We start from the raw sequence: 51,244 nt of genomic DNA on the forward strand, positions 1-51,244 counted from the left end.
TACTCTTACTATTTTTGATAATAATGAATAAACAAGACAAAGGATACTCTATGAATCAAGACAATAATGACCGCACTAACCATCATTTTGAAGAGAATGATGCAAGCTTAGCTGCACTCGATATCAGCGCAAGTGATATTATTGATGATGAAATACTGGATACTTTTTATCATCGTAAGCACTTACAATCTGTGATGATGGCGACTTTAGATTATATTGATGAACATATAAAAAACGGTCTAACATTACCCTACTTTGAAGATATCGATGCTGAACAATGGCAAGAAAAATCTAAAGGGCTAGACATCTATATTACGGATGAGAACGAAGCTCGCGAGCTTAATTTGGAAGCACGAGAAAAAGATTATCCAACCAATATTTTGTCCTACCCAAGCGACTTGCCAGCAGCGATCATTGGACTGATGCCAACGTTGCCGCTTGGCGAGTTGGTTATCTGTCATGCAGTGGTGGTACGTGAAGCTGCAGAGCAAAATAAAACCGTGACACAGCACATTAGCCATTTATTAATACATGGTGTGCTGCATCTATTAGGTTTCGATCATGAGCTTGGACAAGCTGAACAAGATGAGATGGAAAGTTTTGAGATTGAGATTTTGGCAGGGTTAGACCTACCAAATCCTTATATTTAATTTTTCGTCATTGTCAATTTTTGTGCTTGATCTATCTGATTAATCATCTGATCAAGCCCTTTAACATGAACACTGCGCTGCGGGAATGGAATGTCAATTTTATTATCATCCAGCGCGTATTTAAACTGCTCAAGCAAATCACACTGCATTGACCACCAGTCGCCATTAGTCGTCCAGACGTTTAAGGTTAAATCGACCGAGTTGTCGCCTAAATTAGTGACACGAACGATAGGCGCAGGGTCAGTGAAAGCCATTGCATTATCGTTGGCTAGTTTTAGCATGATATCTTTTGCAGTTTTGATATCCGCATCATAGCCGATACCGATAGTAATATCGACGCGGCGATTGGGTAGCGCTGTATAGTTAATCACCGCTGAGGTGGTAATGTCGCCATTAGGAATGATGATGTCGTGATTATTTATGGTCGTCAAATGGGTGTTGACCAAAGTGATTTCTGTGACCGTGCCGGTATGACTACTAATTTGTACATAATCACCGCGCACAAATGGACGAAAAGTCACGATCATGATGCCAGCGGCGAAGTTTGACAGTTGATCCTTGAGTGACAGACCAATTGCAACCGCAGCGCCGCCCAAGATGGCAATGACTGAAGTAGTCTGAACACCCACTTTACTCAGTGCTGCCAAAGCAACGATTACCAACAACAAGCCATACATTAGCCGACCTAAAAAGTTAGCCACGGTATCATCTAAGCGACTACGCAGCATCAGCCTATGCGCAACTGCTACCGCTTTTTTTGCGAGCCAACGTCCTACGATAAATATGAGTAGCGCTAAAGCCACTTTAAATAATATGGCTAATGCACTATTGGTCAATGTGGCAATATCAAGGGTAAATCCTAAAAATTCCATGCTTACTCTTTATTCTATAACTGGGTTTTATGAATGTATTTTTTGACTTCCTCACCGCCCTAAAGGACGGTGATTCCTACTGCTAGACGCTCAAGCCCGAGCGCAAGAATGTTTTTTGCCGCATTAACGTCGCGGTCATGAGTGACACCGCACTCACAAAGCCATTCTCTTATTCCTAAACCTATCCTACCTTTCGGACTGTTTTGGCGCGAGCCGCAACACGAACAAGTTTGGGTGGTGTAACTTTCATTTACCTCGCCATAGTGGCAACCTGCATGCTTGCATTTATAGGTCAGTTGCCGCTTAACTTCAAACCAACCAGCGTCATAGACGGACTTGGCCAGTTTGCTTGAGGTGAATGATTTTGATTGAAGTTTACCGATGATGATTGTTTTATTGGTACTGACAAGCTTACTGGTGAATTTGTGTATCAAGTCTTGGCGGGTATTTTTAATCTTGGCATGAATTGCGCGAGCCCGCTTTTTATTGTTAGCTCGTTGAGCAGTGCTTAGTTTAGCGGCATACTTGTGAGTCAGTTTAGTGGCTAAGATATCACCATCACTTGTGGTACCCGCTTCTTTACACCCTAAATCAATACCAATTTGATCAGTACCGCAAACCACTTTTGGATATTCTTTAACGGTGATACACGCATACCAAAGACCACGACTATCTTGCACAAGCTCACAAGTATTGATGGTATAGATAGCTAGATTGTAGCTATCCCACATATCAATAATCAGTTTTTTACCTTTAGCCAAACTGAATTGAATGGTAGATTTAAGGATTTTCTTACCTGATTTTTTGACACCCATATATTTTATGGCGGTCTTTTTAAAGGGAATCCAACCAAGTGACTTACGTTTGGCTTTAGGATTGTTGGTACGCCAGTTTAGCTTAGCTTTCTTGAATTGTTTACGGCTCTTAGCGTGTGTCTCGGTGATTGCTTGTAAAGTCTGACTGTGCAAATTAAGTAACTCACCACTGCCTTTTGTATAGGCTGCAATATCATAAGCTGAAAAGAAATAACCGGTACGTTGCAAGTTCTTAAAACTTAAGTCATTCACATAGTTCCATACAAAATTAACCGCACCCGCCAATTCATTTAGCTGGTTAGCATGTTTATCTTTTATGCGTAACTTGAGTGTTTTCATAGTTTGGGCTACAATAATTTATCATTATAATACATTTGGTCTGATACTATGTCAAACGCACTTAGGCGTGGTAGACACGTTGTTTACAATATTAACATACACTTGGTCTTTGTTACAAAATATAGGGGTGAAGTTTTTACCGCAGAAGTGATTGATGAACTTGGTTTAATACTAAAGCAAGTTTGCAAAGACTTTGATGCAAAGCTAGTAGAGTTTAATGGCGAAGAAGATCACGTACACCTTTTAGTTAATTATCCGCCAAAAGTAAGTGTGTCGGTCTTAGTTAATAGCCTAAAAGGTGTGTCCAGCAGGATGATTCGCAAAAAACAATACCCATCAGTAAGTCAAAAACTGTGGGGTGGCGCACTCTGGTCGCCAAGTTATTTCGCTTCAAGTTGTGGCGGCACATCAATAGAGGTTATTCGTCAATATATTGAGCAACAAAATAAGCCTTAGTGACTATGCCTTACATCCACGCCCTAGAACGACGTGGTTTTACGGCATTCTTTGATAAATGCGCTTTATGAGCTTACTTTATGAGTTTGGCTATCTATCAGCGGTAAAGCCAGTATATGACGCATCATCTCACTTCTTTAACGTATTAATTTATCACTGATCATCTTAATAAGTCACTTCTACTGTGTCACTATAACGATAGGTACGTATCAGACGCAACTCGACAATATCTTTCATGTCTTCAGTAAATTTACCGAATGGCGCGGCTTGTCTGACTGATTGTTTAGCGGCTTCATCTAATATCGTTGAGTTTGAGCTCTCAAGCAAACGAATGGCTTTGATATTACCATCATTGGCTATAATAACCATTAAACGCACTTCGCCGGTGATGCCTTGCGCACGCGCTTGGGTAGGATATTGCAGATTACCAACGCGCTCAACGTGCTCCCGAAAAGTATTGATATAATCGGCTGCGGCACCTTGCGTCGTTGAGTTGCTATCCACGGTTACAACTTTTGATTTGGTCGCATAGACTTGCTGACGCTGAGACAGCTGAGCCTCCAACGTTGCGATTTGCTTGCGCAGACGTTCTTCTTGCGCCATCATATCATCTTGTGCTTGCTTGCTATCGTTATCAGACTCCACACTCGCTTGACGCCAGCTTAGCGTGGTACGCAGGTAGCTTTCTTGATAGCGCTGCTGCCGGACCTGACGCTGCAAGCTAATCACGTCTTGCGTTTCACTCATTTGGTCAGCAGATAAAGGACTGCTTTGGTCGGTTTCTTGTCGTAACTGCTCTTGTACCGTGCCGCCACCTTCTTGCGATGCATTAGCAATAAATTGCGCATCTTCATTCGGCTGCATATTATCGGTCAGCGCTTTGGCAACGTCTTGCATCAATCCAGCAGGGTCTTGCCCCATTGAAAAGCTGACACCAAAAATGAGTAACGCATGTGCCGTTACGGCAATGACGATAGCCATAGGCAAGCTGATATCTCGTTTCGGCGCTTGCGCTGAAAAATGGTAGCTTTGTGAGTCTTTGATATAGGCCACAGTCGGTCTCAGCTTGTGAATATAAGGGCAGTCGGCAATAAGCGTGATAATATTAGCGTATGTCGACCAATGCCGGCGCTATCATAACATGTCATAGATTTGTATCGCCAGCACAACCGTATACTGCAAGCATTAACCTGCCCGCTTACTATTTATCATTGTTTGGCTTTATACGCATTATCTGACCATAGCTATCGTTATGAGGTAAAAGCATGCGCCATTATGGTTAAATGAATGATAACGAAACGTAGCTGTTCATTTTGCACGCCTCTATTTTGATATATACTGTTTTGTAGGTATCGTATAAGCCACTTTTTACGCCATTGACTAGATAACGACCGCGATAATTATAAGGATAATAAGTTTGAGTAATTCTGATAACTTTGATCATATTGATCATTCAGACAGCTTTGATGACTTTTTTAAGCATATCGGCTATCGCTTTGACGATTCATTTAGCTATGGATGGGATAGTCTTACCCAATCGATTAAAGATATCTATCACAGAACGACTAATAAGCTTGAGGATGAACTGGCGCTACCGGTGGCGCAAACCTACGTCAATGATGCGCTGCAAAAATTTGTCACTGACAACGTCAAGGCGATCTTAGAGCTGCGCGTTGAGCTACATGATGACTGGTTTCGCTTATACTGTACGGTCGATGCTGGTGGCATTTATGCGGAGGTGGCGAGTAACTTTAGCTTAGTTCACGTACAGCTTGATCGCAACGTTCAGCGCTTTGTCTTTGGTCAACAAACCTATACCGATATCCTTAATCTACGCTGCGAATCCTTTATCAAGCGCCAAGGTATCAAGCTATTCATCTGGTTCTATCATAGTATCCTCAAAAAAGACCCGTTGGGCTTCATTTTGTCTTATATCAATATTGCTCGCGCAAAAGATGAGATTATTTATCTTGATATCAATCGCTGGTTGAAAAAGAATAAAAAGATTATGAGCACCTTGCATAAGGTGCAAGTAAACTACGGTGAGCTTGAAGAAGAACAAATGGTTTTGAAGGCTCAAATCAATTATCGAGATTTATTAGCGTCAGCTAGTAACGAAGATATCATTAGCGACAAGGACGAGCCTGAATTAATGCAAGGTCCTATTAACCCAATAGATGACGCTACCGTACCAAGCCAAGTGTAAAAAAACCCAGCTGTCAGCTTTTATTAAAAAAAACGCTGACTCTTAGAGACAAACGTCTTTTAGAGCCAGCGTTTTTTATAAAGGAATTTTACAATAGACTCAAATTAGCTCTACAACTACCAGTAATTTTCTACCGCAATATTGCCTTCCCCGCGACGATTCATAATCAATCCTAGCGTTTTTAGAGTTTCTTTAGTGTCCTCTACCATTTCTGGATTGCCGCAGAGCATGACGTGCGTGCTATCGATATCTAAAGCAATCCCAGCGCGCGCTTGTAACGCCCCATCTAAAAGTAGTTTTGGCAGACGTTCTGTCAGTGCACCTTCTACAGCTTCACGGGTAACAATCGGTATAAAAATTAATTTTGCCGGATTATCGACCAAGTCACCAAAATCTTCTTGCAGGCTTTTAATTTTCTCAACGTAGGCCAGCTCTTCTGTTGAGCGTGCACTATACGCTAGTACGATATGCTCATAATCTTCCCATGTCTTCAAATCTTGTAGCATGGATAAGAAGGGTGCTAGACCTGTGCCCGTCGCTAATAGCCATAAATCCTTTGGCATCGGCTTCTGATAACGCGCTAAAGTTAAAAATCCAAAAGGCATGGTATTAAGCAACAGCTCATCGCCTACTTGCAGATGTTGCAACTGCGAGGTAAATGCGCCATCAGGGATAACGATAGAGAAAAACTCTAACACCTCATCAAAGGGTGAAGAGACAATCGAATAAGCACGAAAGATTTCTTCGTTCAATGCAGCATCAGTCGTTTCATCACCCATCTCATCAACCGCTTCACCTGATACGTCGCTTTGCTGCTTGTAATGCTGTAGCTGACTGGGATTAACGCCCAAACGCACGAATTGCCCAGCGGTGAATTTAAAGCTATCAGGACGGCTAACGGTAAAGCTAAATAAATTCGGCGTCCAAGTGGTTTTACTGAGTACGGTTACTCTTTGAATATTGTCACTCATAATAATGAATTACCCACATTTTATTGATATTTATTTTTTTAGAAATCCAACAACACAAATAAAAAAGATGCGCCAAGCTTATCATAAAGCGGGCGCATCTTGGTCTTCTAACCGTAACAATCAATAAGTGGCGGCACCAGCGTGCAGCCACTTATCTGCTCTTTTTTATGCTTACCAAATACGAGCCAAACTCGCCCATTCAATCATACTATTTGGTAATACGCCAAAGAACACAATCATTGCCGTTACCGCAATGACCATGATACCACCGGTACGTAGACCCCATTGTCCAGAAACGTCAAATTCAATAAACTGTTTCGGGCGTTTAAATAGCGTGAGCATAACGCGCAAGTAGTAGAACAAACCAATTGAGCTGCCTAAGATAATCATCGCTGCCAAGAACCAGTTGGTACCTTGTACGGCAGCAAGAATAGCGAACAGCTTGGTAATAAAGCCTGCAGTCAATGGAATACCCGCTAACGACAACATCATGATGGTCATAACTGCAGTCAACACCGGACGTCGCCAAAACAATCCCTGATAATGAGTCAATTGATCGGCTTCACCAGACAAGCGATAAGGACTCGACATCAAGGTCACGACACCAAATGCACCAATAGAGGTAAAGGCATAAACTGCCATATACATGCTAGAGATACTATCAGCAGCTGAGCCAATGCTGACAATCACGATAAGCACGTAACCCATATGAGCAATGGAAGAATAACCTAAGAGACGTTTGAGGCTGGTTTGGCGTACGGCTAATAAGTTGCCCACCAAAATCGATAAGGTTGCCATGACCATCAGCAACATTTGTACCGATGGCAGTGCCAATAAAGACGTATCGATTAAGAATCGAACCGCTAGCGCCATCATAGCCACTTTTGATACCGATGCTAGATAGGTGGCGATAGGTGCAGGTGCGCCTTCATAAACATCCGGCGTCCACATATGAAAAGGAGCAGCAGAGAGTTTAAAGGCGATACCGAACATCATCATCGCCGCGCCTAAAATCAAGAGTGGCGACTCAAAGACATCAACTAAGGCCATACTAATAGGTTTAAAAGCGAGCGTACCCACTTGCGCATAAATAAACGCCATACCCATGAGTAAGGTGGCTGATGCCGTCGCTGACAGCACCAAATACTTCAGTCCTGATTCAAGCGAGCGTTTACGCATATAGGTATATGCCAGCATGCCGTACAGCGGTATCGATAGCATCTCTAAGCTCATAAAGAATGATGCCAAATGCTGCGCGCTTACCATAAGCAGGGCGCCAACCGTTGATAGCAGCATGAGCAAATACAGCTCTTCTTTATGGTCTTTTAAATCGGCTAAATAAGCATAGGATAGCGTACAACATGCCAATGCACAGATAAATATAATCACCATATTGAACTGAGCAAAGTTATCAATAACGAATAACTGCTCAGCCGCTGGTACTAACGACCCACTATCAACTATGCCTGCCATTTGTCCAAGCAAAATAAACAGACCAATATTCAGACCGATGACAGAGATAGTACCGGTCACTATATGCGAGCGCTTAATGGTGATGGCAATCATGACCACCAATACCGTAATGACTACAGTAATGATTGGTGCATAAGGCAGTAGCCCCATCAAATCATTCATCGTAAAATCGTTCATGACTTAACGTGCCTCCATTGCATCAAGCAGTTGTGATGCATCTACTTGTGTTACTTGACTGTATATATAGGCGTTATTAATCCACTGCATCGCGTGACTTGAGGTATCAAGGAACGGTTGTGGATACAGTCCGAGCCAGACCAAGCCTGCGGCAAGCATTAATAGTAATGACAGCTCGCGCTTGCCCAAATCTTTTAATGGACGCTCCGGCAGACCGTGTAATTTGGTCTCGCGCAGTGCCAATTCTTTAATATTATTGGTACCGAATAACGCCTTATGAATCAAAATAAGCGAGTATAAACCTGCCAATACCAAGCTGAATGTCGCAAATACTACAAACACTGGATACTGAGCAAACGCCCCAAATAAAATCATGAACTCGCCGATGAAGTTACCTGTTCCCGGAATACCGAGCAAGGCGGCACAGAAAAACATCAGTATCGGTGCATAATAACGGAACTGACCCCACATGCCACCCATCAAGGTTAGATCACGCGTATGTAGACGCTCATATAACTGACCTGCCATGATAAACAGTGCTGCTGAGCTCAAACCGTGTGCCAGCATTTGAATCATCAAACCTTGCAAGCTTAATAAAGTACCGGCATAAATAGCCAATACCACAAAACCCATATGCGAGATACTGGTATAAGCGAGCAAACGCTTCATATCGGTCTGCATAAAGGCGAGCCACGCCCCATAAAAGATACCAATCGTACCCAAAGTCATCGCTATCGGGGCGAAATCTTGTGATGCGGCTGGAAATAATGGTAAGACAAAACGAATCAAACCATAAGCTGCCGTCTTAATCAGAACCCCTGCCAAATCCACCGAACCTGCCGTTGGTGCCTGCGCATGGGCATCAGGTAACCAGCCATGGAAAGGAATGATCGGCAACTTAACCGCAAAGCCAATAAAGAAGCACAGCATAATCGGATATTCCCAGCCGCCAAGTGGCGTACCGAGCAAGTCATTATAATTAAAGCTAACCACGCCTTTTTGCGCGTAGCTGATAATGACCAATACCAAAATACCGATGAGCATGATAAGCCCAGAAGCTTGGGTATAGATAAAGAACTTAGTTGCTGCGTATTCTTTGGTTTTGCCAACGACGTCATGACCCCAAATAGCAATCAAGAAGTAGATAGGAACCAGCATCATCTCCCAAAAGAAGAAGAATAAGAACATATCAATGGCTAAAAATACACCAATAACTCCGCCCAAACTCCATAGTAAGTTTAGATGGAAGAAACCAACACGGCGCTGAATCTCATTCCAAGAACAAGCAACTGCCGCAACACCAAGCAGCCCAGTTAAAGCAACCATCATCAGCGATAAACCATCTAAGGCTAAATGAAAGCTGATACCAAAGCTTGGTATCCAAGGCACACTGAACTCAGCAACCCAAGGCACGTTTGCGTCTGGCGCAATGACTTGCTTACTCATGCCTGAAAAATCACCGTAATGCCACAATACCAGTGACAATACAAAGGTCAACGTCATACCGATCAAAGCAATCCAGCGCGGTAGACGTTTATTGAAGCGTTCAACCAGCCAACATAGCAATCCTGCAATAAAAGGAATGGCTATTAATGCTGGTAGCATCCACGTTTGTTGTAACTCTATCATCTTATACCACCGTCATCATTACCAGCACCAACAGCACAGCCATACCCAAGCCAAAGCTTGCAGCATAACCTCGAAGTGACCCTGTTTGCGTCGCAGACAATACCTTATTTCCGGCTGATGCCAGCTTAGGTAGTAGCAGCCACGTTTTATCAACAGGATCGGCTTTAAATAAGCGGCCGATGAACAAAAAGGGTTTTACAAAAACTATATCGTATAGCGCATCAAAGCCCATACCGTGATAGCACCAATGATATAACGCGCCGCCGATAGACGTACGTTTGAAGCGCGTGAGCATGCGACCTTTATCGACCACATATAATAGTGCAGCTATGACCAAACCAGCTAGCATCGCACCCATAGCGATAAACTCAGCCGTATGCTTACCATGCGCTTGACCAGCAACTTCTAGTAAATGCCCAACGCTCTCTGGCAATACGCCTTGTAATGGCGGGGTAATAAACGCACCCACTGCCGTCGATAATACTAGCAATACACTAAGCGGCAGCCAATACGACACACCCGATAGTTTATGTGCTTGAGTTTTTTCTTCACCAAAGAAGATAATCCAAATCATACGGAAGGTATAAAGCGCGGTTAAGAAAGCACCGAATACACCCATATAGAATAAGACCATATGACCGGTTGCATAACTCTCCCAAAGAATCGCTTCTTTAGAATAAAAACCAACCGTTACCCAAGGTATCGCCGCCAATGCACCGCCACCGACGATATAGCACCAGAAGACCAAAGGTATTTTCTTACGTAAGCCGCCCATCTTAAAGATGTTTTGCTCATGATGTACCGCAAGAATCACTGCACCTGATGATAAGAATAACAATGCTTTAAAGAAAGCATGGGTCATCAAGTGGAAGATAGCGCCTTGCCATGCACCAACGCCCAACGCTAAGAACATATAGCCAATTTGGCTCATGGTCGAATAAGCAAGGATACGCTTAATGTCGGTTTGTGCCAGCGCGCAAAAGCCAGCAACAACGAGTGTCAATGCACCCACTGCCCCGACCCAGTACAACAATACACCAGGCGTCAATATAAATAATGGATGTAGACGTGCAATCAAATAAACACCAGCGGTAACCATCGTTGCAGCGTGAATCAATGCCGATACTGGGGTTGGACCTGCCATCGCATCAGCAAGCCAAGTATGTAGCGGTAGCTGTGCTGATTTACCCATCGCACCACCAACCAACATCATGGTAGTCAAAATCATCGTAGGGTTATTGATATCAAATACTTCCGGGGCACGGGTAATAATCTCTTGGATATTAAGCGTACCAAATTCACGGAATAATAAAAATAAACCAAAAGCTAAAAACACATCACCCACACGGGTAACGGTAAAGGCTTTCATCGCTGCACGACCATTAGCGCGGTCATGATAATAAAAACCAATCAGCAAGTAAGAACAGATACCAACGCCTTCCCAACCGAGATACAGTAGGAATAAATTATCCGCCAATACCAGTAATAACATACTAGCGACAAACAAGTTCATATAGCTAAAGAAGCGCGCAAAGCCTGTATCGCCTTTCATATACCATGCGGCAAATAGATGAATTAAAAAGCCAATGCCGGTAATAACCCCAGTCATCGTCAATGCTAAGCCATCAAAACTTAAGCCAAAATTCGGCGCAAAGTCACCGACTTGAAACCACGTCCACAGCGGAATTTCTACCACTGTTCCGGCTGGATTCGTCGTTAAAAAGGTATAGCTAACAACCAGCGTACAGAGCGCTGATAGCAACATGCTACCAACACCGACAATCGCTGCTACCTGCTCGCTTAACTTGTCGCGCATAAAGGCTAGAATCAAAAAGCCAACGAGCGGGAATATAAAGGTTAATGGTAATAAACTCATGACATCATCCTTTCATCTCATTGGCGCTGTCGACATCGAGATGCCCACGCTGATGATAAAAACGCAATAATATTGCCAAACCAATGGCCGCCTCGGCCGCTGCTAAGGTTAGAATAAAGATAAACATAATCTGTCCATCTGGATCGACCCAGCGGCTACCTGCCACCACAAATGCCAGTGCCGTCGCATTCATCATGATCTCAAGACTCATCAGCATAAATAAGAAATTACGCCGTACCATGACACCGCACAGACCAATCGCAAACAAGATACCTGCCAAAATCAATCCATGGCTCATGGGTATCATACCCAGTACATTCTGCGCCTCAGCAACCGGCTGCACTAAGCCTGCTACCTCGTGGGCAAACGGCACATTTGTAACCTCTTGTGCCACGCTCGCTGCTAGTACCATTAATCCGACTCCTTGCGCGTGACTTTCTTCGCACCCACCTGCATACCTACTTTCATACCTACATAGTCATGCGGGTCGACATCTTTATATTCGTATGGCTTTGCCATCTTTATGGCATCACTGTTTTTATAAGTGCTGTTGTTATGGATGCTGTCGTTTTCGTACAGCTCAATACTGCCGACATTTGGATTGGCTACTAAGCTATCGTTACCGATAATCTCATCATCGATAGACTCTTTGCCTAAATGATAAGCGGCAACTAAGGCAGCTAATAGTAGCAATGCTGCGACTTCTATCAGCATAATATACTTAGTAAATAAAACAGTGCCCACTACTTTGGCTGAAATAGTTGACCCGCCAATCACAGCTGCTTCGTTATGATTAAGACCAATCATCGCATACAGCACAACCGCGATAATAATCGTTAGCCCCGTCGGTATCGCCCAAGTGCCAGCATCAAGCCAGCGCTCTTCACGCTCATCATTACGCATGCCTAAATTTAGCATCATGATAACAAAGACGAACAACACCATAATAGCGCCAGCGTAGACGACAATTTCAAGTGCTCCAGCAAACGGCGCACCTATCACAAAAAATATACCAGCGATTGCTAGTAACGACACAATCATCGATAAAATAGCATGGACTGGATTGGCTTGGGTCACCACCCGCAAACTGGCAAATATGGCCACGGCTGCAAGCGAATAAAACCCTGCCAATTCAGGATTATTCAAAATATTCATCATGGTAGCAAGCTCCTTAGATCAATCGGTGCAGCTTCATTTTGCGCCGCCCCTTTTGGTTTATCTGCTACCGCCATACCCGTCACGCGATAATAGTTATAATCGGGATATTTACCCGGTCCTGAGATCAGCAAATGCTCTTTTTCATAGACCAAGTCTTGACGGACGTATTCGCCCATCTCAAAATCAGGGGTCATCTGAATGGCCGTCGTTGGACACGCTTCTTCACACAATCCACAAAAGATACAGCGTGAAAAGTTGATACGAAAGAACTCTGGATACCAGCGTCCGTCTTCACGTTCCGCTTTTTGCAACGAGATACAGCCCACTGGACATGCCACGGCGCATAAGTTACAAGCAACACAGCGCTCATCACCATCAGGGTCTCGAGACAATATAATACGTCCACGAAAACGTGGTGGTACAGGTACCGGCACCTCAGGATAAAGAATGGTGTCGCGTGGTCTGATCGCATGACTATTGACCATCCACATGCTGCGGACAATGGTAAACATACCAATGACGGTCTTTTTTATAGTAGTAAACATGGGATTATTATCCTTATCAGCTTTACCCTAGTTCATCAGTGATGGCTAGTAATGATTACAACGTTGGGGAAAAAATCAAAATGACTGCAGCAGTAACCAATAGGTTAATCAACGTTACCGGCAGGCAGACTTTCCAGCCAAAGTTCATCACCTGATCATAGCGCGGACGCATGAGTGAGCCTCGAGCCAAAATAAACATGGTCATAAAGAATAGCGTCTTAATCATGAACCAAAAAGCTGGTGGAATAAATGGAATATCTAAATTAAAAGGTGCCAACCAACCACCAAAAAACAGACACGTCATCAATGCAGAAATCAGTACGACGTTGACATATTCGCCAATAAAGAACATACCGAATTTCATGCCAGAGTATTCAACATGATAACCTTCAGCCAGTTCTTGTTCTGCTTCTGGTTGATCAAAAGGATGTCTGTGTGTTACCGCAACCCCAGCAATTACGAAGGTTAAAAAGCCAAAGAACTGCGGGATGATATACCAGCCATCAGCCTGCGCTTCGACTATCGCCCGTAAGTTAAATGAGCCTGTTAATGCAACAACGCCCATCAATGACAAGCCTAAGAATACTTCATAACTAATCGTTTGCGCGGCTGAACGTAAGCCGCCGAGTAGTGAGAATTTATTGGCTGACGCCCAGCCACCAAACAGCACTGCATAGACAGCAATACCTGCCATGGCAAAGAAGAATAAAATACCAATATCCCAATCAGCAACCCCAAGGGTTGGCGAGATAGGAATAATGGCAAATGAAGCCAATGCGGTAAACATCGCAACCGCTGGCGCCAAGGTAAACATAAACTTATCGGTAAAATTTGGTGTCCAATCTTCTTTAAAGAAGATTTTGAGCATATCAGCAACCAGCTGCAACGAACCAAACGGTCCGACACGGTTTGGACCATAACGGTCTTGCCATAAAGCTAACATCCGGCGCTCATAAACAATCATCATAGCGGCAACAATCACCACCGCCAAAAAGATGACCAGCGATTGTACGACCATAAAAAGTATAGACCAAGTATCAAAGGTCATCATACCCGCCAAAAAGCTTGGCACATCGGGGATAATACGGGTAACTTGCATATTACACCTCCTGTGTGGTGGTCGGCGCTGTAGTAGCTACAGTGGCTGGCGTTGCGCGGTTACTATTATTGTTAGCTTCAGCATGGCTCTTTAAAGCACTGTCATTAGCCATACTACCCATCATGGTAATTGGTGCATCTACTTTGCGTACCGATGCTGGCATTGATGGATGAATGATGCTTACTTGTCCGACTGGATAACCAATACAACCTTCTGCTAAATAGCCAACAAGCTGAATAGGTAAGGTAATTTGCTGTTTATCAATCTCAATAGCTAAATAATCGCCAGCAACCAGACCCCACTCTTTAGCATCATCAATACCGATATGCCATGTTGCAACCAGTAATTGTTCAGCAACGACTGGGCTACGTGACGTCATCATTGAGCTGGCATAGATATTATAAATAGGAACTAGCTTGGCTTGTCCTTGCTGCATATCCGTCGTGGTCGAAGACATCGCTTCTGGCGCAACATATTGACGCGTCGGTAGGCGCTCTAATTGGTCGAACAGGCGTACGCCCGGATCACCATTTCTAAGACTGCCACCGACTTTATCTTGATATTTATTCCACGCTTGCGGTGAGTTCCAACCTGCGGCATTGGCAAAAGGAATCATTGAGCTTGGGGTTTGTTTGCCACTATAACCTTCCATTGAAAAGGTTAAACCGGTATCCAAATCTTTTGGCTGCATCGGCTCATGAACAGAGACAGGCGCGCGCATAGAAGTACGACCTGAGTAACGGCGCGGCTGACGGGCAATTTTCAGACCAGTCATCCGGTAGTCAGCATCAGGTGCTGCCTCTTTAATACCCGCAAGCTTAGGATGCGTCGCAATCAAAGCGTTAATCACATCATCAAGCTGCGTCCAGTCGACATCTCTGCCCTCTAGACTGCTGTGTACGGCATGTAACCAGCGCCAGCCTTCTTTAATACTGCTTAGCGGATGATAATATTCGTTATCATAGACTTGGAAGAATCGTTGAGCGCGGCCTTCAGCGGAAACTAGCGTGCCATCTGCTTCAGCAAAGCTTGCTGCTGGTAATACAATATCGACGTCTTTATGCCAATCAAGCAACTGATGATCCAGCGCAATGACGGTTTTATCCGTTAATAGCTGGGTTAATTTAGTAGCGTCAATAGCATCGGTCAGCTGATTTTCAGCGACTATCACTACATCAAAATCAGTGGCCAGTAACTCTTCGACTGAATGTCCGCCAAGCAAACAGACACCGATACTATTGGCATCAGCAACCGCTAAATAAATACCGGCTTGAGCGTGGTATTTTTTATTGACTTCTTTTAGCTCAAGTTTGGTTGCAGGCTTACGTTCAACATCGTCCTGCGCTTCTGTATCCACACCCGTTTCAGGTTTGTTTGGTTTGGCAGATAGCTCTTTATCTTCGGTTTGCTGAGTGGTTGCCGCTTGCGCTTCAGCGGCTTCGACCTTCTCATTATGTGTCTCAACTTCATACTGCTCAGTCGCTTTAATGGCGGCACGCTTTTGGCTTAATGCTTGCGTGATTTGCGCAGCCGCTTCTATCAAGGCGATAGACGATAAGCTGCTGCCAGATACGATTAATGGCTTATCCGCTTGGATCAAATCATAAGCAATTTGCTGTGCCAGCGCTTGCATAGCGTCAACATCAGTATTAGCATCCTGTTCAGCCGTTTGCGGGTTGACTATTTCTGCTAAATCATCCGCAAAGTTAGCAATCTCATTAGCAACTTTGAAACCAAGTTTGGTGATATCTTCAGGCGTCGCTACTACGCTGACCTTACTGATGTCTTCAAGTTTGGTTTGGGTCACATCAATGATATATACCGGACTTTGCGCGCCTTGAGCAATGCGCTTGACTGGCTCAGCCAACCATGATTGCGTTTTGGTCGCAGCCGCCATTTTAAGGGCTTCATTTTTCGCCGCTTGACGAATAGATAGTGCGACACGTGGTGAGGTTTGAGTAATATCTTCACCCAAAACCAAAACCGCATCGTGACTTTCAATATCAGTCATGCCTGGGTTATAGATGCTTTCAGTACTTAGTACTTCAATACATTTATTGACCAGTGCTTGCTGCTGATGATTGAGACCGGTTGAGAAATTATCAAAACCAACGAGGTTTTTTAGCGCAAAGTTGGTCTCTAAACTGGCACGTGGCGAGCCAATACCGATGACTTTTTTATCTTTAATACGCTTAATGGTTTCATCAAGCGCATAGTCGATATTGATTTTGACGTGTTTATCATTGATACGCTCAAGCGCTTGGGTTGGACGATCTTCACGATTGACATAACCGTAACCAAAGCGACCGCGATCACATAAGAAGTAACGGTTTACTTCACCGTTATAACGGTTTTCAATACGGCGCAATTCACCATAGCGCTCACCGGCGGAAATATTACAACCTGCTGAACAACCATGACAGATGCTTGGGGCATACTGCATGTCCCATTTACGGTTATAACGATCGGAATGCGTCTTATCGGTAAATACACCGGTTGGACATACTTCAGTTAAGTTACCTGAAAACTCACTCTCAAACTGACCATCTTTATCACGACCAAAATAAACGCGTTCATTTGAACCATAAACACCCAAATCTTCACCGCCCGCATAGTCTTTATAAAAACGTACACAGCGGTAGCAAGCGATACAACGGTTCATCTCATGAGCGATAAAAGGACCAAGCTCTTGATTGTGATGCGTACGTTTGGTAAAGCGGTAGCGACGACGATGATGACCTGACATATAAGTCATATCTTGCAAATGACAATGTCCACCCTCTTCACAAGTTGGGCAGTCATGCGGATGGTTAATCATCAACAGCTCAACCATCGACTTACGGAACGCCTTGGCCTCATCATCAGTGACCGAGATGTACATATCATCGCTGGGTGCGACCATACATGACATGACAAGACGACCGCGACCCGCTTCCATATCTTCTTTGCTTTGATACTGCTTAACCGCACACTGACGGCAAGAGCCTACTGAGCCAAGGGCTGGGTGATAACAAAAATACGGCACATCAATGCCGAGTGACAAGCATGCTTGTAGCAAGTTGTCCGCGCTATCTACTTCGACAGTGGTTCCATCAATATGTATGACTGCCATGCCGCTCTCCTTATTTCACATCTGGCTGTTGACTGGCTGCAGCCTCAATAACATCTTTACCGACCGCCTGCGCAATTTTTTGATCAAACTCAGGACGGAAATATTTAATTGCACTCATCAGTGGTTCCATAGCGCCTGGGGCATGCGCGCAAAAGGTTTTGCCGATCCATAAGTCACGGGTTAAGCCTTCTAACTTTTCAACATCACCGATTTGACCTTCACCATCATTGACGGCAGTGAGGATTTTAACACCCCAAGGCAGACCATCACGGCATGGCGTACACCAACCACATGACTCACGTTGGAAGAAAATCTCAAGATTGCGCAATAATGGCACCATATCTTGCTCTTCATCGACGACCATAATCAGCCCAGTACCCATACGGCTACCGGCTTTTTGGATGGTATCAAAATCGACGACGGTATCTAAATGATCAGCTGTTAAAAAGTCAGTTGATGCACCACCAGGTAACCATGCTTTGAGCGTACGACCTTCTTGCATACCGCCAGCAAAATCTTCAATAATCTCACGCGCCGTATAACCAAATGGCAATTCCCACAAACCTGGATCATTAACCAGACCTGAACAGCCAAATAGTTTGGTACCCGGCGTTTCTACCACGCCTTTGGCTTTTGGTAAATCTTGATACCACTTGCTACCATGTAAAATAATCGCTGAGACGTTATGTAGGGTTTCAACGTTATTAACAACGGTTGGACGCCCCCATGCGCCTGCCACTTGTGGAAATGGTGGTTTGGTACGCGGGTTGGCACGGCGACCTTCTAAACAGTTAATCAATGCCGTTTCTTCACCGCAGATATAACGACCAGCGCCAGTATGGACGTGCAAATCAAAACTAAAATCTGACCCTAAAATATTGTCGCCGACCAGATTATTGGCTTTTAACTCTTCAATCGCTGCGGTTAGACGCTCAGCAGCTAAAATATATTCACCACGGATAAAGATATAACCAGCAGTTGCACCGATAGCGTAGGCAGAAATGAGCATACCTTCGATGAGCTGTAATGGCAGACGCTCCATGAGCAGACGGTCTTTAAAAGTACCCGGCTCCATCTCATCAGCATTACAAACTAAATAACGTGGACCACCATCAGGTGGTGCCATCAGCGACCATTTAATACCCGCTGGGAAACCTGCGCCGCCACGACCTTTCACTACTGCTTCTTTAATAGTATTTAAGGTGTCATCTGGTGATTGATTTAACGCCATCTTAAGCGCTTCAAAACCACGTAGTGATTCATAAGTCGCTAAATCTAATACCGCGTCATGATGTGCTAGACGCCATGTCAGTGGTTTGGTTTCACTAGTAGCCGTCGCTTTGTCACCATATACCGGAATGCGCTGCTCATTAAGTTGGCTTGGTGCTTTGCCTTGGCTGCGAAGAGCAATCTGCTCTGAAACGGTTAATCTCATGCGTATAGCTCCAACAATTGGGCAACTTCGTCGGGCTGTACAGGACCATAGGTGTCTTCATTAATCAACACCGCAGGACCTTTATCACAGTTACCCAAACAGCAAATTGGCAATAGCGTAAAACGACCGTCAGTCGTCGTTTGACCATAGTCGATACCTAGCTGCGATTTTAGTTCAGCGGCAAGCGCTTCATAGCCTGTTAGATAACAAGCCACTGAATCACAAATGAGGATGACATGACGACCAACTGGCTGACGATAGATACGGTTAAAGAAGGTGGCTACCCCATCCATATCGGTTATAGGAACATTTAGAATATTGGCAATGGCGTTGACTTGCGCATCATCGACCCAGCCGTTACGCTTTTGCACGATTTTTAGCGAATCTAAAGACGCTGCACGCGGATGTGGATAATGATGCACAAACTCATGAATAGCCGCGATTTCTTCAACGGTTAAGATACTTGCCACATCTACTTTTGGCATTTTATCGGAAACAATTCTCATAATCTTTTTCTTTCCTCACTCAGCCCACTGCTTGTGTTGCGCTTATAGCGCAATGACAGCGTTTTGGTGTGCCAATTTGGCAATAACATATTAATGAACTTGTCTTACTTCTAAAACGTATAACGTGATTACGATAAACTCATAACCGCAAATATTCTAACGGTCACAATCCGCCATCACAATATCAATCGACGCCAGATACATGATGGCATCAGATACGAGCGAGCCATTAATGACCGATGGCATTTGCTGGATATGCGCAAATGTTGGTGTACGGATACGCGTACGATAGCTCATCGTGGCTTTATCTGAGGTTATATAATAACTATTCAGACCTTTAGTTGCCTCAACGATCGTTGCACATTCGCCCGCTGGCATCACAGGACCCCAAGATACGGAGATAAAGTGGTTAATCAAGGTCTCAATATCGTTCAAGGTACGGTCTTTCGGTGGTGGTACCGTTAATGGATGGTCCGCTTTATAAGGACCTTGTGGCATATTGTCCATACATTGACGTATGATACGCAGCGACTGGCGCATCTCTTCGACTTTCACCATACAGCGATCGTATGCATCACCGTTATAGCCAACTGGCACTTCAAAGTCGTAGTTCTCATAACCCATGTACGGTCGCGCTTTACGTAGATCAAAATCTAAACCTGTCGCACGTAAACCTGCACCCGTCACGCCCCATGCTAATGCTTGCTTGGTATTATATTGCGCAACACCTTGGGTACGACCTTTAAGCACGCTGTTTTGCAATGCCGCTTTGACATACTCATCCAAGCGTTTTGGCATCCAATCTAAAAACTCGCGTACCAGACGCTGCCAGCCACGCGGTAAATCGTGTGCCGTACCACCGATACGGAACCAAGCTGGATGCATACGGTAACCAGTCACGGCTTCGATGACATCGTAAGCTTTTTGGCGATCGGTAAACATATAGAATACCGGCGTCATACCACCCGCATCCTGAATAAAGGTACCGACAAATAGCAGATTATTGGTAATACGGAAAAACTCACTCATCATTACGCGAATGGTTTCAGCGCGAGGCGGAATGGTAATTCCTGCAAGCTTTTCAACCGACATGATATACGGTAGCTCATTCATCACACCGCCGAGATAATCAATACGGTCGGTATATGGAATAAATGAGTGCCACGTTTGGCGCTCAGCCATCTTTTCTGCGCCGCGATGGTGATAGCCAATATCTGGAATACAATCAACCACTTCTTCGCCATCGAGCTGTAGTACCAAACGGAAGGCACCATGTGCAGATGGATGGTTAGGACCAATGTTCAAGAACATAAAGTCTTCGTCACGCCCCGAACGCTTCATGCCCCACTCTTCAGGGACGAAGCGCAAGTTTTCTTGCTCGTATTGTTGTTTGGCATTATTTAGGAAGTAAGGCGTAAACTCAGTCGCACGCGCATGATACTCTTTACGCAGTGGATGACCTTCCCAATATTTAGGCAATAAGATACGGGTTAGATGCGGATGTCCGGTAAAGACAATACCAAACATATCCCATACTTCGCGCTCATACCAATTGGCATTTGGCCAAATTTGCGTCGCGCTTGGGACATTTAGATCGTCTTCACTGAGTGCGACTTTGATACGTACATCGCTATTACGCTCAAGCGACATCAAATGATAAAACACCGTAAAGTCACTATCAGGTAAACCTTGGCGATGCTGGCGTAAACGCTCATCTATCGCTGACAAGTCAAATAGCATGACATAAGGTTTTGGCAATTTACGCAGGAACAAGAGAACGTCTAATAAATCAGCGCGTGCCACCCAAACCGTTGGAATTTCATCAACCGTGTGCTGCACGACAAACTTACCAGCATATTTCTCTTCCAGCTCTTTGATAACCGCTGGGACAGTTTTGATCTTAGGATCTATGTTTTCGACTACCGTGACCATGAATGATGTATTCCTTCATTAATCATAACTGAACTATGTCAATCATAACCGAACTATATTAATCATAACCGAACTATGATGAGCGTATGCGTAATGAGCATTGCTATGAATTATTAACTATTGAGCCGAGTTACCGAGAGTTGCCGAAGCAAATACTAAAATAAACGGCTTGACTAAATACTATCTGGGCTACGTAAGTTTTTCACAGCGATACGATCCGCTTGCTTACGGTCACGCTCAGGCGTCATTTGCGGCTGATAGATACCCTGATCATTGACATGAATACCTAATGGGCGACGTTCTTTAGTAATAGATTCTTGCAATAACATCAGGCCTTGAATCAACGCTTCTGGACGCGGCGGACAGCCTGGTATATAGACATCGACTGGAATAATTTTATCTACGCCTTGTACGACTGAATAAATATCGTACATGCCACCCGAGTTGGCACAAGCGCCCATAGAGATGACCCATTTTGGCTCAAGCATTTGCTCATAAAGGCGCTGAATAACCGGTGCCATTTTGACAAAGCAAGTACCAGCGACGATCATCACGTCCGCCTGACGGGGCGATGCACGAATAACTTCGGCACCAAAGCGTGACAAATCATGAACCGCCGTTAGTGTGGTGGCATATTCGACATAACAGCAAGAGGTACCAAAGTTAAATGGCCATAATGAATGCTTACGCCCCCAGTTTGCTGTCGAGTGCACAAGATCTTCTAGACGACCCATAAAGACGTTTTTATTGACTTCATCTTCCATCGGATCATTGACGGTTTGGCGTGTCTGAGCAGGATAAACATCTGCATCAGGGTTGGCTTTTGTTAATGTGTATTTCATAACATACAACCTTTATTTTAAGCGAAGGTGACCATTATCTTGTCACCAATATCACCATAACTTTTATTATTAATAACTGATCATTAATATAAATTTATTATAAACCTGTTTGTGTCACCGTACTCTGCTTTCCGCTTCTAACAGGCTATACAAATTTTAAGCAAAACTGGCAAAACCATTAGAGCTAATTAACGTTTAACATTATCTGGTTGCGCAGACGTCGCAAAGTCCACAGAAGTAACATTACCCGTGGTATTAATATTATGATCAAGATTTTTTAAATGGTGGCGATTGGTCTCAATATTGTTTGAGACGTTGATCTGTCCTGAAGATTGCGCAGGTATCTTGCCCGTAGGGTCGATCATTAGCTCATCAACACCATCAAACTGGGTGATGTCTGCTAAATTGAAACCTGCAGGGGCGGCATATAAACGCGGTTTTTTGAGACGTTTATCAGATGGTGCCCAATTCATCGCACCTAAGCTCAGCTCGTATACCAAGCCAATGATTAAGATCGTGATAAATATCGCTGCTGCTGCAAAACCAAGCCAACCCGCTTCACGTACCGAAACGGCATAAGCATATAAATATAGCGCTTCCAGGTCAAAAATAACAAAGAAGATTGCCACCAAATAGAATTTGGCAGACAAACGAATACGGGCGTTGCCAGCTCCGACAACACCCGCTTCAAATACTTCTTCTTTTTGTGAGCCGTGAGAGCGACCGCCGAGCAGGCGCGGAACGACCAGCATAAAAATAACTAGCGCAATGGCGGCTAAAATAAAAGCAATTGCTGACCAATTAAAAGCAGACATGATAATACGTGCTCCTCACCCAATCGAGTGTTAAGCGCAGCGCAAGTACTGACCCACTTAAGGCCGTCTAGCGACAGGCATAACACAGACGAAAACACAAAGTGACTGTCATTGAGTCACTGTATTTAAGTAACTATTTTAGGGTCTGTGCTGGTAATAACCAATTATCAAGCTTATTGACGACGATGTCAGACGTGACCAACTGTAGAGTGTCCGCTGTATACGCGGATAAAAGGCTGGTCGCCCAACGTATCTTGTAACAACGTAAGATCAACTTATTAAATCAATATCATATTTGATAGTTTACTTAATTGATTTAATAGCTCATTACACGTGGTCAACAATGACGTGACAACTGGCATAAATTATTTACGTACTATACGCATATCGGCAATTAAAAGCTAGTTTTTAACTGTATTGAACGGTCACTTTATCTGCAAAAAAAATATGTTTTTTGTACCATAAACTATGATACAGACGTTACCTTATATTAAGCCCATATCTATATTTCTAAAAAGGCCCTGGTATATATAGTGTAAGTCTCGCAATCTAAACGCTTTTTTACTGAGCACTCATCCACTAACTCCTCACCCAAAGATAGGGGTTTTGCTTTATAATGACCCACCGAATTCCATGGTTATATCAGTGGCGGTATCGACAGCTGTTTTAACGACGGCTTTCATGATTAATTGTCACAAAATATTAATTACCATGAGCTCAATTAGCTGATTATTTGAATAATCCTATCGACGCCATGTTTCAATTTCTATATGACGCCATGTTGCGCTATCAATTTGCTTAATACGGTATTTATTTAACTTAGCAGCTTTTTATATCGGCGCTAGCCTATTTTTGCTTTCTTTTTTTGCTTTTGTCTTACAGGTCACCTTATGAGTCAACTTAATCCCAAACAACAAGAAGCGATGCTCTACGTATCAGGTCCATTGCTTGTGCTAGCAGGTGCCGGTTCCGGTAAGACGTCAGTGATTACGCGCAAAATTGCTTATCTTATTGAAGAATGTAACATGCCAGCTGAGCGTATCACGGCGGTGACTTTTACCAATAAAGCGGCGCGTGAAATGAAAGCTCGAGTCAGTAAATTACTGCCGAGCGAAAAGACGCGCGGGCTGACGGTGTCGACCTTTCACCAATTTGGGCTTCAGTTTTTACGTTATGAGCTGATTCATACACCGCTCAAGGGCAACTTCTCCATCATGGACAGCGACGATAGTAAACGTCTGCTGATGGAGCTGATGATGCGCGATAACTTAAGTGGCGCTGAAAGTCGTGAGCTGGTCGGTAAAGCAATAAAAATGATTTCTGATTGGAAAAATGATCTGATTGAGCCTGATAAGGCGATGGAAACCTTAGACGATCCAGAAGATATGATTTTTGCGACGCTTTATGCGCTATATGAGCGTAACCTGCGTGCTTATAATGCGGTCGATTTTGATGACTTGATTGTATTGCCGACTAAAATATTGCGTGAAAATAGAGAACTGCGTGATAAATGGCAAAACCGTATTCGTTATTTACTGGTCGATGAATATCAAGATACCAATACTGCTCAGTATGAGATGATTAAATATTTGGTTGGGCCACAAGGGCGCTTTACCGTGGTTGGTGATGATGACCAGTCTATCTATGCATGGCGCGGCGCAAAGCCTGAAAACATGGCGCTGCTCAAAGAAGACTTTCCAAAATTAAAAATTGTGATGCTCGAGCAAAACTATCGCTCGACCAGTCGCATTTTGACTTCTGCCAACGCCGTTATTACCAATAACGAGCATTTATTTGAAAAAAAGCTGTGGTCAGATAAAGGTCAAGGCGAAAAAATCCGCATTATCAATTGTCGCAATGACGATGATGAGTCCGAGCGCGTCGCCAAAGAAATCGTCACCCACAAACTGCGCTTTGGTAATGAATGGGATCAGTATGCTGTCCTCTATCGCAGTAACTTTCAGGCGCGTATGCTAGAAGCGCAGCTGCGTCAGTTACAAGTTCCTTATAAATTATCCGGTGGTCAGTCCTTTTTTGCCCGTAGTGAAATTAAAGATATCATGGGCTATCTACGGATGATATTGAATCCTGAAGATGACAGTGCTTTTTTGCGTATTATTAATACGCCTAAACGTGGTATGGGACCAGCTACGCTTGAAAAACTGGGCTTATTTTCGCAAGAGCATAGCATCTCGCTATTGGCATCGTGTACTCATGCCGGTCTTAGTCATGTCTTGCCATCGAAAGCTTATGGCACTTTAAAAGAGTTTGGCGACTTTATTGAGCATTACACCCGCGAGCTTGACCAACACCCTGACCCTGTGCCAATCGTACGTCAGATGATTGATGAAACTGGATATATCGACTTTGTGCGCAGTGACTCTAAGACACCGCAGCAAGAAAAAAACCGGATTGATAATATCGATATGCTCTATACCAGTATTCAATCACTGATTAATCGCGCCGAAGAAGACGAAGATCGGACGATTGATACTATTATTCGTAAGCTGGTGTTGCTGGATATGCTTGAGCAGCAGCAAGAAGAAGAGAATACCAATAAAGTCAATTTGATGACCTTACATGCCGCAAAAGGTTTGGAGTTTGATTTTGTTTATATCATGGGGCTTGAGGAAGAAATGCTGCCACATCGCAACTCTATCCTAAGCGAGACGGTTGAAGAAGAACGGCGCTTAATGTATGTAGGCATTACTCGCGCCCGTCGTGAGCTGACCTTGACGCTAGCCACTCAGCGCCGTGCTGGCGGTCAGATGCGTGTCACTTCTGAATCAAGATTTTTAGATGAACTACCAGAAGAGCATATCGACTGGCCAGCCAAAGCCAAGAAGAAAAAAGCCACCAAAGATCCTGAAGCCGTTGCCGATGAATATTTGGCCAATATTCGAGCGTTATTAGGCAATCGCTAGCTTTAGGATAAATGCTTGAGAGAAGCGTAGGTTGGACTACCATCCAGTCTGTAGTCATTACCATTATTTAGAACATCAAAACTTGGAACTTTTATGCCCACCCCGACGCCGAATCAAGAACGACCATCGACACGACAGGGAGACTATAATCCGGCTGAATATAGCGCCGAATATAAGCTGCTGTATTTGCAAGAGCTGGTTGCTGATAAAGCGTATGTGGCCATTACTGAGTTTTTAGAAAAACAGTCAGAATATGAGATTGCCAACTTACTAGAATCATTTCCTACTCAAAACCGCCTATTGATTTGGGCCCAAGTCCCTGAAAACATCAAAGGCGAGGTCCTCGCTGAGCTCGAGTTTGATACACGCCAGCCATTGCTAGAGAACATCTCCTCAAAAGAAATATCGCTTTTCACCCAAGATCTTGATGCCCAAGACATCTCAGAGATTTTAGATACGGTAACTGAGAGCGTGCGTACCTCGGTCATGGCGACCTTGGATGAGGATATCCGAGTTCAGGTCAACAAACTTGATACCTATAAAGACTGGGAAGTCGGCAGCTATATGAATCCTGAGCTTATTCAGGTTCGAGAAGATATGACGTTGGCTGAGGTGCAAAACTGGCTACGAGAAGATATTGAGCTGCTCGATGATGAAAGCCAGGAACTACTGGTCGTTGATAAAAGCCAGCAACTGCTTGGCTTATTAAGTCTGGCTGATTTGATTAAGCATAACCAAAACACGCTAGTTGCAGATTTGATTCATACTGCCATCACCATCAATGATCGTCTAGATATTCAAGATGCTGCCGCGATTTTCCGCTCAGAAGACATCCGTTTTGCACCCGTTATTAATAGCCATGGTGAGCTAGTCGGTCAGTTAAATGGTGAGGATATCATGGAAATTATCCAAGATGATGTCGATAGCACTATGAAAAATCTTGCTGGTGTCAGCCAAGACGAAGAGCTGTTTGCGCCTATTTTAACCAGTGCCAAAAGCCGTAGTATTTGGCTCGGTATTAATTTATGTACGGCTCTATTGGCCGCTGCGGTGATTGGACAGTTTGAGGCGGTATTGGCAAAAGTAGTAGCACTAGCGATACTGATGCCAGTGGTCGCCAGTATGGGCGGTATTGCAGGCTCGCAAACACTGACAGTGGTCATTCGCGGTATGGCGATGGGTCAAATCGGTGGCTCTAACCGTCTATGGTTATTAAATAAAGAGCTGTGGGTTGGGGCGATAAACGGTATTATATGGGCGATAATCATGGCGTTTATTGCTCAATTGTGGTTTCATGACATTAAAATTAGTGCGGTCATCGGTCTGGCTATTGCGATTAATATGACCGCCGCCAACGTCTCGGGGATTAGTATTCCGCTGATGCTAAAGCGCATGAATATCGATCCTGCGTTATCTGCCTCAGTGATCCTGACTACCGTGACAGATATTGTCGGCTTTATGTCGTTTTTGGGCTTAGCAAGTTTGCTGATACTATAATCGAATACATAGCTTCAAAATAAAATTATCAATTTTATCTCTTAGATTAAAACATTAAATTTATAAAACCATTAAATCGTTAAGTGAGTGCGTTATGCAAGCTGTCCAAGTTAAAGTATTAAACCCTAAAATCACCGAAGATAAAGCGTTCTCGCTACCAACACGTGCCACCGATGGCAGTGCTGGTATTGATCTACGTGCTTGTATTGATGAGCCTTTGACGATTAAAGCCGGAGCCACGCATTTAATTGGTACTGGTCTTGCCGTTTATATCCAAGACCCTAATTATGCCGGAATGATTTTGCCGCGCTCAGGTCTCGGTCATAAGCACGGTATCGTTTTGGGTAACTTGGTTGGACTGATTGATGCTGATTATCAAGGTGAGCTGATGGTTAGTATTTGGAATCGCAGCAATGAAGACTTTGTCCTTAATCCAGCTGAGCGTATGGCACAATATGTCGTTGTACCAGTTGCCCGCCCTGAGTTTGAAGTGGTGACAGAATTTAGTGATACTAGCGCACGCGGTGCCGGTGGTTTTGGGCACTCAGGTCGTCAATAGTAGCAACCGTTAAATCACTATGAATTGTCTAAACACTCATAGCCAGCTATGCGTTTTTCATCAACTACAATAATTTCAATCACGATAATAAGGAGAGTAAGCGATGCCGTCTTTTGCTACGCAGCAATCCTTATTTCGTGCTTATGATATTCGTGGTTCGCACCAGCATTTCACCACTGACTTTATCGAAGCAATGGCCCACGCTTTTGCTCACCTTTATCATGCCTCACCCCGCCATCCAATACAGTGCGATTTAAAAAACAGAGCTCTCATGCCAAACGTGATTCAAAACACGGATAGTGAACAAATCATCGTCGTGATTGGTTATGATGTGCGCTGCGGTAGTGACACTATTGCTCAAAAGCTTGCCACTATATTGACTCAGTGCGGCATACAAGTTATCCAGCTGGGTTTAATTACCACCCCTATGATGGTTTTTTGGGCAGAGCAACATCACGGGCATGGCATCGTCGTGACAGCCAGTCACTCTGCCAAAGACATTTTAGGTATTAAGTGGTTAGTAAACCATCAATCTCCTAGTAGCGAAGATATTCAAACATTGTATCAAGAGCTAGCTATCCGTAATACGCTAAGCAAGTCGTCAAACGCCATTGACGCACCCATTAATAATAAGCAGATTAACTTACCTATTGAACAAGTAGGTAGGGTTTATACTGATGCCATTGTGCAAGTGTTTAAGCAGCTTTATCCATATAATAACCAAGCGTCTATTACTCATACTACAGATAGCCGACAGACCTTTTCCAAACTTTATTTGGTGGTTGTTATAGACTGTATGCATGGTGCAACCAGCAATATCGCCCAGCACTTATTTGAGCGTTTTTGCCAAGATGTCATCATGCTCAACGATATACCAAACGGACATTTCCCAACGGGCAATCCTGATCCTACTGAACCACATCGGCTCAAACAGCTGCAACAAAGCGTTGTTACGCATCAAGCAGATATAGGGATCGCTTTTGACGGCGATGGCGATAGGCTGATGATTGTCGATAATAACGGCAAGGTTGTCACGCCTGACCATTTACTCTACTTATTAGCACAAGTAGCGCTGACTGAACGTCCTAATTTTTTAACTGACTCGCAATTACCGTCTCAAATTCTCTTTGATATTAAATGCTGCCATCATTTGCCCAAGCTCATTACTGAACTTGGCGCAACAGCCGTGATGAGCAAAACGGGTAGCAGCCTGATACGTAGACGTTTACAACAATCTAATAATCAAATTATATTCGCTGGTGAGTTATCAGGTCATTTTATTTTTAATGATGGCTATTTCATCCTTTATGATGACGCCATGTACGCAGCATTACGGCTATTACATTGGCTGGGACATACAGCCAATAACGGTAAAATTTCTCCAAACTTAGCTACTATCATTCATGGCTTACCGGTAATAGTGAGTACTGCTGACCATTATTTACCGCTTCCAGAGACAGCTTTGACAGACTGCTCGATCGTAGAGCGGCTTATCCGGCTATGTCTGTACTTACAACAACTTATAAAAGCAACATCGCTTAATTCTACTCATACTGAGCACCAACCAATCATCGACTGTGCTGTCTCAGAGTGTACATGCTCTGCTAAAAGACCCTATATAACATTGCAACAAGCACAATATTTATTGCCTGTCGGGACCAAACTGAGTTGTATCGATGGCGTACGTTTAGATTTTTCACACGGTTTTGGGGTGCTACGTCAATCAAATACCAGTCACAATTTAACTGCTCGCTTTGCTGGCGACAGCATAGAGGATCTAAAAGATATTCAGGCAAAATTCGCCGCTTTATGTCATCCATTTGATGAAGATTTAGCAGCGCAAATTATTGCTATTCTTCCTGAATAGCTAGTTGCCAAAACTACTTTTTATCACAAGCGTATAGTCAGTTTAATGTAAAAAAGATACAGCGAGACTGGGATGATTTTTTGCAGCCTCTGTCGGCGTAGGCACAGTAAGCAAGAAAAACTTATCCCAGTCTCGCGTTATAAAACAACGTATCTATTTTATTTGGTATCGAATATAGCCTTTTTATCCATACATTTTTTATTGAAACAACCGACTGCTTAACACTGTATTTTAGGAGTTTATAATGACGCTTAATTTAGATGAAGCCAAAATTACCGCTGAAGTCTTGACCACAGCCCTGCCCTACATTCAACGCTTTGTCGATAAAATCATCGTGGTCAAATACGGCGGCAATGCGATGACCGATCCTGCGCTTGAAAGCTCTTTTGCTCGCGATATCGTCTTGCTAAAAACGGTTGGCATGCATCCTGTCGTCGTACACGGCGGTGGTCCACAAGTGGATAATTTATTAAAAGAGCTTGGACGTCAGTCAGATCGTATCGACGGCATGCGCGTTACTGATAAAAGCACGATGGATATCGTTGAAATGGTGTTGGGCGGTAGCGTCAATAAATCGATTGTCAGCTTAATCAATAAGCATGGTGGCAGCGCCATTGGTTTGACTGGTAAAGATGCCAATTTAATCTTAGCTAAAAAGTTGATGATGGAAAAAATTGGTGAAGATGGTATTGCGGTACCGGTAGATTTAGGCTTTGTCGGTGATGTGGTCAGCGTCAATAAAGACGTCATTAATATGCTCATTGCCTCCAACTTTATTCCTGTTATCGCCCCACTTGGCGTCGATAGCGAAGGCAATACTTATAATATCAATGCGGATTTGGTCGCTGGTAAAGTAGCGGAATTTTTACAAGCTGAAAAATTGATGCTATTGACCAATATCAAAGGGGTCTTAGGCCGTGATAGTCAAGTAGTGACTGGTTTGACGCCTAAGAGTGTGGATGGCCTAATTGCAGATGGAACGATTTCAGGCGGCATGATTCCTAAAATCCAGTGTGCGCTTGATGCGGTTCGTAGTGGTGTTAAAAGCGCGGTTATCGTTGATGGTCGCGTTCCTCATGCGACGCTGTTAGAGATTTTCACCAACGAAGGTGTTGGTACATTAATCAGTCGCGATTTAGATTCGTCAATGAGCTAGTAGGCTATATAATCAGTTCAAGATAAAACTGATACATTAGTAGCTATGTGCAACTGTTATAAATTTTCCTTGCTTGCTGCTATCACAGAGGCTACGGAAAATTCATTCCAGTTGCACTGCATCGATTTTAAAGTGAATCTACTATAGTCATCATTAGCATAAAAAAGCCCAAACTTGGCATTTAACATCCAAGCTTGGGCTTTTTTAATTTTCTACAAGCGCTAAACCTAAAACTATTTAATAAGCGCAGAACTCAACAGAGCTATGGCTACTATTTCCATAAACCTTCATATGATGATTACCTTTGCGCTGGGTAATATAAGACGTTTCATTCTCATAACGATCACCGCTTAAGCGCCCACTAGGTCCTGAGACATAAGCGACATTGATTTGATCGTCACCAACGTTACGAATAACTAAATTTTGATCTGGCATGAGCCATAAACGAAATACTTTACCATTCTGAATATTGCCGGTAAAACTACCGCAGTAGCTGTCTTTAGCAAAGGTTATTTTTGTTGACGTATCAGCCGCTTGTACGCTTGTAACCATCAAAGGTGCTACAGCAAGTGTTGCCATTAACAATAACTTTTTCATAGTCTTATCCTCATCCTTGAACATTATGAATTAGCAAAATGAATCCTAATAACAGTAGCATAAGTTATAAGAATTGACTTCCTCCCCTCCCTAAAAGTGAAGGGGATTCCTACTAAAGACGGCCAAGCCCGACCGCGAGAATGTTTTTTGCTCCATTAACGTCCCGTTGATGGGCAGTTTGACAAGAACTGCAAAACCATGCTCTGACACCAAGCCCTGATCTACCTTTCGGACTGTCTTGGCGTGAGCCGCAACACGAGCAGGTTTGGGTTGTGTACGCTTCATTCACTTCAATATAGTGGCAACCTGCGTTCGCGCATTTGTAATCCAGTTGCCGCTTAATCTCAAACCAACCAGCGTCATAGACGGATTTGGCAAGTTTGCTTGAAGTGAATGATTTTGATTTTATCTTGCCAACGACAATTAAGTTGTTGGATTTGACTAATTTATTAGTGAATTTATGAATGAGGTCTTGGCGGGTATTTTTGATCTTGGCGTGAATAGTCTTGACCCGTTTTTTATTCTTCGCCCGCTGAGCGATGGCCAGTTTTTCAGCATATTTATGGGTCAGTTTAGTGGTCAGAACATCACCATTGCTACTCACCGCTGAATCCTTGCAGCCCAAATCAATCCCAACTTGACCGTCACCGCAAGCTGTTTTTGGGTATTCTTTAACGGTGACACAGGCATACCACTTGCCGCGAGAATCTTGCACCAGCTCGCAGGTATTGATGCTATAGAGCGCTAAGTTATAGCTGTCCCATACATCAATAGTGAGCTTTTTACCCTTAGCGAGGCTTAGCTGAATGGTAGATTTAAGGCTTTTCTTGCCTGATTGACGGGTTGCTAGGTGTTTGATAGCGGTCTTTTTAAAAGGTATCCAGCCTAAGTTTCTGCGTTTGGCTTTAGGATTATTGGTACGCCAGTTGAGTTTGGCTTTTTTGAATTGTTTGCGGCTCTTAGCATGGGTTTCAGTTATAGCTTGCAATGTTTGGCTGTGCAGGTTTAGCAGCTCACCACTACCTTTTACATAAGTTGCGATATCATAAGCTGAAAAGAATTTACCGGTACGCTGCAAGTGCTTAAAACTAAGCTCATTGACGTAATTCCAGACAAAGTTAACCGATCCCGCTAAGATATTTAGCTGATTGGCGTGTTTGTCTTTGATGCGTAATTTGAGCGTCTTCATAAGATGATTATGATCTCAATGAGCTTGGTTAACAAGCTGTGTTCAATCTTAGATGACAACGGTTGACGCCTGATATCCACGCCCTAGAAGTGACGTGGTTTTACGGCGCTTTTTGATAAAAATGACAGTCTGTTAGTGAAAGCCTTTTATTTATTAAAAACTGCCTCAAACTCAGCTTCATCATAACCGCAGAACAGCACTGACTTACCTTCAACTATTGGACGCTTAATCATGCTAGTGTTTTCTACCAACAAATCAATCGCTTTATCCACACTGGCATCAGCTGCTTGCTTTTGATCACCTTCTAGCTTACGCCACGTTGTCCCGCGTTTGTTCAGCACTTTATCAATACCTAAACTATCAACCCAGCGCTGAACGCTTTCTTTATCAATGCCTTGCTTTTTATAATCATGAAAATCATAGCTGACGCCCAGCTCGTCAAGCTTAGTAAAGGCTTTTTTCATCGTGCTACATGATTTGATACCGTAAATGGTAATGGTCATATGAACTCCAAGTCAATTATCATTATTCTTTATTATACCTAAATAACCCTTAAGACTGGCGAGAAGCAAAATTAAATGATGGTTTGAATTACTTTTAAAGCAGCAAAGCTATCGAGTAAAGGCGGCATCATATCGTCGCAATTTTCGCCAAATTACGCTATGCTATGGCATTATAAAATTTCACCCCATTTATCTGTAATAACCGATTCCGAGCCAACTATGAGCAACGCCGTGACAGCAGAAACTGCTAATACTAACCATACTAATAATACTTCTATCGATAATGCCCAATATCAGCCACAACTTATCGAAGCGCAGCAGCAAGCCAAATGGGCAACAGACAAGCGTTTTGAAGTCAGCAATGAGCCAAGCGATAAGCCAAGTCGCTATATGCTGTCAATGTTCCCTTACCCGAGCGGTAAGCTGCACATGGGTCACGTACGTAACTATACCATCTCTGATGTACTGAGTCGTTATTATCGCCTCAAAGGCTTTGAAGTCATGCAGCCAATGGGCTGGGATGGTTTTGGCTTGCCAGCAGAAAATGCGGCAATTGCTAATCAAACACCACCGGCAAAATGGACGTTTGAAAATATTGACAGCATGCGCGCCCAACTAAAGTTGCTTGGCTTGTCTATTGACTGGTCACGTGAATTTGCCACTTGTAGCCCTGAGTATTATCAGTGGGAACAATGGTTATTCTTACAGTTATATAAAAAAGGCTTGGTTTATAAAAAGCTTGCGACCGTCAACTGGGATCCAGTCGATAATACCGTTTTAGCCAATGAGCAAGTTATCGATGGTAAAGGCTGGCGTAGTGGTGCTGCCGTCGAAAAGCGTGATATTCCAATGTATTACTTTAACATCACCGATTATGCCGATGAGCTATTGGATGATTTGGATCAACTAGAAGGTCATTGGCCATCTGAAGTGATTACCATGCAGCGTAATTGGATTGGTCGTAGTGCGGGTATGGAAGTGCATTTCCCTTATGAGCTTGCGGGCGAAAGCAATACTTTAGATGTGTTTACAACTCGTCCTGATACCTTGATGGGTGTCACTTATGTAGCAGTAGCGGCAGAGCATCCGCTAGCGCAATATGCTTCTGAGCATGATGAAGCGATCGCTCAATTCTGCGCGCTGTGCAAAAAAGGCTCGGTCGCTGAAGCAGATTTGGCTAAAGCTGAAAAAATTGGTATGGATACCGGTCTTACCGTTACTCATCCATTGACTGGCGAAGAAGTGCCAGTTTGGGTTGCCAACTATGTATTGATGAGCTACGGCTCTGGCGCAGTAATGGCAGTACCAGCGCACGATGAGCGTGACTATGAGTTTGCCACTAAATACGAGCTTCCGATTAAGCAAGTGATTGATATTCCAGTTGGCTATTTCGATGATGTGGAAGATGACAACAATCGTGCTTATACCGAGCGCAATATCGTGGTTAACTCAGGTGAATTTGACGGGCTAGATTTCGAGCAAGCATTTGCAGCGATGCTAATTAAGCTTGAGCCACAACAGCTTGCTAAGAAAAAAATCCAATATCGTCTACGTGATTGGGGCGTCTCACGCCAGCGCTATTGGGGCTGCCCGATCCCAATGGTCAACTGTGAGCATTGCGGTACTGTACCTGTTGATGAGCAAGATTTACCAGTTATTCTACCAACTGACGTTGTCCCTGATGGACGCGGTAATCCGCTGAAAAACATCCCAGAGTTTGTCAATACCAGCTGCCCTAAATGTGGCAATCCTGCTGAGCGCGAAACCGATACCTTTGATACCTTTGTAGAGTCAAGCTGGTACTATGCGCGCTTTGCCAGTCCGCATGATACGACTAACATGGTCAATAAATCTGCTGCAAATAAATGGCTGCCTGTCGATCAATATATCGGCGGTGTTGAGCATGCGGTCATGCATCTACTTTATGCGCGCTTCTTCCATAAGCTGATGCGTGATGAAAACTTGGTCTCAGGTGATGAGCCATTTGCCAATTTGATGACCCAAGGTATGGTACTTGCCGGTACGTTCTACCGCGTCAATAGCGATGGCAGTACCACTTATTACTTCACCGAAGATGTCGACATTGATTATGACGAGCGTGGTCAGCCGATTAAAGCCATTTTAAAGTCAGACGGTCAGCCAGTAACGATTGGTAAAATCGAAAAAATGTCTAAGTCAAAAAATAATGGCGTTGATCCACAGATAACCATTGATAAATATGGCGCGGATACCGTGCGCCTTTACACCCTATTTACTGCCCCTGCCGATCAAACGCTTGAATGGTCAGATGATGCGTTAAAAGGTCCTTATAACTTTGTTAAAAAAGTTTGGCGTATTGCTTCTGAGCATATCCAAGCGTTAACTACTACTAACTTAAGCCTTGAGTCGCTCAATAACGATGCCTTAAATACGGATAACTTAAGCAAAGAAGCAAAAGCATTACGTCGCAAAACTCATGAAACCATTGGCAAAATTGACAGTGATTTAGGTAAGCGTTTGGCACTGAATACGCCCGTATCCAGTCTAATGGAGCTTGCTAACGAGCTGAGTAACTTTAAAGCCAGTAGCGAGCAAGATCTGCAAGTACAGCATGAAGCACTGATTGATTTATTGATTATGCTATCAGTGTATGCTCCTCACATTGGTGAGCACTTACTTGAGCAATTAGGTCTTGATACCGTGACGCTGAACTACCCAGAAGTTGATGAGAGTGCCTTAGTACAAGATATGATCACGATGGTGGTTCAGGTCAATGGTAAAATGCGCGGTAAGATGGATGTAGCACCAAATAGCGACCCTGAACAGATAAAAGCACAGGCACGCGCGCTTGAAGGGGTGGCAAAGTTTCTTACCGGTGAGATTAAAAAAGAAATCGTTGTACCCAATAAACTGGTTAATATTGTGGTTGCAGGCTAGACCTATTGGAACGTCATGCTTTAGGTCTTATTATTAAAATAAGGATAGCGACTATGTCGTATAAACACCCAGCTATGCAGTCACATCAGACACAATTAAAGGGACAAAACCGCATGCCCAATAAGTCGAGTAGACAAAAACTAGCGACGGCACTACTCGCGGCTTTGCCAATGTTTGCGGTACTTGGTGCGACTGCGGGACTCAGTGGTTGCGGCTTTCAGCTACGTGGTTATGGCGAGTCAATGCTGTTTGATGTTGCCAAAACAGCAGTGATTGTCGAAGACAATCGCACCTCATTCCCGCTTAAATTACCGCTCACAAGGCGCCTAGAAGCACTAGGTGTCGATGTGATTACTAACATGACCTTGGCTGACGTTGCCAATAATAACCAACGAGCAGGCACTGAAACCATCGCTGCTATTACCGTTAACAATATACGTTTTAAACGTTATGAATTGGTCGGCGTATTAACAGAAATCCGCTTGGTATTGTCAGCTGATGTCAGCTATCAAAGTATTGAAAATGGCAAGCCTATAACGCTTACTAATCCTATCCAGGTTGAGCGCAGCTATCAATATAACGAAGCGTCGGTGAGTACCGACGATCAGCAAGGTGATCAAATTCGTGACTGGCTCTATGACAGCTTAGCGCGTCGAATTACCGATCAATATGTCGCTATTGCGCTGCCTAAGGTGACACCTGCTAGCGCCAATACATCTGCTCAAATCGGCAAAGGCTCAGTATCTAATGCCATTATCGTACCAAAACCTTAGTTTTTAGCCGATTAGTCTTTTTAAAATTACACTTTTTAAACCCACATCCATAACTCTGTGTTCTCATATATCTATGCAAGATACCTTTATAAAAGCCTATCCAAAACTACTACAACCCTCAGTTGCAGTAGCGGGCTTGTGGTTTGCGCATGGCGATGAGCCGTTACTGAGTCAATGGCTGATTGACGCCTTGCGACCGCATTGGCGCGCGCAGAACTATGCCATCAAGCGCATAGAGCTAGTGTCGGTTAAGAGCTGGCAAGAGGTACTATCAGAGCTTGGTAGCCAGTCTTTATTTGATGATGCCAGCGCATTGATTGTGACGGGCAATCATAAGCCTGATAAAGCGGTCATTACAGAGTTAGAACGCTTTGCACAGGATGCTCAAACTGGTGCCCATAGTCATAGCCTATTATGGTTAACGCCCAAACAAGACAAACGTGCCCAAAGCAGTAAATGGTTTGCGCCATTTTCTCAATATGGTCATGTCATTGACTGCAATTTATATAATGAACAACAGCGCCAGCAGCTATTACAGATACAAGCCCAGCAGTTTGGCTTAAAGCTGTCTCAAGACGCTTGGCAGCTCCTCATGTCACATACTGAACATCATTTGCTAAGCGCCTATCAAACCTTATGGCGGTTATCCTACTTGTTTGCCCCGCAGCTAATGGCAAATAGCACTAATCAAGAAAGCAGCAATGCTGTGACAAATACAGCAAACGTCGCATTGGATATCAAAGATTTACAAGCCGCATTGGTCAGTGATGCCCAATTTAGCGTCTTTGATTTATCTGATGCGATGCTTGCAGGTAACAGTGCACAAGTGGCAAAAATTATTTTTCAGCTCAAAGCCACTGATGAACCAACAACGTTGGTTTTATGGTCAATTAGTAAAGACATGCGGCAGATTATGCAATTGATGGATGGGCAAGACCCGCAAGCTCTTGGTATTTGGCGTAGCAAACAAGGCTTATACCAACAAGCCTGTCGTCGTCAGTCAAAAGCGCAAACGGTCTCTTGGCCTGCACTACTTTATCGCTGTGACCAAGCAATCAAAGGTCTCGTGCGTCAACCAGCATGGGAGTTGTTACTACAAGCAGCGTTAGAGCTATCAGGCAAGCGTTTATTCCCTACTAAATAAGCAAAGTTGTTGCTCCTTACTTATTTATCAATCAATCAATCATAAATCATATTTTGAATGATATTATTGTTTAACCTGCTTCTTTTACTCATTAATCCTATTCACAAATCCAAACCTCTTCTTTAAAATCCGCCTCAATATCTCTTCTTAACCTTTCGCAAACTAATTACCATTCCTTTTTGTCCATCGAACCTCTACTATAGCTACACTTGATTTAATTGTGATTGGATTGTTGTCATGCGCAAAATGAGCAAAAAGTCTGCTATTAAATGGGGCATTATTGCCTTAATTATCGTCGCTTTAGCGGCTTTAGCCTATAAAACCTTAAAACCAAAAGAAGCTACACCTAACTATCTAACCGCGACAGCTGAGATTGGCGATATTGAAAATAACGTCATGGCCTCTGGAAAAGTCAAAGCGTTAAATACGGTAGATGTTGGCGCGCAGGTATCTGGTGAAGTGACTCGACTGTTTGTTGAAGTCGGCGATGAGGTACAAAAAGGCGATCTAATTGCGCAGATTGACCAAGTTACCCAAAAGAACAGTCTAAGTAATGAGCAAGCGAGCCTTGAGCAAAGTGAAGCCGCGCTGCAAAGTGCACAAGCAGAATCTTTAAGTCGTCAAGCCGGTTTAAAAGGCGCACAAGCTGATCTTAATAGCCGCCAGTCTGAATTAAAACAAGCACAATCAGACTTTACCCGCCTGCAATCATTGGTCGCCATCGATGCTATCTCTCAACAAGAATACGATACGCAAGGTACTCGTGTTGAAACGGCTAAAGCAGCAGTTGCTAATGCACGCGCCGCCATTGAGACTGCCAAAGCGGCGATTGCAACCACCGAGGCGAATATTAATAGCCAACAGGCAGCATTACGTAAATCTCAAACCAACGTCAGCACCGCTCAAGAAGATTTGAGCTACACCACGATTCGTGCGCCAATGTCAGGGACAGTCGTATCGGTAACGACTGAGCAAGGGACGACGGTGAACGCCAATCAAACGGCCCCTACCATTGTGACATTAGCCGATTTATCAACCGTACGAATCAATGCGCAAATCTCTGAAGCCGACGTCATTAACGTCAAAGCAGGGCTGCCAGTCTATTTCAATATCATCGGTAATCCCGACCAAAAATATGATGCGACTCTTAAAGCCATTGAACCGGCTCCTGAAAAAATTAGCGATACCAGTTCTACCGACGCTGCTATCTACTATGTCGGTTATATCGAAGTGCCGAATACCGAGCGCCGCTTCCGTATTGATATGACAGCACAAGTTTATATCGTTATTAATCAAGCAAAAGACGCTTTACTTATCCCCTCTGCTGCCTTACAACCTGCCGCCAACTCTAAAAAATCTAGAAACGCTAAAACAGAGTCTACCACTGCGACTAAGCCTGACAGTGATTCGGGTACAACCATGGCCAATGTCCGCGTACTCAAAGCCGATGGCGAAGTCGTTGAACAAACGGTAAAAGTAGGTATCAATAACCGTGTCAATGCTGAGATATTGAGTGGTCTCAAGGTAGGCGATGAAGTTATATTAAGCGAAGAAGGACCTGAGAAAGGTGCAAAAGGCGGTAGAGGTCGCAGACCGTTTTAGCGTTAAACCCTAATCATAATTAGGGCTGTGATGAGGATCAGGCGCAACACCTCGAGCGTTCACTAGCGGACGATGAACGTTGATATTGATTGATATAGGCAGCATGGCAGATGAGCAACCAAGACCCCACCTCTAACACCGCGACGGCTATACCCTTGATGCAAGTCAAAGGACTTATTAAAGAGTTCAAGGCAGGCGAGCAAACTATTCGCGTGCTAGATGATATCAACTTAACCATTCATCAAGGTGAAATGGTTGCTATTATCGGGCAATCTGGCTCAGGCAAATCAACCTTGATGAATATCTTAGGTTGCTTAGATCAAGCGACTGCAGGCGACTATCAAGTATTTGGTCAATCGGTTAGTCGCTTGGAAGCCGACGAGCTGGCAAAACTACGCCGTGAGCATTTTGGCTTTATTTTTCAGCGTTATCATCTGCTGGGTGATATTAGCGCTCGTGACAATGTTTCTGTGCCTGCAGTTTACGCAGGGATGGACGGGCAAGCGCGCAATGAGCGCGCTGAAAAACTGCTGTCAGACTTAGGGTTGGCTGACAAGGTTAATAATCGCCCAAGCCAGCTATCGGGTGGCCAGCAACAGCGTGTCTCTATTGCAAGGGCATTGATGAATGGCGGCGATATCATCTTAGCGGATGAGCCGACAGGTGCGCTTGATAGTAAATCAGGTGAAGATGTCGTACAAATCTTAAAGGAGTTAAACGCCCAAGGTCATACCATTATCATGGTGACTCATGATCCCCATCTAGCCGAACAAGCTGAACGCGTGATTGAAATCAAAGACGGCTACATTATAGCGGACTATAAAAACGAAGATTATCAGCAAATAGCCGCCCAACCGGCGCCTATTTTAGACAAACGTCGCAAGAGTGCCTTTAGCAGCTTTATTGACCGCCTATTTGAAGCGTTCAAAATGTCGCTACTCGCCATGCGCGCGCATAAGATGCGTACGTTATTGACCATGTTAGGTATTATCATTGGTATCGCCTCAGTGGTCTCAGTGGTCGGCCTTGGCAAAGGCTCACAAGCGCAGATTCTGTCTAATATTAGCTCATTGGGTACTAACACCATCACTGTCACTGACGGCTACCCCTATGGCGACCCTAGACGTCAATATAACGATGACAATCTAACCCCGCAAGATGCACAAGCCGTCGCCGATCAGCCCTATGTCATTAGCGTCAGCCCGCAAATCAATACCAACACCAATGTGCGCTACCGTAATATACAAGAAGCGGCAAGCGTTAGAGGTGTGGGTAAAGACTATCTCGACGTGACCGGCGAGACGCTAAGCCAAGGACAAGGCTTCGATGAGCAAAGCGTCCTACGCCGTAGCCAAGACATTATCATTGATGACAATGCCAAGCAGACCTTTTTCCCTGACAACGCCAATCCCATCGGTGAAGTGTTGCTCATAGGCAGCGTGCCGGGGCGCATCATCGCGGTATTAGAACCCAATGACAGTGGCTTTAGTAGTGGGCAGGACTCTCCCACCTTATATATGCCTTATACCACCATGATGTCACGTCTTATAGGCAGCGCTTATATCGAAAGCTTCGTGGCGCTGATTGATAACAATATCTCATCCTCTGCCGCTGAATCTGCCATCTCGGAACTCATGCAAAGCCGCCATGGTACTGATGATTTTCGTATACGTAATTCCGACTCTATTCGTCAAACCATTGAATCTACCACCACTGCGCTAACATTACTGATTTCATCCATTGCCATTATCTCTTTAGTCGTAGGCGGTATTGGTGTTATGAATATCATGCTGGTATCAGTGACCGAGCGCACCAATGAGATTGGCGTACGTATGGCAGTCGGTGCTCGTCAAAGCGATATCATGCAGCAGTTCCTTATCGAAGCCGTTTTGGTCTGTATTTTAGGGGGTTTACTGGGTATTGGGATGGCATTTGCCATCGGTGAGCTGATTAACAGTGTGGGCGGAGATAGCTTTAAAGTCATCTACTCACCAACCTCTATTATTGCCGCTTTTGTCTGCTCGACGCTTATCGGTGTTGTGTTCGGCTTTTTACCGGCCCGTAATGCGGCCAAGCTTGACCCTGTAGAAGCCCTATCTAGAGATTAGAAATATTATGAGCACCAGATTATGAGCATAAGGTTCTGAGAACTAGATTCAAAACACCAATTTCAAAATCAAAAATCAATCATGACAATAAATAGCTCAAAACCAAGTAGCTCAAAACCTAAATAATAGCTAAATTTAAAAAATTACCACTTATTACGTAAGATTTTCACTTTTTTGATAATTCGGGGTTGTAATTGTCTTAATTATATATATAATGTGCTCTCACGTTTAGAGATACAAATAATCTAAACGGGAAAACAAGTTTGTTGCCTCTTTTGATATTGATACTTCGATAGATAAAGAAACCAAGCTTACAGACATTTTTTAAATGTCTAGTTTTAATAAATTTCCCTTTAAGGAAATTTATCTTGCGAAGCTAAAATTGTAATACAATTTTTTAACGCTTCTCAGGGCCGATAGCTCAGTTGGTAGAGCAGTTGACTTTTAATCAATTGGTCCCGCGTTCGAGTCGCGGTCGGCCCACCATCTTTAGTATTATTCTTATCATGCACTTTACCCTATCAGGTATTGGCGTCGTAAGTTAAAAAGTTTAAGAAGTTTTCTTTTAGAAAATTTCACAGAATTTACGAACTTGTAAATTCTCTTGCAGAGTTAAAAAAGCAGTGCTTTTTATACACTCTTCAGGGCCGATAGCTCAGTTGGTAGAGCAGTTGACTTTTAATCAATTGGTCCCGCGTTCGAGTCGCGGTCGGCCCACCATATTTAGAAAAGCCCAGTCATTTAATGATTGGGCTTTTTTTTATTCGTTTTTCTCTAAGTTATTTATATATAGCTGATCGGCTTTTAAAAGGTTACAGCGCTATTGGTATTAATTGTTCGCCGCCTCTGTCTTACAAAGTGCGCAGAAGCGAGAGAAATTCATACTATAAATAGTCTAGCGTTTGCGTTTACTAAGAGGAAAGCTTTTATCTTGACGCCAAAGCAATTTATGCTTAATCGTGTCTTTAATCGTCCGGCGATGTTTAGGTGCTTGAGCAATTAGCATATCAAAAGTCGCCGCATCAATATCCAACTCGCAACCGTGTGCCATCAAGACATTGCTTGGCTGCAAATCTTTTACCTTTTGTAGCGACTGAATATAAACCTTAGGATCATAAATAGGAAATGGTGCCACAAATTTATGGCGCAGTTTAATAATTAAATCAGCGGTATAAACTTGACGGCTTGGCGTATGAAACAGCGACAAATCACGGTCTGTATGCCCTGGCGTCTCTAATACCTGCCAATCATCAAACTTAGGAATGCTGTCACCATCGATGACCGTCAGGTCAGGCTGCAAGTGCGCTGAGTACCAGAGATATTTAGGTGAGCGACCTTGCCGCCTCGCTACATAGTGAGCCAGACCAATATCCACCAGATGCATGACGTGACCACCTACTCCGCTATACCATTGCTTGTCCTTATCCGCAGAAACAATTAAGCAGCCGGTTTCTTCTCTAAGTTTATGCGCGCCACCTGCATGGTCGGGATGCATGTGGGTTACCATGACTACTTTTAAGTCGCTTATTGGTCGCTTCAGAGTGTGTTTAATATAGTCCAGCACCGTCGCTACATCAGGGCGACAACAGCCATCAAGTAGCAGGATTTTATCTGGATATACTGCAAGATAGCTACTTTGAATATACCCATCTAACCGTACGATATTACATAAACTCATTTATCTTCCTTGACCTACTTTAATCATTATTATGGTGCTTTTTTATGCGTTATCATTCAATCAATGATGATTAAAGATAACGCCTCATTGTAACGCGCGTTACTTTAAAAAAAATGACTTTGAGTGAACGCTTGTGACTATAGTTCATTCGATTCCTATCGCCTTTATGATAAGCCTACAGGTCTATTCTTATCAAAAATCCACTCTTATAAAAACCTATGCTTATAAAAAAAAGAACCCAGTACGTATACTGAGTTCTTTGTTTAACCATTCATTTAAGCTTTACCGTTTTCATAGGCTAAGTAATGCGTAAACCTAACTTTATTAAAACAGCTAAGCTAAAAACAAATTAGGCTAAAAAAACTAGGCCAGAAAAACTAAGCCAAAAAACTAGGCTAAGTCACGAACCTTTGGCTCACGCTCCCATAGACGCGATTTAGCATTATCAATAAAAGCATCCAAATCAGATAATGGCGTGACGAATTCATCTTTTTCAATCGGTAACTTACTTAAGATAAACTCATCGGTTGCACCGCAATAGGCAATCGCTTTGCAATGCACATAAGCGTCAGTGAACCAATCTAGCGTTGAGCTGTCTTTAGCCAGCTTTTTAGCTTGGTCTGGCATAATGATACTCACAACGGCATCGAACATCACTGATGGTGCACCAGCGACGCGCTCAGCAGACTGAATACGAGTGCCGTCATCAAGTGTGACCTCACGGCCTGGTGCGACAATCTTCACGCTAGCACCTTCCGCTTGCGCCGCATTCTCATACTTTTCTATTTCACTATGCTTTGAGCCTTCCGCCACTAAAATCCCAATCATGCGACCCTTTAAGCTCTTAGGTGACAGACCAATCGTTCTTACGGCAGGAGAAACTTCCATATCTTGGACAGGTGCGGCCGCATCAGCAGACTCAGGCAATTCCATACCAAGTGCTTTAGCAACACGACTGGCCAAGTCTTCATCAATATTGCGCAGATGACTGAGTGTACGAGTACGTACATGCGCAGTATCTACTTTACCAAGCTCAAACGCATACGCTGAAGCAATGTGTGCTTGTTCAATGGTCGTTTGGCTACGATAGAACATACGCGGCTGACTATAGTGGTCAGCGAAGCTTTCAGCGCGTACGCGACCTTTGACCCCATCGTCTAACTGCTCATGGAACGATTCAAAGCCTCTTTTGGCGCTCTCACGTGGTCTCGTTGGATCCAAACTTTGTGGTTCATACAATGCACGAGTCTTTGGCACTTGCATCTGCATATGACCATCTTGCTGATTGTTAGCAAACGGACATTTCGGTGCGTTGATTGGGATTTGCGCAAAGTTTGGCGATCCTAAGCGAGATAGCTGCGTATCTAAATAACTGAACAGGCGACCTTGTAATAACGGATCATTACTAAAATCGATACCAGGCGGTACATGTGATGGGCAGAAGGCCACTTGCTCGGTTTCGGCAAAGAAGTTATCAGGATAACGGTTTAGCACCATCTTACCGACGATTTTAACCGGTACCATCTCTTCTGGAATCATCTTAGTGGCGTCTAAATGGTCAAACGGAAATTTACTGGCTTCTTCTTCAGTAAACAACTGCACGCCAAATCCCCATTCAGGGAAATCACCGTTATTAATAGATTCGAACAAATCACGACGATGATAATCAGGATCGGCACCAGAGATTTTCACCGCTTCATCCCATGTCGTCGACTGCACACCGAGCACTGGTTTCCAATGGAAACGCATAAAGGTACTCTTACCTTCTTTATTAATCAGACGATAACTATGAATACCAAAACCTTCAATCATACGCAAGCTACGCGGTATCCCACGATCACTCATCAACCAAATGACGTTATGCATGGTTTCAGGGCTTAATGAAACGAAATCCCAAAAGGTATCATGGGCAGAAGCGGCTTGCGGAAAACCGCGATCAGGCTCAGGTTTGACAGCATGGACAAGATCGGGAAACTTCATCGCATCTTGGATAAAGAAAATGGGCATATCATTACCCACCAAATCCCAGTTGCCCTCTTCGGTATAAATTTTAACTGAGAAGCCACGGACATCACGTGGCGTATCTTTTGAGCCTTGACTACCAGCTACAGTCGAAAAACGGGTAAATAGTGGCGTTTGTTTGCCAGTTTCAGTCAAAATCTTTGCCGTAGTATACTCTTCGAGTGATTCAGTCAACTCAAAATAACCGTGCGCGGCGCTACCACGTGCATGAACGATACGCTCTGGAATACGCTCATGGTCAAAGTGATGGATTTTTTCACGTAACACAAAATCTTCAAGTAGCGTCGGTCCGCGCGGACCTGCTTTGAGTGAGTTTTGATTGTCAGAAATGGCTACACCCTGCTGAGTAGTCAGAACTTTGGTGTCGTCACCGGCACGTTGATGGGTTTCACCACCATTGCCACGTGTGGTGTTCATATCTTTGGCGGGGTCAGTATGATCAATATTCTTATTCATAAAATATCCTAGCGAATGAGTGAAAATGGGCTATAAATAGACCATTAAATAAGCGCTGACACAGTTTTTATATCCTTAGAGATGATAATGACTTCAAATGTCGTTTAATTTTCTGTGTTTCAGCACGGCTAATGATTAAAAAATGAGAAAACTATAACAAGCACATCAATTATATTACTCAAAAACCTCAGCAGGTATGTCACATATATGGTTAAGCGTGTTGATATTTGGTTAAGCGTTAAGTTTACAAGATAAGGTATAAAGCAGTCTTAAGCGATGAAAATATAGTCAGTTCAATATAAAAGAGGTACGTTAAAAATAGCATTATGCTGGGATAAATTTTTCTCGCTTGCTGTGCGCTTCGCACTCCAGAGGCTTCGAAAAATTTATCCCAGCAGCACTGTATTATTTTTAAATTGAATCGACTATATTAACAATAGACGGTTGTAATGTAGTTATTCTTTAAGGTATGATTTTATGAGGCTTTGTACATTACTGAGAAATAGCACGGGCAATGTTTTTAGCTGAGTATTTATGTTCCTTACTTTAAACCATGAGGCTCGCTATGCTACCTACTTCTATTTACGCCCCTAAAAATTTGCATCACTCTTTATTGCTTGGAACGTCATTAGGCTTGATGGCATTAATGTTCAGCCAAACGGCGGCGGCTATTACGACTAAAAATGTCACTTATATGGTAGATAATCAACCCTATGAGGGCTATTACGCCAAAGCCGATAAGGCAAATGCACCATTTATCTTACTGATTCATGATTGGGATGGGCTAACCGATTATGAGCGTAAGCGTGCTGATATGTTGGCAAGTGAAGGGTATAACGTGTTGGCGGCTGATATGTTTGGGCAAGGCATCCGCCCGACGACTATTGAAGACAATAAACGCTTAACCGCAGCATTATATGACGATCGCAGCAAAATGCGCCGCTTGCTACAAGGCGCATTGAACGCCGGTCAAGCGCAAGGCAATGATGCACGCACGGGCGTGACGATGGGCTATTGTTTTGGCGGTACGGTTGCTTTAGAGCTAGCGCGCTCAGGATTCCCGCAAAAAGCGTTTGTACCCTTTCATGGTGCCTTTGATACTCCAACAGGTCAGAGTTATGATAAGACGACTGGCGAGATCTTGGTCTTTCATGGCTCTGCGGATGAATCCGTCTCCCTTGAAAGCTTTACCACTTTAGCTAAGACTTTAGAAGCGGCAAAAGTACCGCATGAAATGATCACCTATAGTGGTGCGCCACATGCCTTTAGCGTATTCGGCAGCGATAGATATGATGCTCGCGCTGATGAGCGTTCTTGGAAACGTTATTTGGATTTTTTAGCAGAAGCCTATAAATAATTTGACTGTCTGTAAACAACATAAGCCACTCTACACAAAAAGACCTCTCAATCGATCGTTATAAGATCTTGATTGAGAGGTCTTTTTTGTTCCAAAGCGTCAGTAAGCTAGAATTTTTGAAAAACCAATAGCTGGTTATTAGCGGGCATCGCATACTTCTTAGTTAGTCTTAGATGATGTGTCTTTGCCAAAGCAATGATGTCTTCTAAATGACGAATACCACTCTTTGGGTCGCGTTGCCTGAGACTGATATCAAACTGCTGATTACCCGCGCTGGTATAATGCCCATTTTCATTAAACGGCCCATAGACGATTAACTTACCATTTGCAGGTAATACATCGCTGACCAATTCAAATAACTTGGTAACCAAAGACCACGAAATAATATGCAAGGTATTGGCGGTAAAGACTGTATCGTAGGGCTGATTGCTAGCAGGACTAATCGGTAATGGATCGACTGCCAAATCAAAAGCCAGCGGTTTATATAAATTAGGCGCGGGATAAGCAGTATGCCAAGCATTGATAGTGGCATGATGCGCTAACACATCACTCGTCTGCCATTTTAAATGTGCTAATCTCGATGCGAAATATACACTATGCTGACCAGTTCCTGAGCCAACTTCTAACACATGCAAAGAGTCTTTCAATTCTTTTTGTAAAACTTCCAAAATCGGCTGTTTATTGTTCTCACAAGCTTGAGAAAATGGTAGTGCAGTAGATGAATATATACTCATTTAGTAAATCCCAGCCTCTAATCCAGCAGCAAGGGTCATCGCTAGTTCTTCGACTTGCTCAGTAAATGCTTCTTGCCAATCTCCCTGTAAAATCAGCGCCTCTTGAATCCACGACCAACGCAGCCCAGTAGTGATTGTCTGCATAGCACGTTTGGTACCCGTACCATCCTGTCCAGCACGAATATATAATGCAAAGGGCATGCCTTGCTTCTTTTCCAACACTGGATAGTAGCAGCGATCAAAAAAGTCTTTAGTCAGACCTGCCATATAGGCTAGATTTTCGGTCGTGCCCAATAATAATGCATCTGCTGCTAGCACATCTTCAGGCTGGGTATCCTGCGGTGTTTTAAGAATGACATTGATATCAATATCAGGATGACTAGCACCGTCATAAGCAGCTTGTGCTAATTTTTTGGTATTAGGCGAAGGCGTATGCGCAACGATAAGCAAGGTTTTGGTAGCCATGTTAATTACCATTATAGAGGTTACTAGTTTTTGGAATTAGTAGTTCTTGGGATTAGTAGTTCTTGGAATTAATAGTCACTTTTTGAATAATATCAGGATGGATACTTTTAGCGACAGGGCACGTTAGCGCCGTGTTATAGAATATTTTTTGCGTCTTGTCATCTAAATCTTGACTAAAAGTAATAGCAACATGTACTTCGCTAACCCGTCTTGGATCAGCTGACATCACTTTGGTCACTTCGGCGGTAGTACCTGCAATATCGATATCCATATCACGAGCTTTAATACCGATAATCGTTAGCATACAACTGGCTAAACTGGTCGCCAATAAATCAGTCGGTGAAAACGCCTCGCCTTTACCTTGATTATCAACTGGTGCATCAGTAATGATCTCATTGTTTGATTGCAGGTGGATAGCGGTAGTGCGTAGGTCGCCTTGATAAGTTACTTTTGAGGTTGTCATAGCTTTCTCTTTGATGGTTGTTGTTAGATTAGTACCTTTTGAAATAGTTAGCTAGTTAGAACTTGAATTTTTGATTTTCTTAAATGACTTATCACTGTGCTATTACTCGACTGGATTTCTCTATTTCAAGTTCAATTAATAAAGCTGAATGAGCATCATTAGCAGCATACTTCTTCTGATGATCTTTTAGAGGAAATATTGACCAATTTGATTTCTGTGCGTTTTTGGAAAGCCTTTGATTAAAGAAAATTGCAACAGCAGCTCTAGCCCCCACTCTTTGTTTAGCCTGTACAAAGCGCATAACTTTTGAGGAGAGGTCTTCCGAGTTTACTAACTTAATCCCAAAATTTCTCAAAAGTAGCTTTTTATCTTCTTTTAACCCAAACCCTACTTTTTTTATTTTTGGATCTGATAATACTTCTTCTATATTAGAGAAATTTCTATAAAATTTCGTAGGGAACAAAAATACTTTAGATTTCGTTGCTATCTGTATAAGATGTGGTCCATCACTTACATCTTCTTTTTTGAAACAAGGCTTACTTTCTGTATCAAAACCTAAGCAAGTGTATTTTTTCAATTCTGCTATTACGTTAATAGCATCTTCTTCCTTAGTCACAACGACTATGTTTTCTAGAGAAATACCTTCATATATGGGTAACTCTTGAATTTGGTCTTTTGTTAGTCTTTCCATTAGATTCTGTTATCCTATGACTCTTTAATTCAAGCTAAGCAAATACAATTAATTAAGCTAATCACATTTCTAAGCATAGCATCATCTCAAAAAAGGAAGTTTTTCACTAAATAAAAAAGCTATAAATAGCATCAGCCTTTTAATATAGGACCGTACGCAGTATCTCCTAAAACTTCCTAGTTTTTTCCATATTAATAATTAATTATTAATTTAAAAAGTATAATTCTGAATCAAAAAGGATAGAATCACTATCAAAAATGTGAGAATAAGAAAGACCCGCCCTATAACTTTAGCTGCATTTAAACACGTTATTTAACTTCTTAATATATTAATAGTTTGCCTATGTAAAAGGAATAAACCATTCACTTCTTTAGTAATTCGCTTGTTCGTAGGATTGATAAATACTTGAGTAACTCCTTCATGTCTAAACATATCACTTTCAATTGGATTTTTAGCAAAAGGATTATGAAAAACGTAAAGCCCATCTTTGATATTTTCAGAATAACTATTTGTTGTAGATGATTTTAAAATTGGTTTACACTCTTCCTCTGACCACCAAACAGTAGAAATATGGCGGTGGTGAGCTTCACTTGACATAGCTTCCACCTTGCCCCAAGTAGCCGTAGTACTTAGAATTATAGCGCTAATATCAGAATGACTTGCATCCTCAAATAAGCCCAACTTAACTTTTGAACCGTTATCTTTTTCTACTGAACCAAGACTTACCTTTGGTGGTCCATTAGGGTACAAATGAGGATTATCATTATATGCATCTTCATCTATATAATAATCATATAAAAGAGTCATGATTGGTATATCCAGCTGTAAGTTAAAGTTTGGTTGTTCAAATGGAGCAACAGCTAATACAAACGGGTTTGAGTTTACATGACTTAGTTTCGAGTATGTTTTTTTATATTTTTGATGTTTAGAAGCAATAGAATTTGAAAGACGAATAATTGACTCAATATTCATCTTTTTAAATCGGGTTATATTTTCCTCTAATATCTCTCTTTCCCACTCAGGAGTTTTTCCCAAAGCATTTGCTGCTATAGTTGCTTCAACTATAACTCTATTAGTTTGGTATTCAAGTAAAAAATCAGGAGATGGATAAGACCAGTCCATCTTAAAATTTAGCTCTTTAAACAGAGCATAAAGATATATTTCCCAAAAACTTGAATTAAAAGTTGCTTGAAACTCTTTAACAAACTTGTTGTCACGGTCAGGGAAACCATTACACCAACGTATAAGCTCGATACGATCGGCTTCTTTAGATAATTTTATTATCGAAGCAAAGTTCTTGTGTTGCTTATCTTCAGCTACAATAGGATCAAATAAATTCATAAATGTATAGGCACCCCGTAATAAACTAACAATCTATTATCCTTCAAATCTAGCACTAATAACACGTGTCAACAACGTGAATCTAGAAAGGAAATCAGCTAATAATAACGTTAATAATTAATAAAAAATAAGACGCACAAAGAAAACCCCCCTCTGCTTTCGCAGAGGGGGGATATTCAGGAATAGAGAGCTGACGATGACCTACTCTCACATGGGCGGACCCACACTACCATTGGCGCGACGATGTTTCACTTCTGAGTTCGGGAAGGGATCAGGTGGGGCCATCGTGCTATT

40 protein-coding genes, 2 tRNA genes, 1 rRNA gene and 1 pseudogene are annotated in these 51,244 nt (G+C 43.1%); 16 read left to right on the top strand and 28 right to left on the bottom strand.

What is annotated here, in order from left to right; translation table 11 throughout:
- The first annotated feature begins 50 nt into the window (after positions 1-50).
- Positions 51-650: an rRNA maturation RNase YbeY gene (ybeY, locus tag EPB74_RS07945; protein WP_274903730.1), complete on the top strand. Its 600-nt coding sequence runs from the start codon at positions 51-53 to the stop codon at positions 648-650.
- Here ybeY and EPB74_RS07950 read toward each other — a convergent pair.
- On the bottom strand, positions 647-1,522 hold the full coding sequence (locus EPB74_RS07950) for a mechanosensitive ion channel family protein (RefSeq protein WP_274903731.1): 876 nt from the start codon (positions 1,520-1,522) through the stop codon (positions 647-649). The two genes, ybeY and EPB74_RS07950, sit on opposite strands and share 4 nt — an antisense overlap.
- 59 nt (positions 1,523-1,581) lie before the next feature.
- Positions 1,582-2,676, bottom strand: a complete 1,095-nt coding sequence (locus EPB74_RS07955) for an RNA-guided endonuclease InsQ/TnpB family protein (RefSeq protein WP_274903732.1) — start codon at positions 2,674-2,676, stop codon at positions 1,582-1,584.
- 48 nt (positions 2,677-2,724) lie between these two features.
- Here EPB74_RS07955 and tnpA point away from each other — a divergent pair, with 48 nt between their 5' ends.
- Complete coding sequence (tnpA, locus tag EPB74_RS07960; protein ID WP_274903733.1) at positions 2,725-3,132, top strand: IS200/IS605 family transposase; 408 nt, start codon at positions 2,725-2,727, stop codon at positions 3,130-3,132.
- A 165-nt stretch (positions 3,133-3,297) separates the two neighbouring features.
- On the opposite strand, the gene EPB74_RS07965 is transcribed toward tnpA, so the two are convergent.
- Positions 3,298-4,185, bottom strand: coding sequence for an energy transducer TonB (locus EPB74_RS07965; RefSeq protein ID WP_274903734.1), 888 nt, complete (start codon positions 4,183-4,185; stop codon positions 3,298-3,300).
- A 364-nt stretch (positions 4,186-4,549) separates the two neighbouring features.
- Between EPB74_RS07965 and EPB74_RS07970 the strand changes: the two genes are divergently transcribed.
- The gene (locus EPB74_RS07970; protein ID WP_274903735.1) at positions 4,550-5,338 is read left to right on the top strand and encodes a hypothetical protein; all 789 of its coding nucleotides are present in this window, start codon (positions 4,550-4,552) and stop codon (positions 5,336-5,338) included.
- A gap of 116 nt (positions 5,339-5,454) precedes the next feature.
- Here EPB74_RS07970 and EPB74_RS07975 read toward each other — a convergent pair whose 3' ends face one another.
- From EPB74_RS07975 to ndhC, 14 genes are all read right to left on the bottom strand, one after another.
- Positions 5,455-6,309, bottom strand: a complete 855-nt coding sequence (locus tag EPB74_RS07975; RefSeq protein ID WP_274903736.1) for a ferredoxin--NADP reductase — start codon at positions 6,307-6,309, stop codon at positions 5,455-5,457.
- A 171-nt stretch (positions 6,310-6,480) separates the two neighbouring features.
- On the bottom strand, positions 6,481-7,959 hold the full coding sequence (locus tag EPB74_RS07980; RefSeq protein ID WP_274903737.1) for an NADH-quinone oxidoreductase subunit N: 1,479 nt from the start codon (positions 7,957-7,959) through the stop codon (positions 6,481-6,483).
- 3 nt (positions 7,960-7,962) lie between these two features.
- The gene (gene nuoM, locus EPB74_RS07985; RefSeq protein ID WP_274903738.1) at positions 7,963-9,588 is read right to left on the bottom strand and encodes an NADH-quinone oxidoreductase subunit M; all 1,626 of its coding nucleotides are present in this window, start codon (positions 9,586-9,588) and stop codon (positions 7,963-7,965) included.
- A 1-nt stretch (position 9,589) separates the two neighbouring features.
- A complete protein-coding gene (nuoL, locus tag EPB74_RS07990; protein WP_274903739.1) occupies positions 9,590-11,464 on the bottom strand; it encodes an NADH-quinone oxidoreductase subunit L in 1,875 nt (624 codons plus the stop codon).
- A gap of 4 nt (positions 11,465-11,468) precedes the next feature.
- Complete coding sequence (nuoK, locus tag EPB74_RS07995; protein WP_045445153.1) at positions 11,469-11,777, bottom strand: NADH-quinone oxidoreductase subunit NuoK; 309 nt, start codon at positions 11,775-11,777, stop codon at positions 11,469-11,471.
- Between the two features lie 98 nt (positions 11,778-11,875).
- Positions 11,876-12,622, bottom strand: coding sequence for an NADH-quinone oxidoreductase subunit J (gene nuoJ / locus EPB74_RS08000; RefSeq protein WP_274903740.1), 747 nt, complete (start codon positions 12,620-12,622; stop codon positions 11,876-11,878).
- Entirely contained in the window at positions 12,619-13,167 is a 549-nt protein-coding gene (nuoI, locus tag EPB74_RS08005) for an NADH-quinone oxidoreductase subunit NuoI (RefSeq protein WP_079691073.1), read from the bottom strand. Before nuoI ends, nuoJ begins: the two co-directional genes overlap by 4 nt.
- A gap of 55 nt (positions 13,168-13,222) precedes the next feature.
- Complete coding sequence (nuoH, locus tag EPB74_RS08010; protein ID WP_274903769.1) at positions 13,223-14,218, bottom strand: NADH-quinone oxidoreductase subunit NuoH; 996 nt, start codon at positions 14,216-14,218, stop codon at positions 13,223-13,225.
- Positions 14,219-14,267: 49 nt separating this feature from the next.
- Positions 14,268-17,378: an NADH-quinone oxidoreductase subunit NuoG gene (nuoG, locus tag EPB74_RS08015; RefSeq protein WP_274903741.1), complete on the bottom strand. Its 3,111-nt coding sequence runs from the start codon at positions 17,376-17,378 to the stop codon at positions 14,268-14,270.
- Positions 17,379-17,388: 10 nt separating this feature from the next.
- Positions 17,389-18,813, bottom strand: coding sequence for an NADH-quinone oxidoreductase subunit NuoF (gene nuoF / locus EPB74_RS08020; RefSeq protein WP_274903742.1), 1,425 nt, complete (start codon positions 18,811-18,813; stop codon positions 17,389-17,391).
- Positions 18,810-19,319, bottom strand: a complete 510-nt coding sequence (gene nuoE / locus EPB74_RS08025) for an NADH-quinone oxidoreductase subunit NuoE (RefSeq protein ID WP_079691069.1) — start codon at positions 19,317-19,319, stop codon at positions 18,810-18,812. The genes nuoF and nuoE overlap by 4 nt, the downstream gene beginning before the upstream one ends.
- Before the next feature lie 156 nt (positions 19,320-19,475).
- Entirely contained in the window at positions 19,476-21,251 is a 1,776-nt protein-coding gene (gene nuoC / locus EPB74_RS08030; RefSeq protein WP_274903743.1) for an NADH-quinone oxidoreductase subunit C/D, read from the bottom strand.
- A 173-nt stretch (positions 21,252-21,424) separates the two neighbouring features.
- Complete coding sequence (locus EPB74_RS08035) at positions 21,425-22,093, bottom strand: NuoB/complex I 20 kDa subunit family protein (protein WP_079691067.1); 669 nt, start codon at positions 22,091-22,093, stop codon at positions 21,425-21,427.
- 188 nt (positions 22,094-22,281) lie between these two features.
- Positions 22,282-22,908, bottom strand: coding sequence for an NADH-quinone oxidoreductase subunit A (gene ndhC / locus EPB74_RS08040; RefSeq protein ID WP_274903744.1), 627 nt, complete (start codon positions 22,906-22,908; stop codon positions 22,282-22,284).
- Positions 22,909-23,798: 890 nt separating this feature from the next.
- On the opposite strand from ndhC, the gene EPB74_RS08045 reads away from it, so the two are divergent.
- The 5 genes from EPB74_RS08045 (at position 23,799) to argB (ending at position 30,911) form a co-directional block, all read left to right on the top strand.
- Positions 23,799-25,832 (top strand): UvrD-helicase domain-containing protein, encoded by a 2,034-nt coding sequence (locus EPB74_RS08045; protein ID WP_274903745.1) that lies wholly within the window; start codon positions 23,799-23,801, stop codon positions 25,830-25,832.
- 93 nt (positions 25,833-25,925) lie between these two features.
- Positions 25,926-27,329 (top strand): magnesium transporter, encoded by a 1,404-nt coding sequence (gene mgtE / locus EPB74_RS08050; protein ID WP_274903746.1) that lies wholly within the window; start codon positions 25,926-25,928, stop codon positions 27,327-27,329.
- 94 nt (positions 27,330-27,423) lie between these two features.
- Complete coding sequence (gene dut / locus EPB74_RS08055) at positions 27,424-27,888, top strand: dUTP diphosphatase (RefSeq protein ID WP_192523262.1); 465 nt, start codon at positions 27,424-27,426, stop codon at positions 27,886-27,888.
- Positions 27,889-27,991: 103 nt separating this feature from the next.
- A complete protein-coding gene (locus EPB74_RS08060) occupies positions 27,992-29,755 on the top strand; it encodes a phosphomannomutase (RefSeq protein ID WP_274903747.1) in 1,764 nt (587 codons plus the stop codon).
- A 244-nt stretch (positions 29,756-29,999) separates the two neighbouring features.
- Entirely contained in the window at positions 30,000-30,911 is a 912-nt protein-coding gene (argB, locus tag EPB74_RS08065; protein WP_274903748.1) for an acetylglutamate kinase, read from the top strand.
- 237 nt (positions 30,912-31,148) lie between these two features.
- Here argB and EPB74_RS08070 read toward each other — a convergent pair whose 3' ends face one another.
- From EPB74_RS08070 to EPB74_RS08080, 3 genes and pseudogenes are all read right to left on the bottom strand, one after another.
- On the bottom strand, positions 31,149-31,508 hold the full coding sequence (locus tag EPB74_RS08070; RefSeq protein ID WP_079691060.1) for a hypothetical protein: 360 nt from the start codon (positions 31,506-31,508) through the stop codon (positions 31,149-31,151).
- 23 nt (positions 31,509-31,531) lie between these two features.
- Positions 31,532-32,697, bottom strand: a pseudogene (locus EPB74_RS08075) (RNA-guided endonuclease InsQ/TnpB family protein).
- A 146-nt stretch (positions 32,698-32,843) separates the two neighbouring features.
- Entirely contained in the window at positions 32,844-33,200 is a 357-nt protein-coding gene (locus tag EPB74_RS08080; protein ID WP_274903750.1) for a Spx/MgsR family RNA polymerase-binding regulatory protein, read from the bottom strand.
- Between the two features lie 219 nt (positions 33,201-33,419).
- On the opposite strand from EPB74_RS08080, the gene leuS reads away from it, so the two are divergent.
- The 7 genes from leuS (at position 33,420) to EPB74_RS08115 (ending at position 42,463) form a co-directional block, all read left to right on the top strand.
- Positions 33,420-36,116, top strand: coding sequence for a leucine--tRNA ligase (leuS, locus tag EPB74_RS08085; protein ID WP_274903751.1), 2,697 nt, complete (start codon positions 33,420-33,422; stop codon positions 36,114-36,116).
- Positions 36,117-36,169: 53 nt separating this feature from the next.
- Positions 36,170-36,889 (top strand): LPS-assembly lipoprotein LptE, encoded by a 720-nt coding sequence (locus tag EPB74_RS08090; RefSeq protein WP_274903752.1) that lies wholly within the window; start codon positions 36,170-36,172, stop codon positions 36,887-36,889.
- Between the two features lie 73 nt (positions 36,890-36,962).
- On the top strand, positions 36,963-38,033 hold the full coding sequence (holA, locus tag EPB74_RS08095) for a DNA polymerase III subunit delta (protein WP_274903753.1): 1,071 nt from the start codon (positions 36,963-36,965) through the stop codon (positions 38,031-38,033).
- A 237-nt stretch (positions 38,034-38,270) separates the two neighbouring features.
- Positions 38,271-39,635 carry an efflux RND transporter periplasmic adaptor subunit gene (locus EPB74_RS08100; RefSeq protein ID WP_274903754.1) on the top strand — a complete coding sequence of 455 codons (1,365 nt, stop codon included), beginning with the start codon at positions 38,271-38,273 and terminating at the stop codon, positions 39,633-39,635.
- 110 nt (positions 39,636-39,745) lie between these two features.
- Entirely contained in the window at positions 39,746-41,743 is a 1,998-nt protein-coding gene (locus EPB74_RS08105) for a MacB family efflux pump subunit (protein ID WP_274903755.1), read from the top strand.
- A 410-nt stretch (positions 41,744-42,153) separates the two neighbouring features.
- A tRNA-Lys gene (locus tag EPB74_RS08110) sits at positions 42,154-42,229 on the top strand.
- Positions 42,230-42,387: 158 nt separating this feature from the next.
- A tRNA-Lys gene (locus EPB74_RS08115) sits at positions 42,388-42,463 on the top strand.
- Between the two features lie 175 nt (positions 42,464-42,638).
- Here EPB74_RS08115 and EPB74_RS08120 read toward each other — a convergent pair.
- Entirely contained in the window at positions 42,639-43,421 is a 783-nt protein-coding gene (locus EPB74_RS08120; RefSeq protein ID WP_274903756.1) for an MBL fold metallo-hydrolase, read from the bottom strand.
- 390 nt (positions 43,422-43,811) lie between these two features.
- Positions 43,812-45,899, bottom strand: coding sequence for a catalase (locus tag EPB74_RS08125; RefSeq protein ID WP_274903757.1), 2,088 nt, complete (start codon positions 45,897-45,899; stop codon positions 43,812-43,814).
- A 565-nt stretch (positions 45,900-46,464) separates the two neighbouring features.
- Between EPB74_RS08125 and EPB74_RS08130 the strand changes: the two genes are divergently transcribed.
- The gene (locus EPB74_RS08130) at positions 46,465-47,256 is read left to right on the top strand and encodes a dienelactone hydrolase family protein (protein WP_274903758.1); all 792 of its coding nucleotides are present in this window, start codon (positions 46,465-46,467) and stop codon (positions 47,254-47,256) included.
- A gap of 107 nt (positions 47,257-47,363) precedes the next feature.
- Here EPB74_RS08130 and EPB74_RS08135 read toward each other — a convergent pair whose 3' ends face one another.
- The 6 genes from EPB74_RS08135 to rrf form a co-directional block, all read right to left on the bottom strand.
- Positions 47,364-47,990 (bottom strand): DUF938 domain-containing protein, encoded by a 627-nt coding sequence (locus tag EPB74_RS08135; protein ID WP_274903759.1) that lies wholly within the window; start codon positions 47,988-47,990, stop codon positions 47,364-47,366.
- Complete coding sequence (locus tag EPB74_RS08140) at positions 47,991-48,455, bottom strand: flavodoxin family protein (RefSeq protein ID WP_274903760.1); 465 nt, start codon at positions 48,453-48,455, stop codon at positions 47,991-47,993.
- Positions 48,456-48,507: 52 nt separating this feature from the next.
- A complete protein-coding gene (locus EPB74_RS08145) occupies positions 48,508-48,918 on the bottom strand; it encodes an OsmC family protein (RefSeq protein ID WP_274903761.1) in 411 nt (136 codons plus the stop codon).
- A gap of 91 nt (positions 48,919-49,009) precedes the next feature.
- Positions 49,010-49,609: a 3'-5' exonuclease gene (locus EPB74_RS08150; protein WP_274903762.1), complete on the bottom strand. Its 600-nt coding sequence runs from the start codon at positions 49,607-49,609 to the stop codon at positions 49,010-49,012.
- Between the two features lie 312 nt (positions 49,610-49,921).
- Positions 49,922-50,950 carry a hypothetical protein gene (locus EPB74_RS08155; protein WP_274903763.1) on the bottom strand — a complete coding sequence of 343 codons (1,029 nt, stop codon included), beginning with the start codon at positions 50,948-50,950 and terminating at the stop codon, positions 49,922-49,924.
- 188 nt (positions 50,951-51,138) lie between these two features.
- Positions 51,139-51,244: ribosomal RNA gene (gene rrf / locus EPB74_RS08160) — 5S ribosomal RNA — on the bottom strand; the annotation flags it as partial.

The sequence above is a fragment of the Psychrobacter sp. DAB_AL62B genome (genome assembly GCF_028895345.1).
In the GTDB taxonomy this organism is placed as follows: Bacteria; Pseudomonadota; Gammaproteobacteria; order Pseudomonadales; family Moraxellaceae; genus Psychrobacter.

Excerpts from the sequence above, each read along its gene's own strand:
- nuoM (WP_274903738.1), bottom strand. The coding sequence starts at position 9,588 with ATGATAGAGTTACAACAAACGTGGATGCTACCAGCATTAATAGCCATT.
- nuoE (WP_079691069.1), bottom strand. The coding sequence starts at position 19,319 with ATGAGAATTGTTTCCGATAAAATGCCAAAAGTAGATGTGGCAAGTATC.
- ndhC (WP_274903744.1), bottom strand. The coding sequence starts at position 22,908 with ATGTCTGCTTTTAATTGGTCAGCAATTGCTTTTATTTTAGCCGCCATT.
- nuoF (WP_274903742.1), bottom strand. The coding sequence starts at position 18,813 with ATGAGATTAACCGTTTCAGAGCAGATTGCTCTTCGCAGCCAAGGCAAA.
- EPB74_RS08100 (WP_274903754.1), top strand. The coding sequence starts at position 38,271 with ATGCGCAAAATGAGCAAAAAGTCTGCTATTAAATGGGGCATTATTGCC.
- ybeY (WP_274903730.1), top strand. The coding sequence starts at position 51 with ATGAATCAAGACAATAATGACCGCACTAACCATCATTTTGAAGAGAAT.
- EPB74_RS08150 (WP_274903762.1), bottom strand. The coding sequence starts at position 49,609 with ATGGAAAGACTAACAAAAGACCAAATTCAAGAGTTACCCATATATGAA.
- dut (WP_192523262.1), top strand. The coding sequence starts at position 27,424 with ATGCAAGCTGTCCAAGTTAAAGTATTAAACCCTAAAATCACCGAAGAT.
- EPB74_RS08035 (WP_079691067.1), bottom strand. The coding sequence starts at position 22,093 with ATGAAATACACATTAACAAAAGCCAACCCTGATGCAGATGTTTATCCT.
- EPB74_RS08140 (WP_274903760.1), bottom strand. The coding sequence starts at position 48,455 with ATGGCTACCAAAACCTTGCTTATCGTTGCGCATACGCCTTCGCCTAAT.
- EPB74_RS07975 (WP_274903736.1), bottom strand. The coding sequence starts at position 6,309 with ATGAGTGACAATATTCAAAGAGTAACCGTACTCAGTAAAACCACTTGG.
- EPB74_RS08135 (WP_274903759.1), bottom strand. The coding sequence starts at position 47,990 with ATGAGTATATATTCATCTACTGCACTACCATTTTCTCAAGCTTGTGAG.
- argB (WP_274903748.1), top strand. The coding sequence starts at position 30,000 with ATGACGCTTAATTTAGATGAAGCCAAAATTACCGCTGAAGTCTTGACC.
- EPB74_RS08155 (WP_274903763.1), bottom strand. The coding sequence starts at position 50,950 with ATGAATTTATTTGATCCTATTGTAGCTGAAGATAAGCAACACAAGAAC.
- nuoG (WP_274903741.1), bottom strand. The coding sequence starts at position 17,378 with ATGGCAGTCATACATATTGATGGAACCACTGTCGAAGTAGATAGCGCG.
- EPB74_RS07980 (WP_274903737.1), bottom strand. The coding sequence starts at position 7,959 with ATGAACGATTTTACGATGAATGATTTGATGGGGCTACTGCCTTATGCA.
- EPB74_RS08045 (WP_274903745.1), top strand. The coding sequence starts at position 23,799 with ATGAGTCAACTTAATCCCAAACAACAAGAAGCGATGCTCTACGTATCA.
- EPB74_RS08060 (WP_274903747.1), top strand. The coding sequence starts at position 27,992 with ATGCCGTCTTTTGCTACGCAGCAATCCTTATTTCGTGCTTATGATATT.
- EPB74_RS08070 (WP_079691060.1), bottom strand. The coding sequence starts at position 31,508 with ATGAAAAAGTTATTGTTAATGGCAACACTTGCTGTAGCACCTTTGATG.
- EPB74_RS07955 (WP_274903732.1), bottom strand. The coding sequence starts at position 2,676 with ATGAAAACACTCAAGTTACGCATAAAAGATAAACATGCTAACCAGCTA.
- holA (WP_274903753.1), top strand. The coding sequence starts at position 36,963 with ATGCAAGATACCTTTATAAAAGCCTATCCAAAACTACTACAACCCTCA.
- nuoH (WP_274903769.1), bottom strand. The coding sequence starts at position 14,218 with ATGATGACCTTTGATACTTGGTCTATACTTTTTATGGTCGTACAATCG.
- tnpA (WP_274903733.1), top strand. The coding sequence starts at position 2,725 with ATGTCAAACGCACTTAGGCGTGGTAGACACGTTGTTTACAATATTAAC.
- EPB74_RS08120 (WP_274903756.1), bottom strand. The coding sequence starts at position 43,421 with ATGAGTTTATGTAATATCGTACGGTTAGATGGGTATATTCAAAGTAGC.
- leuS (WP_274903751.1), top strand. The coding sequence starts at position 33,420 with ATGAGCAACGCCGTGACAGCAGAAACTGCTAATACTAACCATACTAAT.
- EPB74_RS08145 (WP_274903761.1), bottom strand. The coding sequence starts at position 48,918 with ATGACAACCTCAAAAGTAACTTATCAAGGCGACCTACGCACTACCGCT.
- EPB74_RS07950 (WP_274903731.1), bottom strand. The coding sequence starts at position 1,522 with ATGGAATTTTTAGGATTTACCCTTGATATTGCCACATTGACCAATAGT.
- EPB74_RS08105 (WP_274903755.1), top strand. The coding sequence starts at position 39,746 with ATGAGCAACCAAGACCCCACCTCTAACACCGCGACGGCTATACCCTTG.
- EPB74_RS08090 (WP_274903752.1), top strand. The coding sequence starts at position 36,170 with ATGTCGTATAAACACCCAGCTATGCAGTCACATCAGACACAATTAAAG.
- nuoI (WP_079691073.1), bottom strand. The coding sequence starts at position 13,167 with ATGTTTACTACTATAAAAAAGACCGTCATTGGTATGTTTACCATTGTC.
- mgtE (WP_274903746.1), top strand. The coding sequence starts at position 25,926 with ATGCCCACCCCGACGCCGAATCAAGAACGACCATCGACACGACAGGGA.
- nuoJ (WP_274903740.1), bottom strand. The coding sequence starts at position 12,622 with ATGATGAATATTTTGAATAATCCTGAATTGGCAGGGTTTTATTCGCTT.
- EPB74_RS08080 (WP_274903750.1), bottom strand. The coding sequence starts at position 33,200 with ATGACCATTACCATTTACGGTATCAAATCATGTAGCACGATGAAAAAA.
- nuoC (WP_274903743.1), bottom strand. The coding sequence starts at position 21,251 with ATGGTCACGGTAGTCGAAAACATAGATCCTAAGATCAAAACTGTCCCA.
- nuoL (WP_274903739.1), bottom strand. The coding sequence starts at position 11,464 with ATGAGTTTATTACCATTAACCTTTATATTCCCGCTCGTTGGCTTTTTG.
- EPB74_RS08125 (WP_274903757.1), bottom strand. The coding sequence starts at position 45,899 with ATGAATAAGAATATTGATCATACTGACCCCGCCAAAGATATGAACACC.
- EPB74_RS08130 (WP_274903758.1), top strand. The coding sequence starts at position 46,465 with ATGCTACCTACTTCTATTTACGCCCCTAAAAATTTGCATCACTCTTTA.